The sequence below is a fragment of the Streptomyces sp. NPDC031379 genome, from assembly GCF_055569615.1.
Genome location: NZ_JBVIIT010000043.1, coordinates 1 through 48103 on the forward strand (window position 1 = coordinate 1; position 48103 = coordinate 48103).

General features: G+C 72.5%; 40 protein-coding genes and 1 pseudogene. 16 read left to right on the forward strand and 25 right to left on the reverse strand.

The genetic code is table 11. The features are described 5' to 3' along the window. Positions 1-119 precede the first annotated feature (119 nt). The 4 genes from ACZ5CW_RS39255 to lipB all read right to left on the reverse strand — a co-directional run bounded on the left by ACZ5CW_RS39255 (position 120) and on the right by lipB (position 3183). A complete protein-coding gene (locus ACZ5CW_RS39255; protein WP_468610273.1) occupies positions 120-809 on the reverse strand; it encodes a DUF4191 domain-containing protein in 690 nt (229 codons plus the stop codon). 60 nt (positions 810-869) lie between these two features. Beyond that, on the reverse strand, positions 870-1067 hold the full coding sequence (locus ACZ5CW_RS39260; protein ID WP_362679548.1) for an SCO2195 family GlnR-regulated protein: 198 nt from the start codon (positions 1065-1067) through the stop codon (positions 870-872). A 225-nt stretch (positions 1068-1292) separates the two neighbouring features. Beyond that, complete coding sequence (gene lipA, locus ACZ5CW_RS39265; RefSeq protein ID WP_468610275.1) at positions 1293-2258, reverse strand: lipoyl synthase; 966 nt, start codon at positions 2256-2258, stop codon at positions 1293-1295. Positions 2259-2385: 127 nt separating this feature from the next. After that, positions 2386-3183 (reverse strand): lipoyl(octanoyl) transferase LipB, encoded by a 798-nt coding sequence (gene lipB, locus ACZ5CW_RS39270; protein WP_468610277.1) that lies wholly within the window; start codon positions 3181-3183, stop codon positions 2386-2388. 239 nt (positions 3184-3422) lie between these two features. On the opposite strand from lipB, the gene ACZ5CW_RS39275 reads away from it, so the two are divergent. Next, entirely contained in the window at positions 3423-4880 is a 1458-nt protein-coding gene (locus tag ACZ5CW_RS39275; protein ID WP_468610279.1) for a regulator, read from the forward strand. Positions 4881-4979: 99 nt separating this feature from the next. Here ACZ5CW_RS39275 and ACZ5CW_RS39280 read toward each other — a convergent pair whose 3' ends face one another. Together ACZ5CW_RS39280 and ACZ5CW_RS39285 are read right to left on the reverse strand one after the other, a co-directional pair. Further along, positions 4980-6353 carry an NAD(P)/FAD-dependent oxidoreductase gene (locus tag ACZ5CW_RS39280; protein ID WP_468610281.1) on the reverse strand — a complete coding sequence of 458 codons (1374 nt, stop codon included), beginning with the start codon at positions 6351-6353 and terminating at the stop codon, positions 4980-4982. A gap of 192 nt (positions 6354-6545) precedes the next feature. Next, entirely contained in the window at positions 6546-7439 is an 894-nt protein-coding gene (locus tag ACZ5CW_RS39285) for a TIGR01777 family oxidoreductase (protein WP_468610283.1), read from the reverse strand. 73 nt (positions 7440-7512) lie between these two features. On the opposite strand from ACZ5CW_RS39285, the gene ACZ5CW_RS39290 reads away from it, so the two are divergent. After that, complete coding sequence (locus ACZ5CW_RS39290; RefSeq protein WP_468610285.1) at positions 7513-8001, forward strand: GNAT family N-acetyltransferase; 489 nt, start codon at positions 7513-7515, stop codon at positions 7999-8001. A 43-nt stretch (positions 8002-8044) separates the two neighbouring features. Here ACZ5CW_RS39290 and ACZ5CW_RS39295 read toward each other — a convergent pair whose 3' ends face one another. Continuing rightward, positions 8045-9229: a MarP family serine protease gene (locus tag ACZ5CW_RS39295; RefSeq protein WP_468610287.1), complete on the reverse strand. Its 1185-nt coding sequence runs from the start codon at positions 9227-9229 to the stop codon at positions 8045-8047. Positions 9230-9471: 242 nt separating this feature from the next. Between ACZ5CW_RS39295 and ACZ5CW_RS39300 the strand changes: the two genes are divergently transcribed. Beyond that, positions 9472-10251: a peptidoglycan recognition protein family protein gene (locus tag ACZ5CW_RS39300; RefSeq protein WP_468610289.1), complete on the forward strand. Its 780-nt coding sequence runs from the start codon at positions 9472-9474 to the stop codon at positions 10249-10251. Positions 10252-10545: 294 nt separating this feature from the next. Here the strand turns inward: ACZ5CW_RS39300 and ACZ5CW_RS39305 are convergent, their stop codons facing one another. The 7 genes from ACZ5CW_RS39305 to ACZ5CW_RS39335 all read right to left on the reverse strand — a co-directional run bounded on the left by ACZ5CW_RS39305 (position 10546) and on the right by ACZ5CW_RS39335 (position 21059). Further along, the gene (locus tag ACZ5CW_RS39305) at positions 10546-11064 is read right to left on the reverse strand and encodes a DUF4240 domain-containing protein (protein ID WP_468610346.1); all 519 of its coding nucleotides are present in this window, start codon (positions 11062-11064) and stop codon (positions 10546-10548) included. Between the two features lie 70 nt (positions 11065-11134). Continuing rightward, positions 11135-12178, reverse strand: coding sequence for a helix-turn-helix transcriptional regulator (locus tag ACZ5CW_RS39310; protein ID WP_468610291.1), 1044 nt, complete (start codon positions 12176-12178; stop codon positions 11135-11137). 67 nt (positions 12179-12245) lie between these two features. Next, positions 12246-14948 carry a pyruvate dehydrogenase (acetyl-transferring), homodimeric type gene (aceE, locus tag ACZ5CW_RS39315; protein ID WP_468610293.1) on the reverse strand — a complete coding sequence of 901 codons (2703 nt, stop codon included), beginning with the start codon at positions 14946-14948 and terminating at the stop codon, positions 12246-12248. A 260-nt stretch (positions 14949-15208) separates the two neighbouring features. Further along, entirely contained in the window at positions 15209-15832 is a 624-nt protein-coding gene (locus ACZ5CW_RS39320; protein WP_468610295.1) for a GntR family transcriptional regulator, read from the reverse strand. Between the two features lie 208 nt (positions 15833-16040). Beyond that, positions 16041-17783, reverse strand: a complete 1743-nt coding sequence (gene sucB, locus ACZ5CW_RS39325) for a 2-oxoglutarate dehydrogenase, E2 component, dihydrolipoamide succinyltransferase (RefSeq protein ID WP_468610297.1) — start codon at positions 17781-17783, stop codon at positions 16041-16043. Between the two features lie 61 nt (positions 17784-17844). Further along, complete coding sequence (lpdA, locus tag ACZ5CW_RS39330) at positions 17845-19233, reverse strand: dihydrolipoyl dehydrogenase (RefSeq protein WP_468610299.1); 1389 nt, start codon at positions 19231-19233, stop codon at positions 17845-17847. 269 nt (positions 19234-19502) lie between these two features. Then, entirely contained in the window at positions 19503-21059 is a 1557-nt protein-coding gene (locus ACZ5CW_RS39335) for a leucyl aminopeptidase (protein ID WP_468610301.1), read from the reverse strand. A 352-nt stretch (positions 21060-21411) separates the two neighbouring features. On the opposite strand from ACZ5CW_RS39335, the gene ACZ5CW_RS39340 reads away from it, so the two are divergent. Beyond that, a complete protein-coding gene (locus tag ACZ5CW_RS39340; RefSeq protein ID WP_468610303.1) occupies positions 21412-23451 on the forward strand; it encodes a hypothetical protein in 2040 nt (679 codons plus the stop codon). A 140-nt stretch (positions 23452-23591) separates the two neighbouring features. Here the strand turns inward: ACZ5CW_RS39340 and ACZ5CW_RS39345 are convergent, their stop codons facing one another. Beyond that, positions 23592-24377, reverse strand: coding sequence for an adenosylcobinamide-GDP ribazoletransferase (locus ACZ5CW_RS39345; protein ID WP_468610305.1), 786 nt, complete (start codon positions 24375-24377; stop codon positions 23592-23594). Positions 24378-24437: 60 nt separating this feature from the next. Between ACZ5CW_RS39345 and ACZ5CW_RS39350 the strand changes: the two genes are divergently transcribed. Then, positions 24438-25202, forward strand: coding sequence for a hypothetical protein (locus ACZ5CW_RS39350; protein WP_468610307.1), 765 nt, complete (start codon positions 24438-24440; stop codon positions 25200-25202). Here ACZ5CW_RS39350 and ACZ5CW_RS39355 read toward each other — a convergent pair. The 3 genes from ACZ5CW_RS39355 to cobT all read right to left on the reverse strand — a co-directional run bounded on the left by ACZ5CW_RS39355 (position 25142) and on the right by cobT (position 29017). Next, on the reverse strand, positions 25142-26008 hold the full coding sequence (locus tag ACZ5CW_RS39355; RefSeq protein ID WP_468610309.1) for a hypothetical protein: 867 nt from the start codon (positions 26006-26008) through the stop codon (positions 25142-25144). The two genes, ACZ5CW_RS39350 and ACZ5CW_RS39355, sit on opposite strands and share 61 nt — an antisense overlap. A 34-nt stretch (positions 26009-26042) precedes the next feature. Next, positions 26043-27839 (reverse strand): phosphatidylglycerol lysyltransferase domain-containing protein, encoded by a 1797-nt coding sequence (locus ACZ5CW_RS39360; protein ID WP_468610311.1) that lies wholly within the window; start codon positions 27837-27839, stop codon positions 26043-26045. 80 nt (positions 27840-27919) lie between these two features. Then, a complete protein-coding gene (cobT, locus tag ACZ5CW_RS39365) occupies positions 27920-29017 on the reverse strand; it encodes a nicotinate-nucleotide--dimethylbenzimidazole phosphoribosyltransferase (RefSeq protein WP_468610313.1) in 1098 nt (365 codons plus the stop codon). Between the two features lie 133 nt (positions 29018-29150). On the opposite strand from cobT, the gene ACZ5CW_RS39370 reads away from it, so the two are divergent. Beyond that, a complete protein-coding gene (locus ACZ5CW_RS39370; protein ID WP_468610315.1) occupies positions 29151-30137 on the forward strand; it encodes a class I SAM-dependent methyltransferase in 987 nt (328 codons plus the stop codon). Positions 30138-30197: 60 nt separating this feature from the next. On the opposite strand, the gene ACZ5CW_RS39375 is transcribed toward ACZ5CW_RS39370, so the two are convergent. After that, entirely contained in the window at positions 30198-31400 is a 1203-nt protein-coding gene (locus tag ACZ5CW_RS39375) for a bifunctional adenosylcobinamide kinase/adenosylcobinamide-phosphate guanylyltransferase (protein WP_468610317.1), read from the reverse strand. Between the two features lie 79 nt (positions 31401-31479). Between ACZ5CW_RS39375 and ACZ5CW_RS39380 the strand changes: the two genes are divergently transcribed. Next, entirely contained in the window at positions 31480-31695 is a 216-nt protein-coding gene (locus ACZ5CW_RS39380; RefSeq protein WP_468610319.1) for a hypothetical protein, read from the forward strand. An 87-nt stretch (positions 31696-31782) separates the two neighbouring features. Here the strand turns inward: ACZ5CW_RS39380 and ACZ5CW_RS39385 are convergent, their stop codons facing one another. Both ACZ5CW_RS39385 and ACZ5CW_RS39390 read right to left on the reverse strand, forming a co-directional pair. Next, positions 31783-32487, reverse strand: a complete 705-nt coding sequence (locus tag ACZ5CW_RS39385; RefSeq protein ID WP_468610348.1) for a class I SAM-dependent methyltransferase — start codon at positions 32485-32487, stop codon at positions 31783-31785. A gap of 80 nt (positions 32488-32567) precedes the next feature. After that, positions 32568-33197, reverse strand: coding sequence for a DUF3043 domain-containing protein (locus ACZ5CW_RS39390; RefSeq protein WP_468610321.1), 630 nt, complete (start codon positions 33195-33197; stop codon positions 32568-32570). Positions 33198-33479: 282 nt separating this feature from the next. On the opposite strand from ACZ5CW_RS39390, the gene ACZ5CW_RS39395 reads away from it, so the two are divergent. The 5 genes from ACZ5CW_RS39395 (at position 33480) to ACZ5CW_RS39415 (ending at position 39931) form a co-directional block, all read left to right on the forward strand. Then, positions 33480-34271: a PspA/IM30 family protein gene (locus ACZ5CW_RS39395; RefSeq protein WP_468610323.1), complete on the forward strand. Its 792-nt coding sequence runs from the start codon at positions 33480-33482 to the stop codon at positions 34269-34271. Positions 34272-34305: 34 nt separating this feature from the next. Continuing rightward, positions 34306-34584, forward strand: a complete 279-nt coding sequence (gene pspAA, locus ACZ5CW_RS39400) for a PspA-associated protein PspAA (protein ID WP_468610325.1) — start codon at positions 34306-34308, stop codon at positions 34582-34584. 135 nt (positions 34585-34719) lie between these two features. Then, positions 34720-35964: a sensor histidine kinase gene (locus ACZ5CW_RS39405; protein WP_468610327.1), complete on the forward strand. Its 1245-nt coding sequence runs from the start codon at positions 34720-34722 to the stop codon at positions 35962-35964. Continuing rightward, a complete protein-coding gene (locus ACZ5CW_RS39410) occupies positions 35961-36638 on the forward strand; it encodes a response regulator (RefSeq protein ID WP_468610329.1) in 678 nt (225 codons plus the stop codon). Before ACZ5CW_RS39405 ends, ACZ5CW_RS39410 begins: the two co-directional genes overlap by 4 nt. Before the next feature lie 182 nt (positions 36639-36820). Continuing rightward, a complete protein-coding gene (locus tag ACZ5CW_RS39415; RefSeq protein ID WP_468610331.1) occupies positions 36821-39931 on the forward strand; it encodes an efflux RND transporter permease subunit in 3111 nt (1036 codons plus the stop codon). A 231-nt stretch (positions 39932-40162) separates the two neighbouring features. Here the strand turns inward: ACZ5CW_RS39415 and nadA are convergent, their stop codons facing one another. Then, complete coding sequence (gene nadA / locus ACZ5CW_RS39420) at positions 40163-41359, reverse strand: quinolinate synthase NadA (RefSeq protein ID WP_468610333.1); 1197 nt, start codon at positions 41357-41359, stop codon at positions 40163-40165. 264 nt (positions 41360-41623) lie between these two features. Here nadA and ACZ5CW_RS39425 point away from each other — a divergent pair, with 264 nt between their 5' ends. Then, positions 41624-41980 (forward strand): HesB/IscA family protein, encoded by a 357-nt coding sequence (locus ACZ5CW_RS39425; protein ID WP_061919812.1) that lies wholly within the window; start codon positions 41624-41626, stop codon positions 41978-41980. Positions 41981-42264: 284 nt separating this feature from the next. Here the strand turns inward: ACZ5CW_RS39425 and ACZ5CW_RS39430 are convergent, their stop codons facing one another. Continuing rightward, on the reverse strand, positions 42265-43797 hold the full coding sequence (locus ACZ5CW_RS39430; protein WP_468610336.1) for a hypothetical protein: 1533 nt from the start codon (positions 43795-43797) through the stop codon (positions 42265-42267). 103 nt (positions 43798-43900) lie between these two features. Further along, a complete protein-coding gene (locus ACZ5CW_RS39435; protein WP_468610338.1) occupies positions 43901-44110 on the reverse strand; it encodes a hypothetical protein in 210 nt (69 codons plus the stop codon). Between the two features lie 129 nt (positions 44111-44239). Between ACZ5CW_RS39435 and ACZ5CW_RS39440 the strand changes: the two genes are divergently transcribed. Further along, positions 44240-45214 (forward strand): carbohydrate kinase family protein, encoded by a 975-nt coding sequence (locus ACZ5CW_RS39440; protein WP_468610340.1) that lies wholly within the window; start codon positions 44240-44242, stop codon positions 45212-45214. Positions 45215-45231: 17 nt separating this feature from the next. Here ACZ5CW_RS39440 and ACZ5CW_RS39445 read toward each other — a convergent pair whose 3' ends face one another. Next, positions 45232-46608: an aminotransferase class V-fold PLP-dependent enzyme gene (locus ACZ5CW_RS39445; RefSeq protein ID WP_468610342.1), complete on the reverse strand. Its 1377-nt coding sequence runs from the start codon at positions 46606-46608 to the stop codon at positions 45232-45234. Between the two features lie 287 nt (positions 46609-46895). On the opposite strand from ACZ5CW_RS39445, the gene ctaC reads away from it, so the two are divergent. Then, a complete protein-coding gene (gene ctaC, locus ACZ5CW_RS39450) occupies positions 46896-47858 on the forward strand; it encodes an aa3-type cytochrome oxidase subunit II (protein ID WP_468610344.1) in 963 nt (320 codons plus the stop codon). After that, positions 47855-48103: pseudogene (locus tag ACZ5CW_RS39455) on the forward strand (aa3-type cytochrome oxidase subunit I); the annotation flags it as partial. The gene ctaC and the pseudogene ACZ5CW_RS39455, both read left to right, overlap by 4 nt.

Here is a 48103-nt window from a genome sequence, read left to right on the forward strand (position 1 = left end):
ACCCCCCCTCCCCCCTCCCCCTCCCCCTCCCCCCCCCCCCCCACAACCACCCCCCCCCCCCCCCCCCCCCCCCCCCCCCCCCCCCCCCCCCCCCCCCCCCCACGTCTTCGATACCGGGGTCAGCGGCCCTTCGGCATCCGCATGCCCTTGGGCATGGGCCCCTTGGGCAGCGGCATGTTGCTCATCAGGTCGCCCAGGGCGCGCAGCCGGTCGTTGGTGGCCGTCACCTGGGGGCCGGTCAGCACGCGCGGGAACTTCAGCATGGTCGTGCGCAGCTTCTTCAGCTCGACCTGGCCCTCGCCGGTGCCGACGATCAGGTCGTGCACCGGTACGTCCGCGACGATACGGCTCATCTTCTTCTTCTCGGCGGCCAGCAGGCTCTTCACCCGGTTCGGGTTGCCCTCGGCGATCAGCACGATGCCGGCCTTGCCGACCGCCCGGTGCACCACGTCCTGGCTGCGGTTCATCGCCACCGCGGGGGTGGTCGTCCAGCCCCGGCCGATGTTGTCCAGCACGGCTGCCGCGGCACCCGGCTGGCCCTCCATCTGGCCGAAGGCGGCCCGCTCGGCCCGGCGGCCGAACACGATCGCCGTCGCCAGCAGGGCGATCAGCAGACCGAAGATGCCCAGATAGATCGGGTGGCCGATCAAGAAGCCGATCGCGAGGAAGACAGCGAGGGTGCCGATGCCGACGGCCGCGAGTACAAGACCGATCTTCTTGTCGGCCTTGCGGGTCATCTTGTACGTAAGGGCGATCTGCTTCAGTCGCCCTGCGTTCGCGGCGTCCGCCGCGGTTTCCTTCCTCGCCATGCCACGAAGTCTACGTGGCTCCGGGAGTGCCGACGACGGCAGTGCCCGGCGGGAAGGGCGTCAGGAGCGGGTGGCGGCGCGCTCCAGGACACGCTGCGCCTCGACCCGGTCCTTGGCACGGCGGCGGTCCTCCAGGACGGAGGTCCAGGCGTTGCGGCGGGCGGTGCGCTGGCCGCCGCTCATGAGCAGGGACTCGACGGCACGGAGGGCGTCGGTGAAGGACGGGATGGCGGTGGCGCGGACGGGCGCGGCCTGCATGATCGGGGTCCCCCCTCTTCGTGATGTACGGGGCGTGATACCAGAGTCACTGATTGGTGTTACCAGGGCGTGACCGACCGGTCAAACGCTGATGAAGCCTTGATGGGGCCGGTGAAACGCCGACGCGGCCCCGAGGGTCGCCCTCATCAGCGAGGACGGTCGGGACCGCGTCGTCTCGGCCATTACTGGCCAGTAATTACTTGTGCGCGAATTCACACGCTCGGCTCACACGGCCTGGACCGCGATGTACGCACCACGCTTCTCGATCGCCATCTGGTACAGGCGTCCGGCGCGGTACGAGGAGCGGACCAGCGGACCGGACATCACGCCGGAGAAGCCGATCTGCTCGGCCTCCTCCTTCAGCTCCACGAACTCCTGCGGCTTCACCCAGCGCTCCACCGGGTGGTGCCGGACGGAGGGGCGCAGGTACTGGGTGATGGTGACCAGCTCGCAGCCGGCGTCGTGCAGCTGCTTGAGCGCCTCGCTGACCTCTTCGCGGGTCTCGCCCATGCCGAGGATCAGGTTGGACTTGGTGACCAGGCCGTAGTCGCGGGCCTCGGTGATGACCTTCAGGGAGCGCTCGTAGCGGAAGCCGGGGCGGATGCGCTTGAAGATCCGCGGGACCGTCTCGACGTTGTGCGCGAAGACCTCGGGGCGGGCGGAGAAGACCTCCGCGAGCTGCTCGGGGACCGCGTTGAAGTCGGGGGCCAGCAGCTCCACCTTCGTCCGGCCGCCCTCGCGGTCCGCGGTCTGCCGGTGGATCTGGCGCACGGTCTCGGCGTACAGCCAGGCGCCGCCGTCCTCCAGGTCGTCGCGGGCGACGCCGGTGATGGTGGCGTAGTTCAGGTCCATGGTGACCACGGACTCGCCGACGCGGCGCGGCTCGTCACGGTCCAGCGCCTCGGGCTTGCCGGTGTCGATCTGGCAGAAGTCGCAGCGCCGGGTGCACTGGTCGCCGCCGATGAGGAAGGTCGCCTCGCGGTCCTCCCAGCACTCGTAGATGTTCGGGCAGCCGGCTTCCTGGCAGACCGTGTGCAGGCCCTCGCTCTTCACGAGGTTCTGCATCTTCGTGTACTCGGGGCCCATTTTCGCCCGGGTCTTGATCCACTCGGGCTTGCGCTCGATGGGGGTCTGGCTGTTGCGGACCTCCAGGCGCAGCATCTTGCGTCCGTCGGGTGCGACTGCGGACACGACCGGCTCCCTGCTGTTTGCTTGCGTAGTCTTCGATTCTTCGGCGTGGACCAGCCTACGCCCGTGTTAATTGCGCCCTGCCGCTGAGACCAACCTCGCCGTCGCAGGGTGCATTCCCCCGATCGGGTCAGGCGGAGGCCGGCTCGATCACCCGCGGCTTCAGGTCCGCGTTCTCCAGCACGTCCTTCAGGTGCCGTTCGGCCACGGGCAGGACCTCGGCGATGGTCACGTCGCGGCCCAGCTCGTGCGCGAGGGAGGTCACACCCGCGTCGCGGATGCCGCAGGGGATGATCTTGTCGAAGCTGGACGTGTCCGGATTCACGTTCAGCGCGAAGCCGTGCATGGTGACGCCCTTGGCGACCCGGATGCCCATGGCGCAGATCTTGCGGTCCTCGCGGCGCTGGCCGGCGTTGGAGGGGGCGTACTCGGGGCCGTTCAGCCGCGGGTCGAACTCCTCGTCGGTGAGCCGGGGGTCGAAGTCGAGCGAGAGTCCGCCGAGGGCCGGACGCTGCTCCACCGGGTCGCCGAGGACCCACACGCCCGCGCGGCCCTCCACCCGGCTGGTCTCGACGCCGAACTCCGCGCAGACCCGGATCATGACCTCTTCGAGGCGGCGCAGGTGCGCGACCACGTCCACCGGGCGCGGGAGCTTCTGGATCGGGTAGCCGACCAACTGGCCGGGGCCGTGCCAGGTGATCTTGCCGCCGCGGTCCACGTCGACGACCGGGGTGCCGTCCAGCGGGCGCTCGCTGTCGTCGGTGCGCCGGCCGGCCGTGTACACGGGGGGATGCTCCAGCAGCAGCACGGTGTCCGGGACCTCGTCGGCGAACCGGGCCGCGTGCACCCGGCGCTGCTCGTCCCAGGCCTCCTGGTACTCGACGGCATCCGCACCGAACCCCATGCGGACGAACCGCAACTCACTCACGGCAAGCGCCTCCCTCAGCGACCGGTGTGCCAGGCACGTAACGCGCCCACGCCACTGTACGTCCGGCCGGCTCACGTCAGCCCTGCGGGCGTTCCTCACACGATCGGATGAATGTACGGGGAAGTTTGCGATCGTCTGCTCACTCTCCGCTACATTCGCGCCGTTCGTGAGGCCATAAGGGCTGCTCAAAGGCAATCCGGGCACTTCAGAGGCCCGGAAGGCAGGAGACCGCACCGCAGATGACGGACCGACCCGCGCAGCGCACCCCCAACCGCCAGCTCGCCGCGCTCATCGCAGAAGCGGGGTTCTCCAACGCGGGTCTGGCTCGTCGCGTCGACCAGCTCGGCCTCGAGCACGGGCTGGACCTCAGATACGACAAGACCTCGGTCACCCGCTGGCTGCGCGGACAGCAGCCGCGCGGTACGACCCCCGCCCTGATCGCCGAGGTGTTCACCCGCCGGCTCGGACGCCGGCTCACCGCCCAGGATCTCGGCCTGGACGCCTGTGCGCCGGTGTACGCCGGGCTGGAGTTCGCGGCCACCCCGGAGGAGGCCGTCGATATCGTCAGCGGGCTGTGGCGCAAGGACTCCGGCAGCCACGCCGAACTGCGCAAGATCGCGTTCACCCCGGCGGGGCTCGTCGTGCCCAGCCGGGACTGGCTGATCGGCAAGTCGGACGACAAGGTGGCCCGGGAACCGGCCCCCCGGGTGCCCGCGCAGGCCCGGCCCGGCGCGGCCAAGGCCCAGCCGGTCCCCCCGCCGCGGGTCCGCGGGCACGCGGACCGCGGCCCCGGACACAAGGTCACCGGCGGCGACATCGCCGCGCTGCGCTCGGTCGGCGAGCTGTTCCGCACCCTCGACGACCGGTTCGGCGGCGGTCACGCCCGGCAGGCCCTGGTGCGCTACCTGGAGCACGAGTGCGAGCCGATGCTCCGCGGCAGCTACGACGAGCAGACCGGCCGCCGTCTGTTCGCGGCCGCCTCCGACCTGACCCGGCTCGCGGGCTGGACGTCGTACGACATCGCCGCGCACGGACTCGCCCAGCGCTACTTCGTCCAGGCCCTGCGGCTCGCCCAGGCGGCCGGCGACCGGGCCTACGGCTCCTACGTCCTGGTCACCATGAGCCGCCAGGCCGTGTATCTGGGCCACGGCCGGGAGGCCGTGCAGCTGGCCCGGGTCGCGCAGCAGGGGGTCGGCTCCGGTGCCCCGCCGGTGGTCCAGGCGCTGCTGCACGCGTCCGAGGCGAGGGCGCACGGGGTCCTGGGCGAGGTGCGGGCGTGCACAGCGGCGCTGGTCCGGGCCGAGCGCGCCCTGGAGGTGGCCCGGCCCGGGGACGACGTGCCGTACTGGGCCAAGTTCTTCGACGAGGCCCAGCTCGCCGACGAACTGGGGCACTGCCACCGGGATCTGCAGCAGTTCCGGGCCGCCGCCCAGCACGCCGAGCGCTCCCTGCAGCTCCGCGCCCCCTCCTACGCCCGCAGCCGCCTGTTCTGCCGGATCGTCCTCGCCACCGCCCGCCTCGGCCTCGGTGAACTCGACCAGGCCTGCGCGCTGGCGGCGGAAGCCGCCGGCCAGGCGGTGGAGATGCGGAGCGCTCGCGCGATCGAGTACGTCAAGGACTTCGAACGGCGCCTCGAGCCCTACCGGGACGCGGCACCGGTGCGCGGCTACCGGGAGAAGGTGGCGGCCCTGGGCTGAGCGGGGGACCGCACCGGCGGTCGCCGGCGGTGGGGAACCGGGCGCGGGTCGCGGTGTCCGCCCTCCCGGCCCCCGGCACCGCCGGCGGCGCCGTCGGTCTCAGGCGGCCCTCGGCAACGTCCCCGCGGGTTCGGCCCTGTGCATCGAGCCGCCCGCGCCCAGGTCCGCGAGGATCGCCGCGGTGGCCCGGTGGGCCGAGTGCAGGGCGCCCTGGACCGTGCTGGTGTCCCGGTGGTCGCCGCAGACGTACAGCCCGGCCAGCAGCCGTACCGGCCGGCGCAGATCGTGCGGCGGACGCATCGTCGGGACCGCCTCCGGCGTGTGGTGGACGGCCAGCGTCTCCCAGCGGCGCGTCGAGGTGCCGTAGAGCCGGGAGAGGTGGATGCGGACCGCCGTGTCCACGGCCTCCGGCGGGGTGCCCAGCACCGTCGAGGAGATCAGCACCCGGCCGCCCGGCGCCCGGCTCGGGTCCACGTTGCTGATCACCGCCGTGTGCGCCACCGGGCCGCCGCGGTCGGCGTCCAGCAGCAGGGAGGTGCCGGTCGAGAAGGCCGGCGCCGGGTCGTCGGTGGTGTGGTGCACCACGGTCACCGGGTGGAAGTCCGGCACCCTGAGCCCCGGCAGCAGCTCCGCCGCGGCGCGCGCGTCGGTCGCCAGCAGCACCGCCCGGCAGCGGACCTCGCCGTGCTCGGCGGTGGTCACCTTGGTCGTGGACACGGAGGTGACCCGCACCCCGGTGTGCACGGTGCCGGGCGGCAGCGCCCGGGCCAGCAGCTCCGGCAGCATCTCCGCGCCGCCCTCCGGCACGCCCAGCCGCCCGCTCGCGAAGGCGCGCAGCGCCAGGTCGGCACACCGGCTGGAGGTGGTCAGCTCCGGGTCGCACAGCAGCGCGGCGAGCAGCGGACGCAGGAAGCCGTCGATGGTGCGGGCCGGCACCCCGCGCCGGGCGAGGGCCTGGGCGGCGGGCATCTCGGGGCGGGCCAGGATGCGTTCGACGGGGGTCGCCGCGATCCGACCCAGCGCGGCGCCGAGCCGGGCCTGGTCCACCGCGCCGCCCATCGGCGTACCGGTCCGGCCGGGTGTGGCCGCCGCCCCCCTGGGGGCGCTTGCGAGGGCGCGCACCACATGGAGTGCGCCCCGTGCGCCCCTTGCGCTCCCTCCGGCCGCCGGCGCGCCCGCGCGCTGGCTGCGTCCGTCGCGGTGCAGCAGGACGCCCGGCGCGAAGCGGCGCAGCGTCAGGGCGTCCAGGCCGGGGGTCAGGCGCAGTTCCGGGTAGGACGTGGACAGCAGCTGTCCGATGCGGTCGAGCCGGAAACCGTCGACCTTCTCCGTGGACATACGGCCGCCGACGTAGGGGGCGGCCTCCAGCACCGCGGTCGTGATCCCTGCTCCGGTCAGCCGGTGAGCCGCCGAGAGTCCGGCGATCCCTGCTCCCACGATGACGACGTCCACCTGGTACACGGGCTCAAGCACGAGGCCCCTCCTGTGGTTGCGCGGCCGGTGGAGACGTCATGCCCCCAACGGGCTCCAGCGATACCCGAGTTCGGCTCGAGGTTAGGGCCGCGACTGGTCAGGAACAGTCGCGCATCGGCAGGGCACGGTCGCATAGAGGTCGCATACGGTCACAAGAGATCTCAGGAGATCGCAGGACATCCCTGGCGTACGTCAGGCGGCCCGTACCGCTTCCTCGATGCCCGGAAACGCGAACCGGAAACCGGACTCCAGCAGCCGCCTGGGCACCACCCGTTGACTGCCCAGCACATCCCCGGCCATCTCGCCCAGCACCCTCCGCAGCACCGGCGCGGGCACCGGGAACAGCGCCGGCCGGTGCAGCACCCGCGCCATCGCCTCGGTGATCTCACGGTTCGTCAGCGGCTGGGGCGCCGTCAGATTGAACGGCCCGGACAGCGCCTCGCCGTCGACGAGATGCCGGATCGCGGCCACCTCGTCGTGCAGCGCGATGTACGACCAGAACTGCCGGCCGTCGCCCAGACGCCCCCCGAGCCCCGCCCGGAACAGCGGGAACAGCCGCCCCCAGGCCCCACCGCCCCGCGCCACGACCAGCCCGGTGCGCAGGAACACCGTCCGTACGCCCGCCTCCTGAACGGGCGCCGCCGCCTCCTCCCACTCCACGCACAGCCTCGGCAGGAACCCGTCACCCGGCGGGGCGCTCTCGTCCACCACCCGGTCGCCGGTCTCCCCGTAGAAGCCGATCGCGCTGCCGTTCAGGAACACCCGGGGCGGCTCCGGCAGCGTGGCCGCCGCCTCGGCCAGCGCGGCCGTGCCCAGCACCCGGCTGTCCCGGATCAGCCGTTTGTACTCCGGAGTCCAGCGCCGGTCGCCCACCCCGGCCCCGGCCAGGTTGACCACCACGTCACAGCCGATCAGCCCGGCCGCGTCCACGTACTGCCGAGCGGGGTCCCAGCGGACCTCGTCCGGGCCCCGGGGCGCCCGGCGCACCAGACGCACCACCTCGTGCCCGTCCGCGGTCAGGGACCGCACCAGAGCGCTGCCGATCAGACCGGAGGCACCGGCCACCGCGATTCGCGAACGTTCCATGACCCCAGCATGACGGCACGGGCGGGACGCAACGCGCTGGGACCCCGGCCGAGCCCGCCGTAGGGTGATCGTCATGCCGGAGCCGCACATACGCACCGCCCGCCTCGACGACGACGCGGAACTGTCCGTCCTCGACCGTGCCACCTGGTCCACCCTGCACGCGGTGATGCCCGAGCCGCAGCCGCCGTACGACCCCTTCTTCGACGAGCGCCACAGCCCGGACGACCACCTGGTCGCCGAGAGCGACGGGCACGTCGTCGGCTACATCCGCCTCGCCCACCCGACCCCGCTCGCCTCGAACGCGCACGTCCTCGCCGTCCAGGGCCTCGCCGTCGCCGAGAAGGCGCGCGGGCGGGGCGTCGGGCGCGCGCTGGTCCGGGCCGCCGTCGAGGAGGCACGCCGGCGCGGTGCGCGGCGCCTGACCCTGCGCGTCCTCGGCCACAACGCGCCGGCCCGCACGCTCTACGCGTCCGAGGGCTTCGCCGTCGAGGGCGTGCTGCCCGAGGAGTTCCACCTGGACGGCCGGTACGTCGACGACGTCCTCATGGGCCGTCGGCTGTGAACCCCGTGCAGGGGCCGTCGCCGGCCGGCCCCGACCGCCGGCCCTAGGAGTCGACCAGTTCGCCCGTGTCCACCGCCGCCGTCTCCAGGGCCGCGCGCCGGGCGTCGCCCGCCACCTCGGAGGCCGTCAGCACGTACCCCGTCTCGGCGTCGGAGGTGGAGCGGGCGAAGACCACCCCGAACACCTTGCCGTCCGTGGTCAGCAGCGGGCCGCCGGAGTTGCCCGGCCGTACCGTGGAGCGGATCGAGTAGATCTCCCGGGTGACCGCGCGGTCGTTGTAGATGTCCCGGCCGGTCGCCCGCACCCGGTTCGCCACCGTCGCCGCCTGCAGGTTCAGGTTCCCGTCCTGCGGATAGCCCGCCACCACCGCCGAGTCCCCGCGGACCGCACTCGTGTCGAACCGCAAGCGCGGGGCACGCAGCTGCGGCACGTACAGCACCGCCACGTCCCGCTCGGGGTCGAAGAGCACCACCCGGGCCTCGTACGGCCGCCCGACCCCGCCCACCCGCACGCTCGGCCGGTCGATGCCCGCCACCACGTGCGCGTTGGTCATCACATGCCGCGCGGCGTACACGAAGCCGCTGCCCTCCCGGCCCTCGGTGCCCGAGGCGCCCTCGATCTTCACCGTGCTCAGCCTGGCGGCGTTCGCCGCGGCCGGAGTGACGCTGTCGCCGGTGGGCCGGGCCACCCGGGCCGTCGACTCGTTCTCGAACGGGTTGAAGACCTGCGGGAAACCCGCCTCGGTCAGCGCCGACGTGGCCCGCGAGAACCACGCGGGCGTGGTCTGCGGCATCGCCTGCTGCACCGTGCCCAGCAGCGCCGAGTTCCGGATCGCCGTCGTCATGGTCTGCGACGGGGCCGCGCCCAGCACGCTCGCCGCCACCCACGCCACGATCAGCACCGCGACCGAGTTGGCCGCCGCACCCCCGATCCCGTCCGCCACCCGCAGCGGTCCCCGGTCCAGCTCGCCGCGCAGCCGCAGCGCCAGCCGGCCCGCCAGCTCGTGCCCCACCGCCGCCGGCACCAGCACCGTCAGCACCGCGAGCACCGTCGCCTGCGCCGAGCCGCGCTCCACCAGACCCGTCACCCACGGCAGCACCCACACACCGACGACCGCACCGCCGACGAACCCGGCCAGGGACACGCATCCGGCCACCAGCCCGCGCCGGTAACCCGACACCGCGTAGACGAGCATCACCAGCACAAGCACCAGGTCGAGCAGGTCCACGGAGCCGCCTTTCTCTCGGACCCCTCAGTACGGACGGGGCGGGTCCGTTGATCAGTCACACGCACGCGAGCGGCCACCGGGCGGCGAACCGGCCACGTGTGCGTGTACCCCCAGAAACGTCCCGGACCAGGACGATGGTTCCACCAGGTGGCACAGTGCACATCGCGGTCGGGGCGCGACACCCCGAGAGTGGGATCATGCGTGTCGTCCGAAGAGCGCCGGGGCCGCCGAAACTACGAGGCGTGCAGGTCCCGGGCACCCTGCTGGTGCTGCTCGGCTGCCTGCCCGGCCTGCTGGCCTGCCTCGCGCTGGCCCTGTGCGCCCGCGGCGTGGAGCGTTCCGCCGCCGCCCGGTCCGACCGCCTCGCCGCGGCCCGGCCCCCGGCCGCCCACCGCGCCGCCCGGCCGCCCATCCTGCCCCGCTCGGCCTGGCTGGACCGCACCACCGGGCACACCCAGCCGCCCCCGCGCTACGACGACCGGGTGACCGCGGTCTTCCTGCACCACACCGACTCGCCCAACGGCTACGACTGCGCCGACGCGCCCCGCATCATCCGCCACCTGTACGCGGGCCAGACCGGCGCCCGCCGCTGGGACGACATCGGCTACAACTTCCTCGTCGACCGCTGCGGCCATATCTACGAGGGCCGCGCCGGAGGCGTCGACCGGCCCGTGACCGGCGCCCACACCCAGGGCTTCAACCACCGCACCGCCGGCATCGCCGCCCTCGGCACCTTCACCGCCGGCGTTCCCGTGCCCCGGGCCATGACCGACGCCATCGCCGCCCTGACCGCGTGGAAGCTCGGCCTCGCCGGCGTCGACCCGCAGGCCCGGGTCCGCCTGGTCTCCAGCAACGGCCTCAGCCGCTACAAGGCGGGCACCACCGTCACCCTGCCCGTGGTGGCCGGTCACGGCGACGGCTTCAGGACCAGCTGCCCCGGCGCGTCCCTCACCGCCCGCCTCCCCGAGATCCGGGCGGCCGCGGCCCGGCTGCAGGGCCGGACGCCCACAGGAACCCCCTAGGCGGCACGCAGCCCGCTCCGAGCCCCGCCCCCTACGGTCGGGGACGACACAAGCCGACCGGAGGCGGGGACCGATGAACAGCAGCCGAATCGAGTCCGCCCGTGAGCGGGCCGGCCGGACCCGGACCGCGCGCGGCCCCTGGGCGGTGGTCTGCGCGGTCGCGACCGTCGTCCTCGGCCCGGCCGCGGCCACCGCGTCCGCCTGCACCACGCGGCACGGGCCGACCCGGCCCACGCCGACGCGGTCCGCCTGCCGGCGGACACCGGCCGCGGCACCACGGCATGAGGCCGGCGGTCACTCCTTGAAACGTGCCCACAGCCGGGGATACCGCTCCGCGAGCGCCCGCTCCTTCTCGAAGTCCAGCGGCGTGCCCTCCGGCTCGGCGGGCGCCGGGGCGATGCCCAGGTCGGGCGCCACGGTGCCGGTCAGCTGCTCGTAGGCCTCGTCCGCCGCGTACCCCAGGTCCTCGCCGTCGCCGTCGATCTCCTCGTCGAACTCGTCCAGCAGCTCGGCCAGGGAGTCCGGATCGTGCAGGGCGCCCTCGAAGACCTCCCGGCCCTGGCCGATCAGCCAGCACCGGAAGAAGTCGAACGCGTCGTCGCTGCAGCCGTCCAGCAGCACCCAGGCGGCGCCCCACAGATCCCAGCGGTAGGCCCGGTTGTAGCGGGCCTCGAAGTGACGGGCGAAGTCCAGGACCAGGTCGGGGTCCAGCCGGAGCAGCCGCTCCACCAGCAGGTCGGCCTGCTCCTCGGGATCGCCCCCGGCGGCCGCGCGGGTGGCGTCGATCAGCTCCCAGAACTCCGTCTCGTCCATCACGGCACCAGCATCGGGCCTCAGCCGGTGGGCCGCACGCGGAGTACCGCGGATCGTTACCGGCGTCTCGTCACCCGGCGCCCGTGCCCCGGTACAGCGCCGCGATCCGGTCCGCGTCCGCGGCGAACCGCTCCCGCAGGCCCGCCGGTGCCAGCACCTCGGCCTCCGGGCCGAGCGCGGTCAGCTGGGTGTGCGCGACCTGCTCCGACTCCACCGGCAGGGTCACCGTCACCCATCCCCCGGCATCCGGCTCGCCCGCCCCGGCGAGCGCCTCGCGCGCGGACAGCGGATCGACGGCGTGCGGCAGCCTGCGCACACCCTCAGGGGACAGCCGTACGACGACCTCGGCACGCAGGATCGACCGCGCGAACCGCTCGGACTGCGCCGCCCAGTGTCCGGGCAGATCGAAGTCCGGGTCGCGGCCGAAGCGCTCGTCGAGGGGCTCCAGCCCGGTGAACCGGTCGATCCGGTACGTCCGGAACGAGCCGCCGCCGGCCGCCCGCGCGCACAGGTACCAGACACCCGCCTTCAGCACGAGACCGTACGGCTCCAGCGTCCGCTCCACCTCGCCGCCGCCATCCCGGGCGCTCCGCCCGCGGGGCGTCCCGGCCGCCGCCTCCGGCTCCGCGCCCGGGCGCCGGTAACGCGCGAGGACGCGTCTGTCCGCCCACACCGCCTCGGCGAGCACGGGCAGCAGCGCGGGCGTCTCCGGCTCCCGGAACCAGGCGGGCGCGTCCAGATGGAAACGCCGGGCGGCGCTGTCCGGGGCGTCCCGCAGGGAGGGCAGCAGCGCGGCCGACACCTTCAGCCGGGCCGCCGAGGCGGCGTCCTCCAGCCCCATCTCCCGGAGCGCGCCCGGCACCCCGCTCAGGAACAACGCCTCCGCCTCGCCACGGTCCAGCCCCGTCAGCCGCGTCCGGTATCCGCCGACCAGCCGGTACCCCCCGGCCCGCCCCCGGTCGGCATAGACCGGCACCCCCGCCTCCGACAGCGCCTGCGCGTCCCGGGTGACCGTCCGCTCCGAGACCTCCAGCTCCCGGGCGAGTTCGGCGGCGGTCATGGCGGGCCGGGACTGGAGGAGCAGAACCATCTTGATCAGACGTGCGGCGCGCATGCCCACATCATGCAGGAGGCCCCCGCCGAAGCGGGGGCCTCCTGACTGCCGGCGGACCGGCCTGCGGCTACAGGCCGTACTTCTCGCGGGCTTCCTTCACCGCGGTCGCCTTGACCTCGCCGCGCCGGGCCAGCTGGGCCAGGGCCGCGACGACGATCGACTCGGCGTCGACGCCGAAGTGGCGGCGGGCGGCCTCACGGGTGTCCGACAGACCGAAGCCGTCGGCGCCCAGCGAGGACCAGTCCTGCTCGACCCACTGCGCGATCTGGTCCGGGACCTGGCGCATGTAGTCGGAGACGGCCAGCACCGGGCCCTCGGCGCCCTGCAGCGCCTGGCGGACGTACGGCACGCGCTCCTCGCCGCGCAGCAGGGCCGCGTCGGCCTCGAGCGCGTCGCGGCGCAGCTCCGTCCAGGAGGTCGCCGACCACACGTCGGCGGCCACGCCCCACTCCTCGGCGAGCAGCCTCTGCGCCTGCAGGGCCCAGTGGATCGCCGTACCGGAGCCGAGCAGCTGGATCCGCGCGGCGTTGGCCGGGGCGGACACGCCCGCGGACTCCGCCGTGTTGAAGCGGTACAGGCCCTTGACGATGCCCTCGTCGATGCCCAGGCCCTGCGGCTTGGCCGGCTGCGGCAGCGGCTCGTTGTAGACCGTCAGGTAGTAGAAGACGTTCTGGTCCTCGCCCTCCGCGGCCTCGCCGTACATCCGGCGCAGACCCTCACGGACGATGACCGCGATCTCGTAGGCGAAGGCCGGGTCGTAGGAGAGGGCGGCCGGGTTGGTGGCCGCGATCACCGGGGAGTGGCCGTCGGCGTGCTGGAGGCCCTCGCCCGTCAGGGTCGTACGGCCCGCCGTCGCGCCGACGAGGAAGCCGCGGCCGAGCTGGTCGCCGAGCTGCCACATCTGGTCGGCCGTGCGCTGCCAGCCGAACATCGAGTAGAAGATGTAGAAGGGGATCATCGCCTCGCCGTGCGTGGCGTACGCGGTGGACGCGGCGATGAAGTCGGCCATCGAACCGGCCTCGGTGATCCCCTCGTTGAGGATCTGGCCGTTCTTGGCCTCCTTGTAGTACATCAGCTGGTCGCGGTCGACCGGCTCGTACGTCTGGCCCTTGGGCGAGTAGATGCCGAGGGACGGGAAGAGCGACTCCATGCCGAAGGTGCGCGCCTCGTCGGGGACGATCGGCACCCAGCGCTTGCCCGTCTCCTTGTCGCGGACCAGGTCCTTGACCAGGCGGACGAAGGCCATGGTGGTGGCCACGTTCTGGGAGCCGGAGCCCTTGTCGAAGGAGGCGAAGGCCTTCTCCGCGGGAGCGGGCAGCGGGGCCAGTGCGTGCGTGCGGCGGGCCGGGGCCGGGCCGCCGAGGGCCGCACGGCGCTCCTGAAGGTACCGGACCTCGGGGGAGTCGGCACCCGGGTGGCCGTAGGGGACGACGCCGTCGGTGAAGTCGCTGTCCTTGATCGGCAGCTCCAGCAGGTCGCGCATCGTCTTGAACTCGTCCACCGTCAGCTTCTTCATCTGGTGGTTGGCGTTCTTCGACGCGAAGCCCTCGCCGAGGGTGTGGCCCTTGACCGTCTGGGCCAGGATCACGGTCGGCGCGCCCTTGTGCTCGACGGCGGCCTTGTACGCGGCGTAGACCTTGCGGGCCTCGTGACCACCGCGGGAGAGGTGGAAGCACTCGAGGATCTTGTCGTCGCTCAGCAGCTTCGCCATCTCGGCGAGCGCCGGGTCCTTGCCGAAGAAGTCCTCGCGGATGTAGGCGGCGCCCCGGGTCTGGTAGGTCTGGATCTGCGCGTCCGGTACCTCGCGCAGGCGGCGTACCAGCGCGCCGGTGGCGTCGAGGGCGAACAGCTCGTCCCAGGCGGTGCCCCACAGCGTCTTGACGACGTTCCAGCCGGCGCCGCGGAACTGGGCCTCCAGCTCCTGCACGATCTTGAAGTTGGCGCGGACCGGGCCGTCCAGGCGCTGCAGGTTGCAGTTGATGACGAAGGTGAGGTTGTCCAGCTCCTCACGGGCGGCGAGCGCGATCGCGGCGGTCGACTCCGGCTCGTCCATCTCGCCGTCGCCCAGGAAGGCCCAGACGTGGGACGCGGAGAGGTCCTTGATGCCGCGGTTGGTGAGGTAGCGGTTGAAGCGCGCCTGGTAGATGGCCGAGAGGGGGCCGAGACCCATCGACACCGTGGGGAACTCCCACAGCCAGGGGAGGCGGCGCGGGTGCGGGTACGACGGCAGGCCGTTGCCGCCGGCCTCCTGGCGGAAGTTGTCGAGGTGCGCCTCGTTCAGGCGGCCGTCGAGGAAGGCGCGGGCGTAGATGCCGGGGGAGGCGTGGCCCTGGATGTACAGCTGGTCGCCGGAGCCGTCGCCCTCCTTGCCCTTGAAGAAGTGGTTGAAGCCGGTCTCGTACAGCCAGGCCGCGGAGGCGAAGGTGGCGATGTGGCCGCCGACGCCGTACTTCGAGCCGCGGGTCACCATCGCGGCCGCGTTCCAGCGGTTCCATGCGGTGATCCGGGCCTCCATCTCCGGGTCACCGGGCAGGCCCGGCTCGGCGGAGGTGGGGATGGTGTTGACGTAGTCCGTCTCGAGGAGCTTCGGCAGCGCGATGCCGCCCGCCTCGGCGCGCTCCAGCGTGCGGCGCATCAGGTATGCGGCGCGGTGCGGCCCGGCCTCCCTCGCGACGGCGTCGAGAGAGGCCTGCCATTCGGCGGTCTCCTCGGGGTCGCGGTCCGGGAGCTGGTCGAGCGCGCTCGGCTGGATGGCGTTGGGGTCGGTCATGTCGCCGCCTTCCTCAGTCGAAGGGGGTTCCCTCATCGGTAAGGGTTCGGGGGTGCCCTTGGTCTTTGGCAGGACAGGGCAGGCGGACTTCGGTGGAAGTCCGTCGGCGACTGTAACTCCCTGATCGATGATCGATCAAAGGGTTGAGGGTCAAAATCTCTTGATTTGGAGAAAGTAGGCACCGGGTGCCTGCGAAGTGGGCACCCGGTGCCGTGATTTTCCAGGGTTTTCGCAGGTGAGCGTGGGGATGCTCGACTGAATCAAGGGCGGGGCGCGCAGCCCAGTACGTGCGCCTTCACCAGTTCGGCGATCCGCGGATCCCGGCGCTTGAACGCCTGCACCAGCTCCTCGTGCTCCTCCGCGTACGACTGCTGGACGGTGCCCAGCCAGCGGATCGACAGCGCCGTGAAGACCTCGATGCCCAGGCCCTCCCACGTGTGCAGCAGCACCGAGTTGTCCGCGGCGCGCACCAGTTCGCGGTGGAAGCCGACCGTGTGGCGGACCTGCGCCGTCCCGTCGGCCTCGCGGTCGGCCTCGTACAGGGCCAGCACGTGCGGCTCCAGCGCCGAGCAGTCCTGCGCGAGGCGGTCGGCGGCCAGCTCCGCCGCGATGGCCTCCAGGCCGGCGCGCACCGGGTAGCTCTCCTCCAGGTCGGCCGCGGTCAGGTTCCGCACGCGGACGCCCTTGTTCGGCGCGGACTCGATCAGCCGCAGGGACTCCAGCTCGCGCAGGGCCTCGCGGACCGGGGTCTGGCTGACCTCCAGCTCCGTGGCGATCCGGCGCTCCACGATCCGCTCGCCCGGCTGCCAGCGCCCGCTGACGATCCCCTCCACGATGTGCTCGCGGATCTGCTCGCGCAGCGAGTGGACGACGGGCGCGGTCATGAGAACTCCTTAGGGAGGGCTGACGTTTAGACAATAAGGCCGGACGCTCCGCTTGGAGGGGCGCGTGGGGGTGCTTTGGTGCAGGTGAGACGAGGCTTACACGGAGTGAGGCCGGGCGGGTGCGCCGGGCGGCCCGGTCCCGCCCAAAAGGCGGCGCCCCGCCCGGAGAATCCCGGGCGGGGCGCCGTACTACCTGCGCGGAGGGGGCTCAGAGGCCCAGCTCGACCTCGAACTCGCCCGCTTCCAGGATCGCCTTGACCGCCGTCAGGTAACGGGCCGCGTCGGCGCCGTCGACCAGGCGGTGGTCGTAGGAGAGGGTCAGGTACGTCATGTCGCGGACGCCGATGACCGTGCCCTCCTCGGTCTCGATGACGGCCGGACGCTTGACCGTGGCACCGATGCCGAGGATCGCGACCTGGCCCGGCGGCACGATGATCGTGTCGAACAGCGCGCCACGCGAACCGGTGTTGGAGATGGTGAAGGTCGCACCGGACAGCTCGTCCGGGGTGATCTTGTTGGCGCGGACCTTGCCCGCCAGCTCCGCCGTGGCCTTGGCGATGCCGGCGATGTTGAGGTCGCCCGCGTGCTTGATGACCGGGGTCATCAGGCCCTTCTCGGAGTCCACCGCGATTCCGACGTTCTCGGAGTCGAAGTAGGTGATCGTGCCCTCGGCCTCGTTGATCTTGGCGTTGATGACCGGGTGGGCCTTCAGCGCCTGGGCCGCCGCCTTCACGAAGAACGGCATCGGGGAGAGCTTGACGCCCTCGCGCGCGGCGAAGGAGTCCTTGGCCTGGGCGCGCAGGCGCATCAGGCGCGTGACGTCGACCTCGACGACCGACGACAGCTGGGCCTGCTCGTGCAGCGCCTTGACCATGTTGTCGCCGATGACCTTGCGGATCCGCGGCATCTTCACGGTCTGGCCGCGCAGCGGGGAGACCTCGAGCGCCGGGGCCTTCCTGGCCGGAGCGGCGGCAGCGGCCGGAGCCGGAGCCGCGGCGGCCTTGGCGGCCTCGGCGGCGGCGAGGACGTCCTGCTTGCGGATGCGGCCGCCGACGCCGGTGCCCTTGACGGTGGCCAGGTCGACGCCGTTCTCGGCGGCGAGCTTGCGCACCAGCGGGGTGACGTAGGCGCCCTCGTCGGTCGCCTGGGTGGCGGTCGGCGCGGTCGGCGCGGTGGCCGGGGTCACCGGAGCCGGAGCGGCCGGCGCGGGGGCCGGAGCCGCGGGCTGGGCCGGGGCCGGAGCGGCGGCGGCCGGGGCAGCCGGAGCGGCCGGGGCCGGAGCCGGGGCGGCGGCGGCGGGAGCCGGGGCGGCCGGAGCCGGAGCGGCGGCCGGGGCGGCACCGGGGGCGCCGATGACGGCGAGCTTGGCGCCGACCTCGGCGGTCTCGTCCTCGCCGACCACGATCTCGAGCAGCACGCCGGAGGCGGGCGCCGGGATCTCGGTGTCGACCTTGTCCGTGGAGACCTCGAGCAGCGGCTCGTCGGCCTCGACGGAGTCACCGACCGACTTCAGCCAGCGGGTGACGGTGCCCTCGGTGACGGACTCACCGAGCGCGGGCAGGACCACGTCGGTGCCCTGGGCGCCACCGGCCGCAGCGGCGGGGGCGGCCGGGGCCTCGGGGGCCGGGGCGGGGGCCGGGGCCTCCGCCACCGGAGCGGCCGGGGCCGGAGCCTCGGCGGCCGCGGGGGCCGGAGCGGCAGCGGGCGCACCCGTGCCGTCGTCGATCACGGCCAGCTCGGCGCCGACCTCGACGGTCTCGTCCTCGGCGACCTTGATGGAGGCCAGCACACCGGCGGCGGGGGAGGGGATCTCGGTGTCGACCTTGTCGGTCGAGACCTCGAGCAGCGGCTCGTCGGCCTCGACGCGCTCGCCCTCGGCCTTCAGCCAGCGGGTGACAGTGCCCTCGGTGACGCTCTCGCCGAGCGCCGGAAGGGTTACGGAAACCGCCATGGTTTCGGTTGCTCCTAACGAATTGCGGAAGTCTGTGTCGTCGCGCCCGTTGCCGGAAGGCTCAGTCGTGGGCGTGCAGCGGCTTGCCGGCCAGCGCCAGGTGTGCCTCGCCGAGCGCCTCGTTCTGCGTCGGGTGGGCGTGGATGAGCTGGGCGACCTCGGCCGGCAGCGCCTCCCAGTTGTAGATCAGCTGGGCCTCGCCGACCTGCTCGCCCATGCGGTCGCCGACCATGTGGACGCCGACCACGGCACCGTCCTTCACCTGGACGAGCTTGATCTCGCCCGCGGTGTTGAGGATCTTGCTCTTTCCGTTGCCCGCCAGGTTGTACTTCAGAGCGACGACCTTGTCCGCGCCGTAGATCTCCTTGGCCTTGGCCTCGGTGATACCGACGGAGGCGACCTCCGGGTGGCAGTACGTCACCCGCGGGACACCGTCGTAGTCGATCGGGACGGTCTTCAGACCGGCCAGACGCTCCGCCACCAGGATGCCCTCGGCGAAGCCGACGTGCGCGAGCTGGAGCGTCGGGACCAGGTCACCGACGGCGGAGATGGTCGGGACATTGGTCCGCATGTACTCGTCGACCAGGACGTAACCGCGGTCCATGGCGACGCCCTGCTCCTCGTAGCCCAGGCCCTGGGAGACCGGGCCACGGCCGACGGCGACGAGCAGGACCTCGGCCTCGAACTCCTTGCCGTCGGCGAGGGTGACCTTCACGCCGTCCTGGGTGTACTCGGCCTTCTGGAAGAAGGTGCCGAGGTTGAACTTGATGCCGCGCTTGCGGAACGCGCGCTCAAGAAGCTTCGAGCTGTTCTCGTCCTCGACCGGGACGAGGTGCTTCAGGCCCTCGATGACCGTGACGTCGGCGCCGAAGGACTTCCACGCCGAGGCGAACTCGACGCCGATGACACCGCCGCCCAGGATGATCGCGGACTGCGGCACGCGGTCCAGGACGAGGGCGTGGTCGGAGGAGATGATGCGGTTGCCGTCGATCTCCAGGCCCGGCAGCGACTTCGGCACGGAGCCGGTCGCCAGCAGGATGTGGCGGCCCTGGATGCGCTGGCCGTTCACGTCGACGGAGGTCGGGGAGGACAGCCGGCCCTCACCCTCGATGTAGGTCACCTTGCGGGAGGCGACGAGACCCTGCAGGCCCTTGTACAGGCCGGCGATCACGCCGTCCTTGTACTTGTGGACCCCGGCGATGTCGATGCCCTCGAAGGTGGCCTTGACGCCGAACTGCTCGCTCTCGCGGGCCTGGTCGGCGATCTCGCCCGCGTGCAGCAGGGCCTTGGTGGGGATGCAACCCCGGTGCAGGCAGGTGCCGCCGACCTTGTCCTTCTCGATCAGGGCGACGTCCAGGCCCAGCTGCGCCCCGCGCAGGGCCGCGGCGTAACCACCGCTACCACCGCCGAGGATCACTAGGTCGAAAACGGTGCTGGCGTCGTTCGCCACGTCACGTCCTCCATGCATGTGCGCCGTACGCCGGTCTCCGATGACCGGCAGGCGGCTGGTGTCCGGCCGCTTGATGCTTCGGCCCTTCGGTGGGGCCCTGTCCTGCCGGGCTCCATCTTTGCACTTGTTCGAGGCGGACGAGACGCCGGGCTCCAGTGTGAGACGCCCCACTAGAGCGCCCTGAAGAGGCGCGGGGAACTGCGTGACGAGCCCCCCACGCCCCCACGGGTCGCCGTACCGACACGGCGACCCGAGGTGTCGGGCGACCGTCAGCCCAGGTCACCCGCGGCGGTCAGCTCGGCCAGCCGCACCAGCGTGCGCACCGCGGAACCCGTGCCGCCCTTGGGCGTGTACCCGAACGGGCCCCCCTCGTTGAACGCCGGGCCGGCGATGTCGAGGTGCGCCCAGGTGATCCCCTCGCCGACGAACTCGCGCAGGAACAGACCGGCGACCAGGCCGCCGCCCATCCGCTCGCCCATGTTCGCGATGTCCGCGACGGAGGAGTCCATGCCCTTGCGCAGGTGCTCCGGCAGCGGCATCGGCCACGCCGGCTCGCCGACCTCCTCCGCCGCCTCGTGCACCGCGGAGCGGAACGCGTCGTCGTTGGCCATGACACCGAAGGTCCGGCTGCCCAGCGCCAGCATCATCGCGCCGGTCAGCGTGGCGACGTCCACGATGGCGTCCGGGTTCTCCTGCGAGGCCGCCCACAGCGCGTCGGCGAGGACCAGCCGGCCCTCCGCGTCGGTGTTGAGGACCTCGACGGTCTTGCCGCTGTACATGCGCAGCACGTCACCCGGGCGCACGGCGGAACCGGACGGCATGTTCTCGGCCAGCGCCAGCCAGCCGGTGACGTTGACCTCCAGGCCGAGCCGGGCGGCGGCGACGACGGCGGCGAACACGGCGGCGGCACCGCTCATGTCGCACTTCATCGTCTCGTTGTGCCCGGCGGGCTTCAGGGAGATGCCGCCCGAGTCGTAGGTGATGCCCTTGCCCACGTAGGCCAGGTGCTTCTCCGCCTTGGGGTGCGTGTACGACAGCTTCACCAGGCGCGGGGCAGCGGCCGAACCGCCGCCGACGCCCAGGATGCCGCCGTAGCCGCCCTTGGTCAGGGCCTTGTCGTCGAGCACCTGCACCTTGATGCCGTGCTCCTTGGCCGCGGCCTGCGCGATGCCGGCGAAGATCGCGGGGGTGAGGTCGTTCGGCGGGGTGTTGATCAGGTCGCGGGCGCGGTTCAGCTCCTCGGAGACCGCGAGCGCGCGGGCGACGGCACCCTTGTGGGCGGCGTCGCGCGGCTTGCCGCCGAGCAGCGTGGCCTCGGCCAGCGGCGCCTTGCCGTTCTTGGCCTTGGCGGCGCGCTGGGCCTGACGGCCGTTCTCCTTGTACGTGTCGAACGAGTACGCGCCGAGCAGCACGCCCTCGCCGATCGCCTCGACGGCGCCGGGGCTGTCGACGGGCAGCGCGAACGCGGCCTTCCTGGACCCGGCGAGGGCGCGGGCCGCCACGCCGGCGGCCTTGCGCAGCGCCTCGGCGTCGTAGCCGGCGTCGGCGTCGTCGGCGTTCTTGGTGCCGGGCTCCGCGCCCAGGCCCACCGCCACCACGAGCGGCGCCTTGAAGCCGGCCGGGGCGGGCAGCTTCGTCAGCTCGCCCTCGGCACCCGAGGCGCCGAGGGTCTCCAGAACGCCGGCCAGCCTGCCGTCGTACGCCTTGTCCACGGCTTCGGCGCCCGGCGCCACGACGGGGCCCTTGGCGCCCTTGGCGACACCGATCACGATCGCGTCGGCCCGGAGGCCGGGCGCCGCGGCGGTGCTGAGAGTCAGAGCAGTCACGGTGGTGAGATCTCGCTTCCGATGTGAAGTTGCTGTGGCCGATATGGGGTGGGTCGACCGGGCCCGAGAGCCGACCCTAGGCCCAGGCCCTGGGACAGGTGGCAACCGGGGCCTTCACCCTGTCGGCGAACACCCGTGACGAGACTACGCGCGTGCGGGCGTTCGCTCATTCCTGCGGGTGTTCACCCCTGCGTGGCGTCGTGGCCTCTTCTCCTCCTGGGCGCCGGTGACCTGAGCCACACTCGTCGGGTTCCGGTGGGCCTTCTGTCCGCCGATTCGCATGATTTCCACTGACTCTCCGCGGTTCCGGCACGGATCCGTCGGCGAGGGTCTTCTGGGGGGAGAACCTGTCATGACTCGTCGGACACACCGCTGGAGAGCGGCCGGCGTCACCGCCACGGCCGCGGGGATGATCACGCTGGGACTGGCCGCGCCGGACGCGTCGGCCGCGACCGATCCGCGCGTCGACCTGCGGGTCCTGGTCGTCGACGACGGCGCGGGCCCGGTCGGCGCCGTCACCGCCCAGCTGCGGAGCGAGGGCATCCCGTACACCACCGTGGACCTGGACGACTCCGGCCGGCCCACGATCACCGGCGCCTTCCTGAGCGACACGGTCGGCGGCCGGCCCCGCGCGAAGTTCCAGGGCGTGGTCCTGCCGAACGAGGCCCCCTTCGGCGCGGGCTCGGCCGAGCAGACGGCCCTGGAGACGTACGAGAGGACGTACGGCATCCCGCAGCTCGACGCCTACACCTGGGCGCACCCCGAGGTGGGCCTCGACTACACCGACGGCAACGGCTATGCCGGAACCCTCGACGGGCGCACGGCCACCGTCAGCGCGGCCGGCCGGGCGGGCCCGTTCGGATACCTGAAGGACTCCTTCACCTTCGAGGACAACTCGCCCTCGGTGGACGAGAGTTACGGCTTCGTCGCACAGCCGCGCACCGGCTTCACCAGCTATGCCGACACCCCCGTCCCCGGCGGCACCGGCACCGGCAGCCTGCTCGGTGAGTACGCGCACGACGGCCGCCGCGAGCTGGTGGTGACCTTCGCCTACAACCAGTACCAGCAGCAGTTCCGGGTGCTGGCCCGCGGCATGGTCGAGTGGCTGACCCAGGGCGTCCACCTGGGGCAGGCCCGCAACTACTTCGCCGTGCACGTCGACGACGTCTTCGCCCCGGACGCCCGCTGGGACACCGAGCGCAACTGCACGCCCGGCGACATCGACTGCGGCGACGCCGGCGGCACCGACACGACCACGCCGATCCGGATGACCGCGGCCGACGCCCAGTACGCGGCCTCCTGGCAGCAGAGCCACGGCTTCACCCTCGACATGGTCTTCAACGCGGGCGCCGGCGAGGAGTGGAAGAGCGAGCACGGCGGCACCGACGCGCTGGCCGACCGGCTCCTGCAGGACAAGGCCGAGTACCGGTGGGTGAACCACACCTACACCCACCTGTTCCTCGGCTGCGTCCAGGACACCTCGACCGTGCCGTGGTCCTGCGCGAAGAACGCCGACGGCTCGACGAAGTGGGTGAGCCGCTCCGACATCTCCGGGGAGATCGCGGACAACCACACCTGGGCACTCCAGCACGGCCTCTCCGTCGACCGCGGAGAACTGGTCACCGGTGAGCACTCGGGCCTGAAGACACTGCCCCAGCAGCCGCAGGACAACCCGAACCTCGGGCCCGCCCTGGCCACGAACGGCGTGAAGTGGACCGCCTCGGACAACTCCCGCGAGTCCGAGCAGCGGGCCGTGGGCAGCAGCACGCTCACCGTGCCGCGCTACCCGATGAACGTGTACTACAACGTGGGCACCGAGGCCGAGATGGCCGACGAGTACAACTGGATCTACACGTCCGAGGCGGACGGCGGCAGCGGGATCTGCGAGAACAACCCGACCTCGACCTGTCTGCCGCAGCCGCTGGACACGGCCACCGGGTTCACCGACCACATCGTGCCCGCCGAGGCGCACACCGACCTCGGGCACGTGCTCGGCAACGACCCGCGCCCGCACTACGCCCACCAGTCCAACCTGGCCGAGGACCGCATCCTCTACCCGGTCCTGGACCGCGTCCTGGCCGACTACCAGGCCCTGTTCGCGGCCAACACCCCGATCGTCAACCTCCGCCAGAGCGCCATCGGCGCCGAACTGCAGAACCGGGCCAGGTGGCAGACCGCGCTCGACGCGGGCAGGGTCACCGCCTACCGGATCGGCGACACCGTCACGGTCACCGCGCCGTCCGGCACCCGGATCCCGGTGACGGCACCGGAGGGGACGAAGCAGCAGCAGGTGCTGGGCACGACCACGTTCGGCACGGCCTACGCCGGCAAGCGGTCGGCCTGGGCGGCACCGGGCCTGCTCCAGTCCGCGCTCACGCTGAAGCTGCCGTAGCGGCGCAGCGCGGCTCGTCACGGGCATGCCGCAGGAGCCGGGGGCGGGGGCTCCCCCGGGGGACGCCGCCCCACGGCCCGGACCGGTCCAGGGGGTTTCGTTCGGATCGGGGCGGACCCGGGCTGATCCGAACGAAGCCCCTAGCGCCCCAGGGACAGCACCACGAGCGCGGTCGTCGCCGCCGTCTCCGCGAGGGCCCCGAACACGTCCCCGGTGACCCCGCCGAAGCGGCGGGTGCAGCGGCGCAGCAGGAGTTCGGCGACGGCGACGGCGGCGAGCACCGCGAGGGCGGTGCGCGCGCCGTCGTACCCGCCGAGGCGGACGCCCGCCGCCCCGGCCGCCGCGACCACGCCGATCGCCACGGCCAGGGCCGCGCCCCTGGGCACCACGCCGGCCACCGCCGCGCCCAGCCCCTCCGGGCGGGCGGCCGGCACTCCGGTGCGGGCGGCCAGGGTGAGCGCGAGGCGGGCGGCGGTCGCCGAGACGACGGCGGCCAGCGCACCCCGCGCCCAGGAGCCGGCGTAGAGCTGGGCCAGCACGGCGACCTGGGCCAGCAGCACCAGGACGAGCGTGAGCACTCCGAACGGCCCGATGTCCGACTGCTTCATGATCCTGAGCGCGTCCTCGGCCGGCTTGCCGCTGCCCAGCCCGTCGGCGGTGTCGGCGAGCCCGTCGAGATGCAGCCCGCGGGTCAGCGCGGCGGGTACGGCGACGGAGGCGACGGCGGCGAGCAGCGGACCGGCGCCCAGGACGAGCAGCCCCAGCCCCAGCCCCGCCGCGCAGCCGCCGACGACCAGACCGGCCACCGGGGCGGTCAGCATCCCCCCGCGGGCGGCCTCCCGGTCCCACCGGCGCACCCGGACGGGCAGCACGGTGAGCGTGCCGAAGGCGAAGCGGAGGCCGTGGAAGGGCGAGGAGTTGAGCACCGGCGCAGGTTACCCGGCGGTCGCGGGGCCGCCCCCCGCCCCCAGGGATAAGGTGCGCATATGGGGCACTGGTGGGAGCGGAACATCGTCGAACCGGGCAAACTTCCGTTGCTGATCGCCCTCGCCGCCTTCGTCCTGACCTTCCTGATCACCCGGGTCATCACCCGCCTGATCCGGGCCGGCAAGGGCCCGTTCGGCAACGTCAAGGCGGGCGGGCTGCACATCCACCACGTCGTGCCCGGCGTCGTCCTCACGATCGTCGGCGGCTTCGGCGCGGTCGCCAGCGACCGGCAAGGCGCCGGCGCGATCATCTCCGCCGTCCTGTTCGGCATGGGCGCCGGACTGGTCCTGGACGAGTTCGCGCTGATCCTGCACCTGGACGACGTCTACTGGAGCGAGGAGGGCCGCAAGAGCGTCGAGGTCGTCGTGCTCACCGCCGCCCTGGTCGGCCTGCTGCTGGCGGGCTTCGCCCCGTTCGGCGTCAACGACCTGACCCAGGAGGAACTGCAGGACCGCGGCGGTGTCATCAGCACCATCGCCATGAACTTCCTCTTCTCGCTCATCGCCCTGGGCAAGGGCAAGGCCCGCATCGCGATCTTCGGGGCGATCGTGCCGCTGGTCGCGCTCGTCGGCGCCGTCCGGCTGGCCCGTCCCGGCTCCCCGTGGTCCCGCCGCTTCTACGGCCGCCGTCCCCGCGCCCGCGCCAAGGCCGCCCTGCGCGCCTACCGCCACGACCGCCGCTGGGCCGGTCCGCGCCGGGTCGTTCAGGACTGGATCGGCGGCAGACCCGACCCCCGGCCGGTCCGGCTGCCCGGCCGCCGCTGAGCACCACCCCGCCACCACCGGAGGCACCCTTGCGGCCCCTGCCCGCGGTCCTGCCCGTGCCCCTGCCCGTGCCCGTGGTCGTGTCCGTGCCCATGTCGCTGCCCCCGGCCGTGCCCCCGCCCGTGCCCGCGGTCGTGTCCGCGCCCCCGCCCGTGCCCGTACCGGTGCCGCAGTGCCACCGCCAGGCAGAGCACCCCCACCGCCATCAGCGCGGCCAGATGCTCCTTGCCGGCCAGGTTCTCCTTGAGCAGGACCTCCACGACCATCGCCACGGTCACCGCACCCGCCGTCAGATAGGCGCCGTACCGCCAGCTCACGAACACCGCGAGCCCCACCACGGCCGCCGACGGGCCGGTGTCCACCACCTGCGCGTCGGTCCAGGGCAGCCCGAACGGGGCGTGCGGGCCGAGGGTGATCCCCACGCGCGCGTACAGCGTCCCGGCGAGCGTGGCGACGTACGCGATGACCAGCGTCCGCCACCAGCCCAGGCACAGCTCGGCGATCCCGAACACCAGCAGGATCTGCGCCAGCGCACCCCACACCGGCAGGTCCAACGCGGGCACGAACAGCGACAGGGGAGTGCGCAGCAGGGCCAGCCACAGCGGGTCCTCGGCCTGTACGGCACCCAGGGCCTGCACCGGTCGAAAGCCCCACGGCTGGTTCTGCACGTACTGCAGACAGGCCGTCAGACAGACCGCCGTGAGGGTCATCGGCAGCGCTCGCAGACGCCTCTTGCGCAGGGGCTCACGCACGGTGACGTACAGCAGCCCCCACTCGGCGCGGGCCCAGCGGGCGACCGTTCCCATCAAGCGTTCCTCGTCCGTGCGGTGGTCCGTGCGGTTACCGGTGCGTGTCCAGATGCCTGCGGTGCAGCCACTTGGGCAGTCCCGGCGCCTCCAGGAATCCCTCGGCGCGGGCCGAGGCGAGGCCGATGCGCGGCAGGTCCGCGCTCTTCTCGAAGAGCAGGAACCGTGGCTCCCAGATGGGCCGGTACTTGGCGTTGGCGCGGTACAGCGACTCGATCTGCCACCAGCGGGAGAAGAAGCTGAGCAGCGACCGCCACAGCCTCAGCACCGGACCGGCACCGAGGCGCGCGCCACGTTCGAAGACCGACCGGAACATCGCGAAGTTCAGCGAGACCTGCGTGATCCCGATCTCGTCGGCCCGCCGCAGCAGGTCGATGACCATGAACTCCATCAGGCCGTTGTCGGAGTCCCGGTCCCGCCGCATGAGGTCCAGCGACAGCCCGTTCGGCCCCCAGGGCACGAAGGAGAGCAGGGCCCGCAGCCGTCCCTCGGCGTCCGTGCACTCCAGCATCACGCACCGCCCGTCCTCGGGGTCCCCGAGCCGGCCGAGGGCCATGCTGAAACCGCGCTCGGTCGCCCCGTCCCGCCAGTCGTCCGCACGCTCCAGGAGATGCGCCATCTCGTTCGCCGGGATGTCCTCGTGACGGCGGATGCGCACCTGGTACCCGGCCCGGCCCACCCGGTTGTACGCCTGCCGGACGGTGCGCATCGCCCGCCCCTCCAGCGTGAACTCGGCGACCTCCACGATCGCCTCGTCACCGAGTTCCAGCGCGTCCAGACCGTGCCGGGCGTAGACGGTGCCGGCCTCCTCGCCCGCCCCCATCACCGCCGGGATCCAGCCATGGGCCCGTGCCTCCGCGAGCCACGGCACGATCGCCCCCGGCCAGGCCTCCGGGTCCCCGATCGGGTCCCCGGAGGCCAGGCTCACTCCGCCGACCACGCGGTAGGCGACGGCCGCCTTGCCGGTCGGCGACCACACCACGCTCTTCTCCCGGCGCAGCGCGAAGTAGCCGAGCGAGTCCCGCTCGCCGTGCCGGTCCAGCAGGGCCCGCAGCCGCTTCTCGTCGTCCTCGGTGAGCGCGTCGACGGCCCGCCGGGAGCGGAAGGCGGCGTAGAACACGGCGAGCACCAGAACCGTGCTGAGCACGTTGATCGCCACGTTGGCCCAGTTGGGCGGGTCGATGCCGGGAAAGCGGGACTCCTCGGCGGCCACCGACACCAGCCGCAGGGTGCCGTAGTGCCAGCGCTCCAGGAACGTCGAACGGGCCGCGTCCGGCGCCTGGTCGGTGACCGTCACCAGCAGCCCGGCCAGCAGCGAGGCGAGCAGCCCGCCGCCCACGGCGACCGTGGCCGCCAGCCGCGGGTTGGACCGGTCGCCCTTGGCGTAGAACTCCCGCCGCCCCGCCAGCAGCGCCCCGACGAAGGCGGCCGTCAGCACCAGGGAGATCCAGTTCTGCGCGTACCGCCGGATCTCCGGGAACGCCATGGCGAACGCGAACAGGGCGAGGAAGGCCCCGCTGAGCACGAGGTTCAGGATCCACGCGGCCCGCTTCCGGCGCCGCATGGTGATCGCCAGGAACGCGGTGAACACACCGGAGGCGAAGCCGGCCGTCAGCAGGTAGGGCGTGAAGAAGTCGTCCTGGTTGTGCCGGCGCACGTCCTGGCCGAGTGAAACCCACACGGCGCTGAGGAAGTTGATGAAGGCGACGGTCCGCAGATACCAGACGGCGAGAGCGGCGGCTCTCCGGGAGACCCCGGTGGACCGCCGCCCCTCCTCGTTCGGGCGCCCCGGTTCGGCTTGCGGCTGCACGGCAATTCGGGCATCTCCCATAGGGCAGGATCATATGGGCGCTGCCCAGACGAACCGCACCATTCCGGCCGCGGCTCTCCCGCCCACCACCGCGTGACCGACTACGCCTCCCCTTCCTCCGTCTCCGTCTCCTTCTCCGGCTCCTTCGCGGCCTCCGGCTTCTCGGGCAGCTCCGCCGCCAGCGCGGCGGCGGCCCGTACCAGCGGCAGCGCGAGCAGCGCGCCCGCGCCCTCGCCGACCTTCACGCCCTGCTCCAGCAGCGGCTCCAGCGCCATCCGGTCCAGCGCCTTCGCCTGCCCCGGTTCCCCGCTGTCGTGGCCGGCCAGCCACCAGTCCGGCGCCCGGAAGGCGACCCGCTGCGCCACCAGCGCGCACGCGGCGGCCACCACCCCGTCCAGGATCACCGGCAGCTTGCGTACCGCGCACTGCAGCAGGAACCCGGTCATCGCCGCGAGGTCGGCACCACCGACGGTCGCCAGCAACTGCAACTGGTCCCCGAGCACCGGCCGTGCCCGCCGCAGCGCGTCCCGGATCGCCGCGCACTTGCGCATCCACGCCAGGTCGTCGATGGCCAGCCCGCCCCGCCCCGTCACCACGGACGCGTCCGTCCCGCACAGCGCTGCGACGAGCACCGCAGCCGCCGTGGTCCCGCCCACGCTGATGTCGCCGAGCACCACCAAGTCCGTACCCGAGTCGGCCTCCTCGTCGGCGAGCGCGACGCCCGCCCGCAGGGCCGCCTCGGCCTCGTCCAGGCTGAGCGCGTCCTCGATGTCGATACGGCCGCTGCCCCGCCGCACCCGGTGCCGTACGACGTCCTCGGGGAAGGCCTCCGGATCGCAGTCCAGTGCCAGGTCCACCACCCGTACGGGCACGTCGAGCCGCCGCGCGAGCACCGCGACCGGGCTCGCGCCCTCCAGCACCGCCCGCACCAGCTGCTCGGCGCCGCCCGCGGGCCGCGCCGAGACGCCCAGTTCGGCGATGCCGTGGTCACCGGCGAACAGGACCACCCGCGGCCGTTCGACCGGCCGTACCGGTACGGCCCCCTGCGCGGCGGCCAGCCACTCGCCCAGTTCGTCGAGGCGCCCCAGGGCCCCGGGCGGCACGATCTGGCGCTCCCGCCGGGCCTCGGCGTCACGGCGCACGCCCCCGTCCGGGCGCTCGATCAGATCGGTGAAGTCGTCCAGATTAAGCCTGCTCATTCGCCGAACAGTACAGCCGGAGGGCGAACGCCCCGGCGCCACATGGCCACCACACCGCCACGACGTCATTGCACCCAAGATCGGTATCCCATACGTTCCGCTTTGCAGCGGAATGTCGCACAGGGAGCCGCCCATGCCGACCACGCCCCCCACGCCGTTCGTCCCCCCGGGCACCACCGACACGTTCCAGGAGCCACGCCGCGAGGACTGCCCCTGGTGCGGCTCCACGCGGCTGCGCACCCGGGTGCGCGCGGCCGACCCGCTGCGGCACCGGCCGGGCACGTTCGCCCTCGACGAGTGCCGCGACTGCGCCCACGCCTTCCAGAACCCCCGGCTCACGGCGGAGGGGCTCGCCTTCTTCCACCGGGACTTCTACGAACGGCACCTGGAGGAGTTCACCGAGCGGGTCCTGTCCTCCCGCGCGGTCCGCCGCCGGCACCGTGCCACCGCCCACAAGCTGTCGGCGCTGCCCGAGCCGGAGAGCTGGCTGGACGTGGGCACGGGCCACGCCCACTTCCCCGAGGCGGCCAAGGAGTTCTTCCCGTACACCAGCTTCGACGGCCTGGACATCACGGCGCGCGTGGAACAGGCGCTGCTGGAGGGCCGGGTCGAGGAGGCCCACCGCGGCTACCTCATGACGCCCGGCATGGCGGCCCGGCTGCGTGCCCGCTACGACGTGGTCAGCATGTTCCGCCACCTGGAACACGCCCCCGACCCGCGCGCCGAACTGCGCGCCGCCCTCACCGCGCTGCGCCCCGGCGGCCACCTGATCGTCGAGGTCCCGAACCCGCGGTGCGCGTTCGCCGCCCTGCTCGGCAGGTGGTGGCTTCCGTACGGCCAGCCCCGCCACCTGCATCTGGTGCCGCCGGCCAACCTGCGTGCGGAACTGGAGACCCTCGGCTGCACGGTCCTGGTCACGGACCGCAGCGCCCCGCACATCCCCTACGACCTGTCGGCGGCCGTCACCCTCGCCCTGGCCCACGTCCACCCCCTGGTGAGGGCGGTGGCGGCACCGGTGCTCGACACGGCCGCGATCGTGGACCACACGCTGGCCCCCCTGCTCCGCCGAACGCCCTTCTCCAACGCGTTCCGCGTCGTCGCGCGCAAAGACACGCGGTGACACCCGCGAAAAGGCACGACGTGGCGGGGGATCGCCGTCGGCCGCGGGCCCGTCGTGCTCTCAGCCGCGCAAGCCCAGCGCCTGCCCCGCCACCACCAGCAGCACCTGCTCGCACTCGTCCGCGAACGCCGCGTTCAGCCGCCCCAGTTCGTCCCGGTACCGCCGCCCGGACGCCGTGGCGGGGACGATCCCGGAACCCACCTCGTTCGAGACCGCCACCACGGTCCGCCGAGTCGCCCGCACCGCCGCCGTCAACTCCAGCACCCGCTCCCGCAACGCCTTCTCGCCCCCGGCCGCCCACTCCGCGTCGTCCCACGCCCCCACGTCGTCCATCACGTACGTCAGCCACAGCGACAGGCAGTCGATCAGCAGTGGCGGCCCGTCCTGCGCCAGCAGCGGCACCAGATCCGTCGTCTCGGTCGTACGCCACGACCCCGGCCGCCGCTCCCGGTGCGCGGCCACCCGCTCCGCCCACTCGGTGTCCCCGCCCCGCGTCCCGCCGGTCGCCACGTACAGCACGTCCGGGAAGGACTCCAGCCGCCGCTCGGCCTCCACCGACTTCCCCGAACGCGCCCCGCCCAGCACCAGCGTCCGGCGCGGCACGTCCGGCACGTCCTCGTACACCCCGACCACCAGCGTCGTACCGTCCGGCACCGCCCGCGCGCCGGCCGCCGCGAGCCGCCGCCGCAACTCCGGTCCGGACGGCACGTCATGGTCGAGGTGGACGGCGATCACGTCCGTCGTCGGACCGGCGGAGCCGACCGCCCGCAGCCGCGCGAGCGCGTCCGGGCGGCCCACCACGTCGGCGAGGACCATCTGGTACGACTCCGCCGTCGCCTCCTCCAGGCCGGCCGGGGCCCCGCCCGGCGGCAGATACAGCAGCCGCTGTCCGTCCGGCCCGGTCACCGCGTACCCGGTGCCGCCCGCGTCCATCGCCAGAGCCCGTACCCGATGCCCCGTCAGCAGCGCCAACTCCCGCCCGTCCGGGACGCGTCCGGGCTGCGGCAGCCCGGCCGGCACCTCCACCGCGGGACCGTCGTGCGGGTGCGACAGCAGCACCTGCCGCACCCCGCCCAGCGAATGCCCCGCCCGCGCCGCCGCGAACGCCGCGCCCGGCGTGAGGTCCAGCAGCAGCGCACCGTCCACGAGCACCGCGGTCGCCGCCCGCGCGTCCGGCCCGAGCGCGGTCGCACAAACGGCGCAGGGGCAGTCGGGGCGAGGCAGTCCCGCGGGGGCACCGGTACCGAGCAGAGTGATTTCCACAGACCGATTTTCGCCTGTCCTCGCAGCTCTTGCGCTCCCGACTAGGCTGCCAGCAGGTGTTGGATCAAAGGAGGCCCACATGACGGCATGGACGTGGCGGTTCGAGAAGGCCGACGGGACGGAGGTCCAGCCCGCGGTGCAGCCCGAGGAGTTCACCACGCAGGGGGATGCCGAGTCCTGGATCGGTGAGCACTGGAAGGCGCTCCAGGAGGGCGGGGCCGATCAGGTGCGGCTGTTCGAGGAGAGCGCCGAGATCTACGGACCGATGAGCCTGCACGCCGACGCCGACGCCTGATCCGGCCGGGAGTGAGGAGGGGTGGCCCCCTCCTCACCGAAAGTCCGCCTCGCTGACGGTCCGTCCGCGGCCGTGCGCCGAACGGGATCAGCCCCGTACGCCACACAGGTGCAGCAGCGCAGCCATCCGGCGATACGGATCGGTGCGTCCGGCCCGCTCCTCGGCCGCGAGCAGCGTCTGAAGATCCTCGGGTATCTCGGTGTCGTCGGCCGCGGTGTCCGTGAAGACCCGCACGCCGTACCAGGCGTGCAGCGGGGCCGCGATGCCGGCGAGCGTGGCGGTCAGAGCGGCCAGCCGGTCGGCGCGCACGTCCAGCCCCAGGCGGTTGCGGTAGGCGGTGGTGTCGAAAGCGGCCAGCGCCCCCGCCCAGTCCCCGGACAGACCCGGCCGCATGGCGAGCGCGTCGCCGTTGCGCACGAGCAGCGACAGCAGTCCGCCGGGCGCGAGCATCCGGGCCAGGCCCGCCACCAGCGGATCGGGCTCCTCGACGTACATCAGGACCCCGTGGCACAGCACCACGTCGAAACTGCCGGGCAGGAAGTGCACCCCGGTGTCCCGCCCGTCACCCTGCACCAGCCGCACCCGCGCGCGGATGCCCTCCGGCTCCCCGGCCAGGGCCTGACGCGCGGCGGAGATCATCGTCGCGTCCTGCTCGACCCCGGTGACCTGGTGGCCGAGCCGGGCCAGCCGCAGCGCCTGGGTGCCCTGACCCATCCCCACGTCGAGCACCCGCAGCCGTTGCCCGACCGGGAACCGCCCGGCTATCTGCTCGTCCAGCTGCCGGGCGACCAGCTCCTGCCGTACGACGTCGCGCAGCCCGCCCAGCTTGTTCAGCCAGGCGTCGGCCGCGCCCCCGGTGAAGGCGTCTGCGCTCAGGGCCGCTCTCCGCGCTTGACCTGCGGCTTCGGCAGCCGGAGCCGGCGCATCTGCAGGGAGCGCATCAGGGCGTAGGCCACCGCGCCGCGCGTGTTCTCGTCCGGGAAGCGCTCCTTGAGCCGCTTCTTCAGACGGAAGCCGCTGAACGCCGCGTCCAGGACGATCAGCACGATCACGATCAGCCACAGCAGCAGCGCGATGCTCTGGATCGCGGGCACCCGCACCACGCTCAGCACGAGGATCACCACGGCGAGCGGCAGGAAGAACTCCGCCACGTTGAACCGCGAGTCCACCCAGGCGCGGGCGAACTTGCGGACCGGGCCCTTGTCCCGGGCCGGGAGATAGCGCTCGTCACCGCTGGCCAGGGCCTGGCGCTGCCGCGCCAGCGCCTGACGCCGGTCCTCACGCTGGCGCTTCGCGGCCTCCTTGCGGTTCGTCGGGGTCTGGGCGACGCTGCGGCGCTGGGACTGGGCCTCACTGCGCTTGGGCGTGGGCCGACCCTTGGGGGCCTGCGGGTCACGGGGCTGCTTGGAGAGGGTCACCGGCGCCTTGTCGGCGGTCGGGGCCTTCTCTTCCTTGGCACGGCTACGGAACACAAAACCCAAGGGTAAGCGCTGCACCGGCATGGACCCCAGCCCGGCCGGGAACGATCCCGCAACACCGGACGTCTGTAGGGGGACAGAGGGGACGTTCCGGAGAAGATCCGTCGGGAGAGCCGCCGGTGGCACGGCGGGGTTCCCGGCGGGGGATCACCTACTCCCTACGCCGGAGCGCCACCGTCCGCAGTCGTCCTTGGGGATGAGCGCATCACTCCCCGAACAGTGCGGTAATGGATGCAGGGCCCGTACTGTGGGTTCTGTCGCAGGATCGGTGAGCTGGAGTCCGTCAGAAGGGGGCGCGCGAAGCCCATGAGCGGTGTCATGAAGCGTATGGGGATGATCTTCCGCGCGAAGGCGAACAAGGCCCTTGACCGGGCCGAGGACCCGCGCGAGACCCTCGATTACTCCTACCAGAAGCAGCTGGAACTGCTGCAGAAGGTGCGTCGCGGCGTCGCCGACGTGGCGACCAGCCGCAAGCGCCTGGAACTCCAGCTCAACCAGCTGCAGCAGCAGTCCTCCAAGCTGGAGGACCAGGGCCGCAAGGCGCTCGCCCTCGGCCGTGAGGACCTGGCCCGCGAGGCGCTGTCCCGCCGCGCCGCACTCCAGCAGCAGGTGACGGACCTCGAGACGCAGCACGCCACCCTGCAGGGCGAGGAGGAGAAGCTCACCCTGGCGGCCCAGCGCCTGCAGGCCAAGGTGGACGCCTTCCGCACGAAGAAGGAGACCATCAAGGCGACGTACACCGCCGCCCAGGCCCAGACCCGTATCGGCGAGGCCTTCTCCGGCATCTCCGAGGAGATGGGCGACGTCGGCCTGGCCATCCAGCGCGCCGAGGACAAGACCGCCCAGCTCCAGGCCCGGGCCGGCGCCATCGACGAACTGCTCGCCTCCGGAGCCCTCGACGACTCCTCCGGCATGGCCAAGGACGACATCCAGGCCGAGCTGGACCGGCTCTCCGGTGGTACGGATGTAGAGCTGGAACTGCAGCGCATGAAGGCGGAGCTGGCCGGAGGCTCCCCGCAGCAGGCGATCGAGGGCGGCACCGGCCAGGGGCAGTCCCAGCAGCAGCCGCAGGACACCCCGCGCTTCGACAAGCAGTAGCCCGGCGCCGGGGCCTCGAGCCGAGGAGGCCGACGTGATCGTACGGATCATGGGGGAGGGCCAGGTGAGGCTGGACGACTCCCGCTTCGCCGAGCTGAACAAGCTGGACGACGAGCTGCTGGCGGAGATGGAGAGCGGCGACGAGGAGGGCTTCCGGCACACGCTCACCGCCCTCCTGGACGCCGTCCGCCGCCTCGGCACCCCGCTGCCGGACGACGCGCTGGAACCCTCCGAGCTGATCCTCCCCTCACCGGACGCGACACTGGAGGAGGTCAGGGAGCTGCTGAGCGACGAGGGCCTGATCCCCGGCTGACCCCCGGCGCCCCTCGAGCGGTCCCCCGCGGCCCTTCGGGGAGCACGTCGCGGCCGCACCCGCCCGTGCCGCCCCGGCACCCGTGCGCGCACTCACTGCTGACCTGTGCCGCAATGCCCCGTACTGTTCCATTCCGTGAGCACACTGGAACGCGCCCGGTGCGGCCTGAAGGCCCACCCCCTCGCGCTGGACGCGGCCATCGCCGCGGGGGTGCTGGCGTGCATGGTCGCCGGCTCCTTCGTCGTGCCGAAGGACGGGCACGGCGTCACCTGGGGCGTGCGCACCCCGGACCCCCTGAGCCTCGTCCTCATGCTCCTCGTCGCCACCGCGCTCGTCTTCCGCCGCCGCGCACCGAAGACCGTCCTCGCCGTCACCGGCACGCTCTCCCTGATCGAGTGCGTCACCGGCGACCCGCGCGCCCCGGTCGCGATGTCCGCCGTCATCGCGCTCTACACCGTCGCCTCGACGACCGACCGCACCACCACCTGGCGGGTCGGCCTGCTCACCATGACCGTGCTGACCGCGGCCGCCATGCTCGGCGGCCCCCTGCCGTGGTACGCGCAGGAGAACCTCGGCGTGCTCGCCTGGACCGGAATCGGCGCCACCGCCGGGGACGCCGTCCGCAGCCGCCGCGCCGTCGTGCAGGCCATCCGGGAACGCGCCGAACGCGCCGAACGCACCCGCGAGGAGGAGGCCCGCCGCCGGGTCGCCGAGGAGCGGCTGCGTATCGCCCGTGACCTGCACGACGTCGTGGCGCATCACATCGCGCTGGTCAACGTGCAGGCGGGGGTCGCCGCCCATGTCATGGACAGGCGCCCCGACCAGGCCAAGGAGGCGCTCGGCCACGTCCGCGAGGCCAGCCGCAGCGCCCTGAACGAGCTGCGCGCCACCGTCGGGCTGCTCCGCCAGTCCGGCGACCCCGAGGCCCCGACCGAACCCGCCCCCGGCCTCAGCCGCCTGGAGGAGCTGGCCGCCACCTTCCGCAGCGCGGGCCTGCCGGTCGAGGTGGCCCGCGCCGATCAGGGCACCGAACTCCCGGCCGCCGTGGACCTGGCCGCCTACCGGATCGCCCAGGAGGCCCTGACGAACGTGCAGAAACACGCGGGCCCCGAGGCCAGGGCCGAGGTCAGCGTCGTACGGGTCGGACGGAACGTGGAGGTCACCGTCCTCGACGACGGTGCCGGCGAGGCGGCGGTGCCGGAGACCGGCGGCGGGCACGGGCTGCTCGGCATGCGCGAGCGGGTCACCGCCCTCGGGGGCACCCTGACCACCGGACCCCGCTACGGCGGCGGCTTCCGCGTCCATGCGATCCTGCCCGTCGAGACCCGTACCGATTCCCGTACGGGCGCCCGTGCGACGGCCCCGGGGGAGCCCGTATGACGATCCGTGTCCTGCTCGCCGACGACCAGGCACTGCTGCGCAGCGCGTTCCGGGTGCTGGTCGACTCCGAGCCCGACATGGAGGTGGTGGGGGAGGCCTCCGACGGCGCCGAGGCGGTCCGGCTGGCCAGGGAGCAGGCCGCCGACGTCGTCCTCATGGACATCCGGATGCCCGGCACCGACGGCCTCGCCGCCACCCGCCTGATCAGCGCCGACCCCTCCCTCGCGCACGTCCGCGTGGTCATCCTGACCACCTTCGAGGTCGACGACTACGTCGTCCAGTCGCTGCGCGCCGGCGCCTCCGGCTTCCTCGGCAAGGGCAGCGAGCCCGAGGAACTGCTCAACGCCATCCGGATCGCCGCGGGCGGGGACGCCCTGCTCTCCCCGGCGGCCACCAAGGGGCTGATCGCCCGTTTCCTCGCCCAGGGCGCCGACGACGGCCGCGACCCCGCCCGCTCCGAGCGTCTGGGCGCGCTCACCGGCCGGGAGCGGGAGGTGCTCGTGCAGGTCGCCGGCGGCCACTCCAACGACGAGATCGCCGAGCGCCTGGAGGTGAGCCCGCTGACCGTGAAGACGCACGTCAACCGGGCCATGGCCAAGCTCGGCGCGCGGGACCGGGCCCAGCTCGTCGTGATCGCCTACGAGTCGGGGCTGGTCCGTCCGAGGATGGACTGATCTCCACCCGCGCGTACTGCGCGCGGAGTAGGGGCCGGATAAGGAAATGGACCTGGGGCCTACGAGTGCGGGCTCCGCCATGGCCCAGGGTGGTGGGGTGGGCGCTCACCTGTGCGTCCCGTCGTCGCTTCTTCCGTTCCCGGGAAGCGCTTCTGCCGCTCACAGAAGAAAGACCCTGATCCATGTCCTGGCTGTCGAGATTCAGCCTCGCGCAACGAGCCCTCATCGGGCTCGTGTCCATCGTCGCGCTCGTCTTCGGACTGATCGCGATACCCCAGATCAAGCAGCAACTGCTGCCCACCATCGAACTGCCCATGGTGTCGGTGATCGCGCCGTACCAGGGCGCCTCGCCCGACGTGGTCGAGAAGCAGGTCGTCGAGCCCATCGAGGACAACCTGCAGGCCGTCGACGGCGTCACCGGTGTCACCTCCACCGCGAGCGAGGGCAACGCCGTGATCATGGCGTCCTTCGACTACGGCAACGGCACCGAGCGGCTCGTCTCCGACGTCCAGCAGGCCGTCAACCGGGCCCGCAACCAGCTTCCCGACGACGTCGACCCGCAGGTCATCTCCGGCTCCACGGACGACATGCCGACCGTGGTGCTCGCCGTCACCTCCGGCAAGGACCAGCAGGCCCTCGCCGACCAGCTCGACAGGACGGTCGTCCCGGCCCTGAAGGACATCGACGGCGTCGGCCGCGTCCAGGTCACCGGCGTCCGTGACCTCCAGGTCACCGTCACCCCGGACGACGCGAAGCTCGCGCGGGCGGGTCTCACCCCCGCCGCCCTCGGCCAGGCCCTCCAGGCGGGCGGCGCGACCGTCCCGGCCGGCTCCTTCGACGAGGGCGGTGCCAACCGCACCGTCCGGGTCGGCGGCGGCTTCACCTCCCTGAAGCAGATCCGGGACCTGAGGATCGCCGGCGAGGGCGCCGGGAAGCCCGTACGCCTCGGTGCCGTGGCCACCGTCGAGGAGCGGCCGGCCCTGGCCGACTCCCTCACCCGCACCGACGGCCGCCCGAGCCTCGCGGTCAACGTGACGATGGACCACGACGGCAGCGCGGTCGCCATCTCGAACGCGGTCGAGGACAAGCTGCCCGACCTGCGCGAGGATCTCGGCTCCGGCGCGAAGCTCACGGTCGTCAGCGACCAGGGGCCGGCGGTGTCCAAGTCCATCAAGGGCCTGACCACGGAGGGCGCGCTGGGCCTGCTCTTCGCCGTCCTGGTCATCCTGGTCTTCCTGGCGTCGGTCCGTTCGACGCTGGTCACCGCGGTGTCCATCCCGCTGTCCGTCGTCCTCGCGCTGATCGTGCTGTGGACGCGCGGCCTGTCGCTGAACATGCTCACGCTCGGCGCGCTGACCATCGCCATCGGCCGGGTCGTCGACGACTCGATCGTGGTCCTGGAGAACATCAAGCGGCACCTCGGCTACGGCGAGGAGCGCCAGGAGGCCATCCTCACCGCCGTGCGCGAGGTGGCCGGCGCGGTCACCTCCTCCACCCTCACCACGGTCGCCGTGTTCCTGCCGATCGGCCTGGTCGGCGGCATGGTGGGCGCCCTGTTCGGCTCGTTCAGCCTCACGGTCACGGCGGCCCTGCTGGCCTCCCTGCTCGTCTCGCTGACGGTCGTCCCGGTCCTGGCGTACTGGTTCCTGCGCGCCCCCAAGGGCACGCCCGCGGACGCCGAGCAGGCCCGCCGCGCGGCCGAGGAGAAGGAGGCGAACAGCCGCCTGCAGCGCGCCTACGTCCCCGTCCTGCGCTTCGCGACGCGCCGCCGCCTCGCCAGCGTGCTGATCGCGGTCGTGGTCCTCGTCCTCACGTTCGGCATGTCCGGGCTTCTGAAGACGAACTTCTTCGACCAGGGCGAGCAGGAAGTCCTCACCCTCAAGCAGAAGCTGAAGCCCGGCACCAGCCTCGCGGCCACCGACGCGCAGGCCAGGCGGGTCGAGCGGCTGCTCGCCTCGACCGAGGGCGTCAAGGACTACCAGGTCACCGTCGGCTCCTCCGGCTTCATGGCGGCCTTCGGCGGCGGCACGGACACCAACCAGGCGTCGTACCAGGTGATGCTGAAGGACTCGGCGTCCTCCGACGACGTGCGCCGGCACCTCGAGGACGGCCTGAAGAGGCTCGAGGGCATCGGTACCACCACCGTGTCGGCCGGAGACGGCTTCGGCAGCCAGGACCTGAGCGTCGTGGTGAAGGCCTCCGACCCCGAGGCGCTCCGCACGGCCGCCGAGCAGGTGCGCTCCACCGTGGCCGGCCTCGACCACGTCACGGACGTCTCCAGCGACCTCGCGACCAGCGTGCCGCGGATCTCGGTCAAGGCCGATGCGAAAGCCGCGGCGGCCGGGTTCGACGACCAGAAGCTGGGTGCCGCGGTCGCCCAGGCCGTGCGCGGCACCACGGCGGCGAAGGCGATCCTCGACGACACCGAGCGCGACGTCGTCGTGAAGTCGGCGAAGCCCGCCACCACGCTGGCCCAGCTGAGGAACCTGCGCCTCGGCCCGGTGCGGCTGGCCGACATCGCCACGGTGAAGCTGGTGGACGGCCCGGTGTCGATGTCCCGGATCGACGGCCAGCGTGCCGCGACCATCACGGCCAGGCCGACCGGGGACAACACGGGCGCGGTCAGCGCCAAGCTCCAGTCGAAGATCAAGGCCCTCGACCTGCCCGCGGGCGCCGAGGCCGAGATCGGCGGCGTCTCCTCCGACCAGGACGACGCGTTCAAGAACCTGGGCCTGGCGATGCTGGCGGCGATCGCGATCGTCTTCATGCTCCTGGTCGCGACGTTCCGCTCGCTCGCCCAGCCGCTGATCCTGCTGGTCTCCATCCCGTTCGCGGCGACCGGCGCGATCGGCCTGCTGATCGCCACCGGCACCCCGATGGGCGTCCCGGCGATGATCGGCATGCTGATGCTGATCGGCATCGTGGTGACCAACGCGATCGTGCTGATCGACCTGATCAACCAGTACCGCGGGCAGGGCTACGGCGTCGTCGAGGCCGTGGTCGAGGGCGGCCGCCACCGTCTGCGCCCGATCCTGATGACGGCCCTGGCGACGATCTTCGCCCTGCTCCCGATGGCCCTGGGCGTCACCGGCGAGGGCGGCTTCATCGCCCAGCCGCTGGCGGTGGTCGTCATCGGCGGCCTGATCACGTCCACGCTGCTGACGCTGCTGCTGGTCCCGACGCTCTACGCCATGCTCGAACTCCGCAAGGAGCGCCGGGCGAAGAAGCGGGCGGCGAAGCGGGAGCCGAAGAAGACGGCGGTCTCCCAGGAAGCTCAGCCGGCGCAGGTCTAGGGGGCTTCGTTCGGATCAGTCCGGGTCCGCGACGCCCGGCACGGCACCTCGCGGCGTTGTCGGACCACCCGAGTACGCCCGGTACGCGGGTGATCCTCCGCCTTGCGATGCACCGCACCGGACGCCGCGGCCGGATCCGACCTGATCCAAACGAAACCCCCTAGCCGCATGACGAGAAGGGGGCCGCACCTCGGGTGCGGCCCCCTTCTCGCGTGTCACGACCGCCGGAGGCTACGGCAGCGCCAGCATCCGCTCCAGCGCCAGCTTGGCGAACGCCTCGGTCTCCTTGTCGACCTCGATCCGGTTGACCAGGTTGCCCTCGGCCAGGGACTCCAGGGCCCAGACCAGATGGGGCAGGTCGATGCGGTTCATGGTCGAGCAGAAGCAGACCGTCTTGTCGAGGAAGACGATCTCCTTGCCCTCCGGCGCGAAACGGTTCGCCAGGCGGCGGACCAGGTTCAGCTCCGTGCCGATGGCCCACTTGGAACCGGCCGGGGCGGCCTCGAGGGCCTTGATGATGTACTCCGTCGAGCCGACGTAGTCGGCCGCGGCCACGACCTCGTGCTTGCACTCGGGGTGGACCAGGACGTTGACGTCGGGGATGCGGGCGCGCACGTCGTTCACCGAGTCGAGGCTGAAGCGGCCGTGGACCGAGCAGTGGCCGCGCCACAGGATCATCTTGGCGGCGCGCAGCTCCTCGGCGGTCAGCCCGCCGTTCGGCTTGTGCGGGTTGTAGACCACGCAGTCGTCCAGGGACATGCCCATGTCGCGGACGGCGGTGTTGCGGCCCAGGTGCTGGTCGGGCAGGAAGAGCACCTTCGTCGCCGAGGGATCCCCCTGCTCGAAGGCCCAGTCGAGGGCGCGCTTGGCGTTCGACGAGGTGCAGATCGTGCCGCCGTGCTTGCCGGTGAAGGCCTTGATGTCGGCGGAGGAGTTCATGTACGAGACCGGCACCACGTGCTCGGCGACGCCCGCCTCGGTCAGCACGTCCCAGCACTCGGCGACCTGCTCGGCCGTCGCCATGTCGGCCATGGAGCAGCCGGCGGCGAGGTCGGGCAGGACGACCTTCTGGTCGTCGGACGTCAGGATGTCCGCCGACTCGGCCATGAAGTGCACACCGCAGAAGACGATGTACTCGGCCTCCGGGCGCGCGGCCGCGTCCCGGGCCAGCTTGAAGGAATCGCCCGTGACGTCGGCGAACTGGATGACCTCGTCGCGCTGGTAGTGGTGGCCGAGCACGAAGACCTTGTCGCCGAGCTTCTCCTTGGCCGCGCGGGCGCGCTCGACCAGGTCGGGGTCGGACGGCGAAGGCAGGTCACCGGGACACTCGACGCCCCGCTCGCTCTTCGGGTCGGCCTCGCGGCCGAGCAGCAGCAGGGCGAGCGGAGTCGGCTGTACGTCGAGTTCCGGGGTCTGGGCGGTGGTCACGACACGCACCCTTTCTACTTTTCGTCTAACTGACGCTATCTATCATAACTGGTTCACGTCACTTTGACGATGTCCATAGCGTCGATGTGACGTGAATCCCGCCCGGCTCCCTCTTCGGGCCGCTGTCCCGGCCGCCGGGCGTATGCGAGCATGAAGGGAGAACCGAGTACGCGACCACGCGAATGCCCGGCCCGGAATGAATCCGCGGACGCGCCGGTTGCACTCGTCGGCAAGCAGTCTCCGTACAACCCGGGAGAGATGTAGATGTCCGTATCGGACGAGACCACCACCGTCACCGACGGCATCATCCTGACCGACGCCGCCGCGTCCAAGGTCAAGGCCCTGCTCGACCAGGAAGGCCGGGACGACCTCGCCCTGCGCGTCGCCGTCCAGCCCGGCGGCTGCTCCGGCCTGCGCTACCAGCTCTTCTTCGACGAGCGTTCGCTCGACGGCGACGTGGTGAAGGACTTCGGCGGGGTCAAGGTCGTCACCGACCGCATGAGCGCTCCGTACCTGGGCGGCGCTACCGTCGACTTCGTGGACACGATCGAGAAGCAGGGCTTCACGATCGACAACCCGAACGCGACCGGCTCCTGCGCCTGCGGCGACTCCTTCAGCTGAGCCGGGACGTGACGCACTGAGCGTCACGGTCTGACACGAGAAGGCGGGGGGGGGGGGGGGGGGGGGGGGGGGGGGTTTTGTGGGGGGGGGGGGGGGGGGGGGGGGGGGGGGGGGGGGGGAGGGGGGGGGGAGGGGGACACGTACCCCCCCCCCCCCCCCCCCCCCCCCCCCCCCCCCCCCCCCCCCCCCCCCCCGCCCGCCCCCCCCCCCCCCCCCCCCCCCACAAACAACCCCCCCCCCCCCCCCCCCCCCCCCCCCCCCCGCCTTCTCGTGTCCCGGCGAGGTCAGCGGGCCTGTGGCCGCAGCGCCCCCGGCTCGGACCGGGCGATCCGCTCGCCGTCGGCCCCGACCACCGTCCGCCCGTCCAGCGGCGCGTCCAGCCGTACGGTCTTCACGTACTCCTTGGCGATCAGCACGCACACCTTGTCCGGCCAGGGCTTCTCGGTGACCGTGACCGTCACCCGGCCGGCGCTCTCCCTGGCCGACGCCGTGTAGTCGGCGCACACCCCGCCGTAGAAGCTCACCGTCAGCTCCCGGCCGTCGGCCGTGTACCCGGTCACCTTCACGCTCCGGTTCCCCGGGGCCGCGGACGGCTGCGCCGAGGGCGCCGACCGGGCCGACGCCAGGTACTTCGGGTCCACCGCCGGATACGTCACCGTGAACGTGTCCCGCGTCCCCGCTCCCCGCACCTCGAACAGCCACGACGGCACCAGCGTCTGTCGCCCGCCGACCGAGTGCGCGGCCAGCCCGAACGCCGCCTTCTCGACCGTGACCGTGTCCGCCTTCTCGACCGTGACCGTGTCCGCCGCCGGCTCGGTCGTCCCCGCGGACGCACCGCACGGCTGCTCCAGCCGGTCCTTCGCCGGCACCGGAGTGGCACAGCCGCCGATCCCCATCCGGTGGTCGCCCTTCGGCGCCTTGTTCATCAGCGCGAGCGTCTTCTCCGCGCTCAGCACGGGGTACGTGTCGCCCTTCGCCGGCGCGCCCAGCAGCCCATGGCCGCCGACCAGCTCACCCTTCTCGCCGACGGTCAGGCCGGTCGTCCAGCCGTACGTGGGCAGTCCGCCCACCACCGGATCGGCGTTGACCACCCGCTGGGCACCCAGGACCTGACTCGCGTCGATCTTCGCGTCGTCCAGCCCGGCCGCCTTCAGCACCGGCGCCGCCGCCTCGGTCGCCTTCCGCACGCTCACCGGGGTGCCGGTGGGGCCCATCGGGTCGTGCGCGCAGAGGGCCCCCTTCTTGCAGTTGTCGGTGCCCGGCGCGTACCGGCTGAAGGTCCAGCTGCCCGGCGCGTCCCGGTTCACGTGCAGGCTCGGCCCGGAGCCGTCCTTGCCGCCGACCCGCCAGATCCGCCCCTCGGCCACCGGCGACCCGTCCATCCCGAACGCCTTCGCCAACCGGGCCACGGCGTCCTTGCCGACCTCACCCCGCGGCGCGTACACCGGAGCCGACCCGGGCCCGTCCGGCAGTTCGCCCCGCGTCACGTACCGCGCGCCGTACGGGTCGGGCTCCCCGGGCGCGATGCCGTCCGTGCCCGTCCAGCCGTCCAGGGCCAGCGGCGGGGGAGTGCCGCCACCGCCGGAAGCGCCCGGATGCGTACGACCGTCCGAGCCGCCGCTCGCGGCGAGATACGCGCCGCCACCGCCGACCAGCAGGACCGCGGCCGCGACGGAGACGACGACCACCGGTGATCGGCGCCGCCCCGGTCGCTCACCCGCGTCCCCGTCGCCGGCCCGGGGCTCACGCGCCACATGCTCCCCGGAATTCTCGGGAACCTCCGCGTCACCGGAGTTCTCAGGCCGCTCGGTGTTCACCGCATCGCTCCTCGCTGGAATCGTGTCCCGCATCCCCCGCCAGAGGGACGCCGATGGGACGCGGGAGGGGAGCGCGCGGTTCCCCGGGCTTGCGCCCCGCGCGTCAGTCGCCGTAGTCCGACATCGCGTCCAGCAGCCGCGCGGACCGGGTCGGCACGGTCACCCCGTGGATGAGGGACGGCGGCACCGGCCGCGACTCGGCGTGCTCGGGGGCCGCCCAGTGCGGAGCCATCCGGGCGCAGTCACCGCGCAGGACGGCGAGGTCGCCCTCGAGATCGGCCAGGGCGCTGGAGGGGACCTTGAGGTTCGTCATGACCGCACCGTAGGCACGCTCCGGCCCGCGAAGAAAGATCTACTATCGGGTAGTTTTGCCAGCTTCAGTGGCGACGCGCGAACCGGTAGCGTGAACTGTCAACCCAGCCTCCCGCAGGAGAATGCCGACGTGCGCATCGCAGTCACCGGCTCCATCGCCACCGACCACCTCATGACCTTCCCCGGCCGCTTCGCCGACCAGTTCGTCGCGGACCAGCTGCACACGGTCTCGCTCTCCTTCCTGGTCGACAACCTGGACGTGCGCCGGGGCGGCGTCGGCGCGAACATCGCCTTCGGCATGGGCCAGCTCGGCACCAAGCCGATCCTGGTCGGCGCCGCCGGCTTCGACTTCGACGAGTACCGGGCCTGGCTCGACCGGCACGGCGTCGACACCGACTCGGTCCGCATCTCCGAGACGCTGCACACCGCCCGCTTCGTGTGCACCACGGACGCCGACCACAACCAGATCGGCTCCTTCTACACCGGCGCGATGAGCGAGGCCCGCCAGATCGAGCTGAAGACCGTCGCCGACCGCGTGGACGGCCTCGACCTGGTCCTGATCGGCGCCGACGACCCGGAGGCCATGCTCCGCCACACGGAGGAGTGCCGCTCCCGGAACATCCCCTTCGCCGCCGACTTCTCCCAGCAGATCGCCCGCATGGAGGGCGAGGAGATCCGGATACTGCTGGACGGCGCGACGTACCTGTTCTCGAACGAGTACGAGAAGGGGCTCATCGAGTCCAAGACCGGCTGGACCGACGCGGAGATCCTGTCCAAGGTCGGCCACCGCGTCACCACGCTCGGCTCGCGGGGTGTGCGCATCGAGCGGGTCGGCGAGGACCCGATCGAGGTCGGCTGCGCGGAGGAGGAGCGCAAGGCCGACCCCACGGGCGTCGGCGACGCCTTCCGGGCGGGCTTCCTGTCCGGACTCGCCTGGGGCGTCTCCCTGGAGCGTGCCGCGCAGGTCGGCTGCATGCTGGCGACGCTGGTCATCGAGACGGTCGGCACGCAGGAGTACACGCTGCGGCGGGCGCACTTCATGGAGCGGTTCGTGAAGGCCTACGGCGACGAGGCGGGCGAGGAGGTCCGCGCTCACCTGGGCTGACGCGCCGCCGCGACGCTTCAGCCGAGCCGGCGGACCAGGTACGCCGTTCCCCGTTCCGCCGGCTCCTCGCCGATGTACTCCTGGCCCCGCATCTCGCACCACGCGGGAATGTCCAGCCGGGCCGCCTCGTCGTCCGACAGGACCCGGACCGTGCCGCCCACGGGCACGTCCCCGATCACCTTCGCCAGCTCGATGACGGGAATCGGGCAGCGCTTGCCGAGGGAGTCGACGACCAGCTCCTGCGCCCGTACCGCTGTCGCCGGTGCGGGCGCCCCCAGCTTCTCCCGCACCCCCGCGACGGCCCCGGGCAGCACCTCCAGGAACCGCTCCACGTCCGCCTCCGCCACCCCTGTCGGCAGCGAGACGCGCACGTTGCCCTCGCTCAGCACCCCCATCGCCTTCAGCACATGGCTGGGCGTCAGCGTGCTGCTCGTGCAGGAGGAGCCGGACGAGACGGAGAAGCCCGCCCGGTCCAGCTCGTGCAGCAGCGCCTCTCCGTCGGCATAGAGGCAGGAGAAGGTGACGATCCCCGGCAGCCGCCGCTCGGCGTCGCCCACCACCTCCGCGTCCGGCACCAGCCGCGGCACCCGCGTCCGGATCCGCTCCGTCAGCTCCCGCAGCCGTACCGCCTCCTGGGCCGCTTCGGCCCGCACCGCCCGCAGCGAGGCCACCGCCGCCACGATCGCCGGGATGTTCTCGAACCCGGGCGCCCGCGCCGACTCCCGCTCGTCCGCCGGGCCTTGGACGGCGAACCGGACCCCCTTGCGTACGACGAGCAGCCCCACCCCCGACGGCCCGCCCCACTTGTGCGCACTCGCCGCCAGCAGCGACCAGTCGCCCTCGACCGGCCCCCACCCCAGCGACTGCGCCGCGTCCACCAGCAGCGGCACCCCCGCCGCCCGGCACACCGCGGCCACCTCCACCACCGGCTGCACGGTCCCGACCTCATGATTGGCGGACTGCAGACAGGCCAGCGCGGTGTCCGGCCGCAGCGCGGCGGCGAAGGCCGACGGATCGACGGCCCCGGCGCGGTTCACGGGTACGTGGCCGACGGTGCCGCCCTCCGCCTCGAACGCTTCCGCCGAATGGAGTACAGACGAGTGTTCGACGGCGGACACGATCAGGTGGCGTCCGACCCGTCGTCGCCCGGCCAACGCCCCCGCGACACCCGTGTGTACGGCCCGCGTCCCGGAGGATGTGAACACCACCTCGTCGGCCCGGCAGCCGACCGCTTCGGCCGCCGCCTCCCGGGAGGCGTCCAGCAGCATCCGGGCCTTGCGGCCCTCCCGGTAGAGCCGGGCGGGATCCGCCCAGCCGTCGTCCAGGGAGGCCAAGAGCGCCTGGCGGGCAACAGCATGGAGGGGCGCGGCGGAGGCGGCGTCGAAGTAGGACACAGGTCAACGGTAAAACTTCGGTCGGCCGCAACACCCAAGGGGCGCGGGGAACCGCGCGACCAGCCACGACGTGCGCCGAACCCGCAAACTCACCGAAACCACCCGAGCTACTGGGCGCTTTCGGGTGACCCGTAGCGCGTATGCCCCCCTCCCCGCGAACCCCCGGAGGGCGTCGGCTAGGGTTTGGTCCGCATAAACATCCAAACCCCTGCCCGACGCAGGGCGGCGACCGACCAGCGAGAAGGCCGCAGCCGACCGCGCGGGCGAGACTCTCGGGAAGGCGCTACGTGAGTCCCAACGGCTCCGACCGCTCGCCGCGGCGCCCGATGCGGCGGAAGCTGCTGCAGGCAATGACCGCGGGCCTGGTCCTGGCGACCGCGACCGGTTGCACATACAAGGACTTCCCCCGCCTTGGTATGCCCACCCCGACCACGGAAGAGGCTCCGCGGATCCTCTCCCTGTGGCAGGGCTCCTGGGCTGCCGCGCTCGCCGTCGGCGTGCTGGTGTGGGGCCTGATCCTGTGGAGCGCCATGTTCCACCGGCGCAGCCGCACCAAGGTCGAGGTTCCTCCGCAGACTCGGTACAACATGCCGATCGAGGCCCTGTACACAGTGGTCCCGATCATCATCATCTCGGTGCTCTTCTACTTCACCGCCCGGGACGAGACGAAGCTGCTCAGCCTCACCGACAAGAAGCCCGACGTCACGGTCAACGTGGTCGGCTTCCAGTGGAGCTGGGGCTTCAACTACATCGCGGACGTTCCCGGTTCCACCGGCAACGCCAAGACCGACAAGAACCTGGACGCGATTCCGGACCGGTTCAAGAAGGACTTCCCGGCGAACGCCGGCGGTGTCTACGACGTCGGTACACCCGGCACGCGGAACCCGCAGACGGGCAACCCCGGTCCGACGCTCTGGCTCCCCAAGGGCAAGACGGTCCGCTTCGTCCTGACCTCTCGTGACGTCATCCACTCCTTCTGGGTGGTGCCGTTCCTGATGAAGCAGGACGTCATCCCGGGCCACACCAACGCCTTCCAGGTGACCCCCAACAAGGAGGGCACCTTCCTCGGCAAGTGCGCCGAGCTCTGCGGCGTCGACCACTCCCGGATGCTGTTCAACGTGAAGGTCGTCTCCCCCGAGCGCTACGAGCAGCACCTCAAGGACCTCGCCAAGAAGGGGCAGACCGGTTACGTTCCCGCCGGCATCGAGCAGACGCCGCACGAGAAGAACCGGGAGACGAACAACCTGTGAGCATCCTCAACGAACCCCAGGGTGCCGCGGCAGCTGAGGACTCGTACGAGAACGAGCTGCCGGTCAGGCGCAAGCAGCCCGGCAATGTCGTGGTGAAGTGGCTGACGACCACCGACCACAAGACGATCGGCACGCTGTATCTGGTCACCTCGTTCGCGTTCTTCCTGATCGGTGGCGTCATGGCGCTGCTGATGCGCGCCGAGCTGGCCCGGCCGGGCCTGCAGATCATGTCGAACGAACAGTTC

What these genes read in the sequence shown, in the direction of transcription:
- cobT (WP_468610313.1), bottom strand. Translation starts at nt 29,017, where the DNA reads ATGAGCAGGCTTAATCTGGACGACTTCACCGATCTGATCGAGCGCCCG.
- sucB (WP_468610297.1), bottom strand. Translation starts at nt 17,783, where the DNA reads ATGGCGGTTTCCGTAACCCTTCCGGCGCTCGGCGAGAGCGTCACCGAG.
- ACZ5CW_RS39390 (WP_468610321.1), bottom strand. Translation starts at nt 33,197, where the DNA reads ATGCCGGTGCAGCGCTTACCCTTGGGTTTTGTGTTCCGTAGCCGTGCC.
- aceE (WP_468610293.1), bottom strand. Translation starts at nt 14,948, where the DNA reads ATGACCGACCCCAACGCCATCCAGCCGAGCGCGCTCGACCAGCTCCCG.
- ACZ5CW_RS39435 (WP_468610338.1), bottom strand. Translation starts at nt 44,110, where the DNA reads ATGACGAACCTCAAGGTCCCCTCCAGCGCCCTGGCCGATCTCGAGGGC.
- ACZ5CW_RS39350 (WP_468610307.1), top strand. Translation starts at nt 24,438, where the DNA reads ATGGGGCACTGGTGGGAGCGGAACATCGTCGAACCGGGCAAACTTCCG.
- ACZ5CW_RS39410 (WP_468610329.1), top strand. Translation starts at nt 35,961, where the DNA reads ATGACGATCCGTGTCCTGCTCGCCGACGACCAGGCACTGCTGCGCAGC.
- ACZ5CW_RS39290 (WP_468610285.1), top strand. Translation starts at nt 7,513, where the DNA reads ATGCCGGAGCCGCACATACGCACCGCCCGCCTCGACGACGACGCGGAA.
- ACZ5CW_RS39285 (WP_468610283.1), bottom strand. Translation starts at nt 7,439, where the DNA reads ATGGAACGTTCGCGAATCGCGGTGGCCGGTGCCTCCGGTCTGATCGGC.
- ACZ5CW_RS39425 (WP_061919812.1), top strand. Translation starts at nt 41,624, where the DNA reads ATGTCCGTATCGGACGAGACCACCACCGTCACCGACGGCATCATCCTG.
- ACZ5CW_RS39310 (WP_468610291.1), bottom strand. Translation starts at nt 12,178, where the DNA reads ATGCGCGCCGCACGTCTGATCAAGATGGTTCTGCTCCTCCAGTCCCGG.
- ACZ5CW_RS39340 (WP_468610303.1), top strand. Translation starts at nt 21,412, where the DNA reads ATGACTCGTCGGACACACCGCTGGAGAGCGGCCGGCGTCACCGCCACG.
- ACZ5CW_RS39255 (WP_468610273.1), bottom strand. Translation starts at nt 809, where the DNA reads ATGGCGAGGAAGGAAACCGCGGCGGACGCCGCGAACGCAGGGCGACTG.
- ACZ5CW_RS39360 (WP_468610311.1), bottom strand. Translation starts at nt 27,839, where the DNA reads ATGGGAGATGCCCGAATTGCCGTGCAGCCGCAAGCCGAACCGGGGCGC.
- ACZ5CW_RS39395 (WP_468610323.1), top strand. Translation starts at nt 33,480, where the DNA reads ATGAGCGGTGTCATGAAGCGTATGGGGATGATCTTCCGCGCGAAGGCG.
- ACZ5CW_RS39370 (WP_468610315.1), top strand. Translation starts at nt 29,151, where the DNA reads ATGCCGACCACGCCCCCCACGCCGTTCGTCCCCCCGGGCACCACCGAC.
- ACZ5CW_RS39275 (WP_468610279.1), top strand. Translation starts at nt 3,423, where the DNA reads ATGACGGACCGACCCGCGCAGCGCACCCCCAACCGCCAGCTCGCCGCG.
- ACZ5CW_RS39260 (WP_362679548.1), bottom strand. Translation starts at nt 1,067, where the DNA reads ATGCAGGCCGCGCCCGTCCGCGCCACCGCCATCCCGTCCTTCACCGAC.
- ACZ5CW_RS39415 (WP_468610331.1), top strand. Translation starts at nt 36,821, where the DNA reads ATGTCCTGGCTGTCGAGATTCAGCCTCGCGCAACGAGCCCTCATCGGG.
- ACZ5CW_RS39380 (WP_468610319.1), top strand. Translation starts at nt 31,480, where the DNA reads ATGACGGCATGGACGTGGCGGTTCGAGAAGGCCGACGGGACGGAGGTC.
- ACZ5CW_RS39305 (WP_468610346.1), bottom strand. Translation starts at nt 11,064, where the DNA reads ATGGACGAGACGGAGTTCTGGGAGCTGATCGACGCCACCCGCGCGGCC.
- ACZ5CW_RS39320 (WP_468610295.1), bottom strand. Translation starts at nt 15,832, where the DNA reads ATGACCGCGCCCGTCGTCCACTCGCTGCGCGAGCAGATCCGCGAGCAC.
- ACZ5CW_RS39355 (WP_468610309.1), bottom strand. Translation starts at nt 26,008, where the DNA reads ATGGGAACGGTCGCCCGCTGGGCCCGCGCCGAGTGGGGGCTGCTGTAC.